Annotated in this window: 54 protein-coding genes (1 of these 54 cut by a window edge); 37 read left to right on the top strand and 17 right to left on the bottom strand. The window is 43.6% G+C overall.

Translation table 11 applies throughout. The features are described from left to right. Positions 1 to 391: 391 nt before the first annotated feature. Complete coding sequence (locus ACHZCY_RS04135; protein WP_319547942.1) at positions 392 to 1,105, bottom strand: SDR family NAD(P)-dependent oxidoreductase; 714 nt, start codon at positions 1,103 to 1,105, stop codon at positions 392 to 394. 56 nt (positions 1,106 to 1,161) lie between these two features. After that, positions 1,162 to 2,436 (bottom strand): NAD(P)/FAD-dependent oxidoreductase, encoded by a 1,275-nt coding sequence (locus tag ACHZCY_RS04130; RefSeq protein WP_319547941.1) that lies wholly within the window; start codon positions 2,434 to 2,436, stop codon positions 1,162 to 1,164. A 374-nt stretch (positions 2,437 to 2,810) separates the two neighbouring features. Here ACHZCY_RS04130 and ACHZCY_RS04125 point away from each other — a divergent pair, with 374 nt between their 5' ends. From ACHZCY_RS04125 to ACHZCY_RS04115, 3 genes are all read left to right on the top strand, one after another. After that, positions 2,811 to 3,206 (top strand): pyridoxamine 5'-phosphate oxidase family protein, encoded by a 396-nt coding sequence (locus tag ACHZCY_RS04125; protein WP_205223916.1) that lies wholly within the window; start codon positions 2,811 to 2,813, stop codon positions 3,204 to 3,206. Between the two features lie 10 nt (positions 3,207 to 3,216). Next, the gene (gene uvsE / locus ACHZCY_RS04120) at positions 3,217 to 4,113 is read left to right on the top strand and encodes a UV DNA damage repair endonuclease UvsE (protein ID WP_319547940.1); all 897 of its coding nucleotides are present in this window, start codon (positions 3,217 to 3,219) and stop codon (positions 4,111 to 4,113) included. Positions 4,114 to 4,215: 102 nt separating this feature from the next. After that, positions 4,216 to 4,422 carry a hypothetical protein gene (locus ACHZCY_RS04115; protein ID WP_205223914.1) on the top strand — a complete coding sequence of 69 codons (207 nt, stop codon included), beginning with the start codon at positions 4,216 to 4,218 and terminating at the stop codon, positions 4,420 to 4,422. Positions 4,423 to 4,617: 195 nt separating this feature from the next. On the opposite strand, the gene ACHZCY_RS04110 is transcribed toward ACHZCY_RS04115, so the two are convergent. The 3 genes from ACHZCY_RS04110 to coaD form a co-directional block, all read right to left on the bottom strand. Further along, positions 4,618 to 5,199 (bottom strand): HD domain-containing protein, encoded by a 582-nt coding sequence (locus tag ACHZCY_RS04110; protein ID WP_205223913.1) that lies wholly within the window; start codon positions 5,197 to 5,199, stop codon positions 4,618 to 4,620. Positions 5,200 to 5,446: 247 nt separating this feature from the next. Next, complete coding sequence (locus tag ACHZCY_RS04105; protein WP_319547939.1) at positions 5,447 to 6,298, bottom strand: DMT family transporter; 852 nt, start codon at positions 6,296 to 6,298, stop codon at positions 5,447 to 5,449. Between the two features lie 135 nt (positions 6,299 to 6,433). Beyond that, positions 6,434 to 6,922: a pantetheine-phosphate adenylyltransferase gene (gene coaD, locus ACHZCY_RS04100; protein ID WP_205223911.1), complete on the bottom strand. Its 489-nt coding sequence runs from the start codon at positions 6,920 to 6,922 to the stop codon at positions 6,434 to 6,436. A 272-nt stretch (positions 6,923 to 7,194) separates the two neighbouring features. Here coaD and ACHZCY_RS04095 point away from each other — a divergent pair, with 272 nt between their 5' ends. The 8 genes from ACHZCY_RS04095 to ACHZCY_RS04060 all read left to right on the top strand — a co-directional run bounded on the left by ACHZCY_RS04095 (position 7,195) and on the right by ACHZCY_RS04060 (position 13,388). After that, entirely contained in the window at positions 7,195 to 7,389 is a 195-nt protein-coding gene (locus ACHZCY_RS04095) for a hypothetical protein (RefSeq protein WP_205223910.1), read from the top strand. 392 nt (positions 7,390 to 7,781) lie between these two features. Next, positions 7,782 to 8,444: a M15 family metallopeptidase gene (locus ACHZCY_RS04090; protein ID WP_319547938.1), complete on the top strand. Its 663-nt coding sequence runs from the start codon at positions 7,782 to 7,784 to the stop codon at positions 8,442 to 8,444. Positions 8,445 to 8,583: 139 nt separating this feature from the next. After that, positions 8,584 to 9,393: a hydroxyethylthiazole kinase gene (gene thiM / locus ACHZCY_RS04085; protein WP_319547937.1), complete on the top strand. Its 810-nt coding sequence runs from the start codon at positions 8,584 to 8,586 to the stop codon at positions 9,391 to 9,393. A gap of 10 nt (positions 9,394 to 9,403) precedes the next feature. Next, on the top strand, positions 9,404 to 10,024 hold the full coding sequence (thiE, locus tag ACHZCY_RS04080) for a thiamine phosphate synthase (RefSeq protein ID WP_319547936.1): 621 nt from the start codon (positions 9,404 to 9,406) through the stop codon (positions 10,022 to 10,024). 56 nt (positions 10,025 to 10,080) lie between these two features. Then, on the top strand, positions 10,081 to 10,902 hold the full coding sequence (thiD, locus tag ACHZCY_RS04075) for a bifunctional hydroxymethylpyrimidine kinase/phosphomethylpyrimidine kinase (protein ID WP_205223906.1): 822 nt from the start codon (positions 10,081 to 10,083) through the stop codon (positions 10,900 to 10,902). After that, a complete protein-coding gene (locus ACHZCY_RS04070; RefSeq protein ID WP_232371159.1) occupies positions 10,856 to 11,689 on the top strand; it encodes an ABC transporter ATP-binding protein in 834 nt (277 codons plus the stop codon). The genes thiD and ACHZCY_RS04070 overlap by 47 nt, the downstream gene beginning before the upstream one ends. After that, entirely contained in the window at positions 11,686 to 12,435 is a 750-nt protein-coding gene (locus ACHZCY_RS04065; protein ID WP_205223905.1) for an ABC transporter permease, read from the top strand. Before ACHZCY_RS04070 ends, ACHZCY_RS04065 begins: the two co-directional genes overlap by 4 nt. Next, positions 12,435 to 13,388, top strand: coding sequence for an ABC transporter substrate-binding protein (locus ACHZCY_RS04060; RefSeq protein WP_205223904.1), 954 nt, complete (start codon positions 12,435 to 12,437; stop codon positions 13,386 to 13,388). The genes ACHZCY_RS04065 and ACHZCY_RS04060 overlap by 1 nt, the downstream gene beginning before the upstream one ends. 113 nt (positions 13,389 to 13,501) lie before the next feature. On the opposite strand, the gene ACHZCY_RS04055 is transcribed toward ACHZCY_RS04060, so the two are convergent. The 3 genes from ACHZCY_RS04055 to ACHZCY_RS04045 all read right to left on the bottom strand — a co-directional run bounded on the left by ACHZCY_RS04055 (position 13,502) and on the right by ACHZCY_RS04045 (position 14,861). Further along, complete coding sequence (locus ACHZCY_RS04055) at positions 13,502 to 14,002, bottom strand: hypothetical protein (protein WP_319547935.1); 501 nt, start codon at positions 14,000 to 14,002, stop codon at positions 13,502 to 13,504. Beyond that, on the bottom strand, positions 13,942 to 14,364 hold the full coding sequence (locus ACHZCY_RS04050; protein ID WP_394713357.1) for a hypothetical protein: 423 nt from the start codon (positions 14,362 to 14,364) through the stop codon (positions 13,942 to 13,944). The genes ACHZCY_RS04055 and ACHZCY_RS04050 overlap by 61 nt, the downstream gene beginning before the upstream one ends. Before the next feature lie 95 nt (positions 14,365 to 14,459). Further along, the gene (locus ACHZCY_RS04045; RefSeq protein ID WP_319548320.1) at positions 14,460 to 14,861 is read right to left on the bottom strand and encodes a C-GCAxxG-C-C family protein; all 402 of its coding nucleotides are present in this window, start codon (positions 14,859 to 14,861) and stop codon (positions 14,460 to 14,462) included. 387 nt (positions 14,862 to 15,248) lie between these two features. Here ACHZCY_RS04045 and ACHZCY_RS04040 point away from each other — a divergent pair, with 387 nt between their 5' ends. The 3 genes from ACHZCY_RS04040 (at position 15,249) to ACHZCY_RS04030 (ending at position 17,379) form a co-directional block, all read left to right on the top strand. After that, positions 15,249 to 15,896 (top strand): 3'-5' exonuclease, encoded by a 648-nt coding sequence (locus ACHZCY_RS04040; protein WP_319547933.1) that lies wholly within the window; start codon positions 15,249 to 15,251, stop codon positions 15,894 to 15,896. A 30-nt stretch (positions 15,897 to 15,926) separates the two neighbouring features. Next, positions 15,927 to 16,214 carry a transcriptional regulator gene (locus ACHZCY_RS04035; protein WP_205223900.1) on the top strand — a complete coding sequence of 96 codons (288 nt, stop codon included), beginning with the start codon at positions 15,927 to 15,929 and terminating at the stop codon, positions 16,212 to 16,214. 241 nt (positions 16,215 to 16,455) lie between these two features. Next, entirely contained in the window at positions 16,456 to 17,379 is a 924-nt protein-coding gene (locus ACHZCY_RS04030; RefSeq protein WP_319547932.1) for an AEC family transporter, read from the top strand. A gap of 40 nt (positions 17,380 to 17,419) precedes the next feature. On the opposite strand, the gene ACHZCY_RS04025 is transcribed toward ACHZCY_RS04030, so the two are convergent. Together ACHZCY_RS04025 and ACHZCY_RS04020 are read right to left on the bottom strand one after the other, a co-directional pair. Further along, positions 17,420 to 19,036: a protein adenylyltransferase SelO gene (locus ACHZCY_RS04025; protein WP_319547931.1), complete on the bottom strand. Its 1,617-nt coding sequence runs from the start codon at positions 19,034 to 19,036 to the stop codon at positions 17,420 to 17,422. Positions 19,037 to 19,172: 136 nt separating this feature from the next. Then, positions 19,173 to 19,559, bottom strand: coding sequence for a RidA family protein (locus ACHZCY_RS04020; protein ID WP_205223897.1), 387 nt, complete (start codon positions 19,557 to 19,559; stop codon positions 19,173 to 19,175). 227 nt (positions 19,560 to 19,786) lie between these two features. On the opposite strand from ACHZCY_RS04020, the gene ACHZCY_RS04015 reads away from it, so the two are divergent. The 9 genes from ACHZCY_RS04015 (at position 19,787) to ACHZCY_RS03975 (ending at position 29,381) form a co-directional block, all read left to right on the top strand. After that, entirely contained in the window at positions 19,787 to 20,371 is a 585-nt protein-coding gene (locus ACHZCY_RS04015) for an isochorismatase family protein (protein WP_205223896.1), read from the top strand. Beyond that, the gene (locus tag ACHZCY_RS04010; protein WP_319547930.1) at positions 20,371 to 21,711 is read left to right on the top strand and encodes a nicotinate phosphoribosyltransferase; all 1,341 of its coding nucleotides are present in this window, start codon (positions 20,371 to 20,373) and stop codon (positions 21,709 to 21,711) included. The genes ACHZCY_RS04015 and ACHZCY_RS04010 overlap by 1 nt, the downstream gene beginning before the upstream one ends. Before the next feature lie 48 nt (positions 21,712 to 21,759). Next, positions 21,760 to 22,386, top strand: coding sequence for a class I SAM-dependent methyltransferase (locus ACHZCY_RS04005; RefSeq protein WP_319547929.1), 627 nt, complete (start codon positions 21,760 to 21,762; stop codon positions 22,384 to 22,386). A 51-nt stretch (positions 22,387 to 22,437) separates the two neighbouring features. Next, entirely contained in the window at positions 22,438 to 23,166 is a 729-nt protein-coding gene (locus ACHZCY_RS04000) for an NYN domain-containing protein (protein ID WP_205223893.1), read from the top strand. A gap of 9 nt (positions 23,167 to 23,175) precedes the next feature. Continuing rightward, a complete protein-coding gene (locus ACHZCY_RS03995) occupies positions 23,176 to 23,877 on the top strand; it encodes an aspartate/glutamate racemase family protein (RefSeq protein WP_319547928.1) in 702 nt (233 codons plus the stop codon). A 115-nt stretch (positions 23,878 to 23,992) separates the two neighbouring features. Beyond that, the gene (locus ACHZCY_RS03990) at positions 23,993 to 24,874 is read left to right on the top strand and encodes a DMT family transporter (RefSeq protein WP_319547927.1); all 882 of its coding nucleotides are present in this window, start codon (positions 23,993 to 23,995) and stop codon (positions 24,872 to 24,874) included. Between the two features lie 328 nt (positions 24,875 to 25,202). Continuing rightward, positions 25,203 to 25,559, top strand: a complete 357-nt coding sequence (locus ACHZCY_RS03985; RefSeq protein ID WP_205223890.1) for a TusE/DsrC/DsvC family sulfur relay protein — start codon at positions 25,203 to 25,205, stop codon at positions 25,557 to 25,559. Positions 25,560 to 25,592: 33 nt separating this feature from the next. Further along, the gene (locus ACHZCY_RS03980) at positions 25,593 to 25,847 is read left to right on the top strand and encodes a hypothetical protein (RefSeq protein WP_319547926.1); all 255 of its coding nucleotides are present in this window, start codon (positions 25,593 to 25,595) and stop codon (positions 25,845 to 25,847) included. Between the two features lie 594 nt (positions 25,848 to 26,441). Beyond that, the gene (locus ACHZCY_RS03975; RefSeq protein WP_319548319.1) at positions 26,442 to 29,381 is read left to right on the top strand and encodes an ATP-binding protein; all 2,940 of its coding nucleotides are present in this window, start codon (positions 26,442 to 26,444) and stop codon (positions 29,379 to 29,381) included. Between the two features lie 418 nt (positions 29,382 to 29,799). Here ACHZCY_RS03975 and ACHZCY_RS03970 read toward each other — a convergent pair whose 3' ends face one another. Next, positions 29,800 to 30,180, bottom strand: a complete 381-nt coding sequence (locus ACHZCY_RS03970; protein WP_319547925.1) for a hypothetical protein — start codon at positions 30,178 to 30,180, stop codon at positions 29,800 to 29,802. A gap of 370 nt (positions 30,181 to 30,550) precedes the next feature. Further along, positions 30,551 to 31,027 (bottom strand): hypothetical protein, encoded by a 477-nt coding sequence (locus tag ACHZCY_RS03965; protein ID WP_394713356.1) that lies wholly within the window; start codon positions 31,025 to 31,027, stop codon positions 30,551 to 30,553. A 428-nt stretch (positions 31,028 to 31,455) separates the two neighbouring features. Between ACHZCY_RS03965 and ACHZCY_RS03960 the strand changes: the two genes are divergently transcribed. Further along, complete coding sequence (locus ACHZCY_RS03960) at positions 31,456 to 32,709, top strand: hypothetical protein (RefSeq protein ID WP_319547923.1); 1,254 nt, start codon at positions 31,456 to 31,458, stop codon at positions 32,707 to 32,709. 189 nt (positions 32,710 to 32,898) lie between these two features. On the opposite strand, the gene ACHZCY_RS03955 is transcribed toward ACHZCY_RS03960, so the two are convergent. Beyond that, a complete protein-coding gene (locus ACHZCY_RS03955) occupies positions 32,899 to 34,800 on the bottom strand; it encodes a pyruvate kinase (protein ID WP_319547922.1) in 1,902 nt (633 codons plus the stop codon). 452 nt (positions 34,801 to 35,252) lie between these two features. Between ACHZCY_RS03955 and ACHZCY_RS03950 the strand changes: the two genes are divergently transcribed. From ACHZCY_RS03950 to ACHZCY_RS03910, 9 genes are all read left to right on the top strand, one after another. After that, the gene (locus ACHZCY_RS03950) at positions 35,253 to 36,797 is read left to right on the top strand and encodes a glutamate synthase-related protein (RefSeq protein ID WP_319547921.1); all 1,545 of its coding nucleotides are present in this window, start codon (positions 35,253 to 35,255) and stop codon (positions 36,795 to 36,797) included. Positions 36,798 to 37,853: 1,056 nt separating this feature from the next. After that, positions 37,854 to 38,723: a phosphocholine cytidylyltransferase family protein gene (locus tag ACHZCY_RS03945; protein ID WP_205221959.1), complete on the top strand. Its 870-nt coding sequence runs from the start codon at positions 37,854 to 37,856 to the stop codon at positions 38,721 to 38,723. Positions 38,724 to 38,725: 2 nt separating this feature from the next. Next, entirely contained in the window at positions 38,726 to 39,826 is a 1,101-nt protein-coding gene (locus tag ACHZCY_RS03940; RefSeq protein ID WP_319547920.1) for a pyridoxal phosphate-dependent aminotransferase, read from the top strand. 6 nt (positions 39,827 to 39,832) lie between these two features. Further along, positions 39,833 to 40,465 carry a CDP-alcohol phosphatidyltransferase family protein gene (locus ACHZCY_RS03935; protein ID WP_205221958.1) on the top strand — a complete coding sequence of 211 codons (633 nt, stop codon included), beginning with the start codon at positions 39,833 to 39,835 and terminating at the stop codon, positions 40,463 to 40,465. Between the two features lie 21 nt (positions 40,466 to 40,486). Then, positions 40,487 to 41,773: a hypothetical protein gene (locus tag ACHZCY_RS03930; RefSeq protein ID WP_205221957.1), complete on the top strand. Its 1,287-nt coding sequence runs from the start codon at positions 40,487 to 40,489 to the stop codon at positions 41,771 to 41,773. A 67-nt stretch (positions 41,774 to 41,840) separates the two neighbouring features. Continuing rightward, on the top strand, positions 41,841 to 41,969 hold the full coding sequence (locus ACHZCY_RS03925; protein WP_269755825.1) for a hypothetical protein: 129 nt from the start codon (positions 41,841 to 41,843) through the stop codon (positions 41,967 to 41,969). 98 nt (positions 41,970 to 42,067) lie between these two features. Continuing rightward, positions 42,068 to 42,913: a metallophosphoesterase family protein gene (locus ACHZCY_RS03920; protein WP_319547919.1), complete on the top strand. Its 846-nt coding sequence runs from the start codon at positions 42,068 to 42,070 to the stop codon at positions 42,911 to 42,913. A gap of 182 nt (positions 42,914 to 43,095) precedes the next feature. Next, entirely contained in the window at positions 43,096 to 43,401 is a 306-nt protein-coding gene (locus tag ACHZCY_RS03915) for a hypothetical protein (RefSeq protein WP_319547918.1), read from the top strand. Positions 43,402 to 44,167: 766 nt separating this feature from the next. Continuing rightward, on the top strand, positions 44,168 to 44,815 hold the full coding sequence (locus ACHZCY_RS03910) for a class I SAM-dependent methyltransferase (protein ID WP_205221954.1): 648 nt from the start codon (positions 44,168 to 44,170) through the stop codon (positions 44,813 to 44,815). Between the two features lie 604 nt (positions 44,816 to 45,419). Here ACHZCY_RS03910 and ACHZCY_RS03905 read toward each other — a convergent pair. Further along, positions 45,420 to 45,884 carry a hypothetical protein gene (locus ACHZCY_RS03905; protein WP_319547917.1) on the bottom strand — a complete coding sequence of 155 codons (465 nt, stop codon included), beginning with the start codon at positions 45,882 to 45,884 and terminating at the stop codon, positions 45,420 to 45,422. A gap of 140 nt (positions 45,885 to 46,024) precedes the next feature. Next, on the bottom strand, positions 46,025 to 47,095 hold the full coding sequence (locus tag ACHZCY_RS03900; RefSeq protein ID WP_319547916.1) for a toll/interleukin-1 receptor domain-containing protein: 1,071 nt from the start codon (positions 47,093 to 47,095) through the stop codon (positions 46,025 to 46,027). 2,066 nt (positions 47,096 to 49,161) lie between these two features. Here ACHZCY_RS03900 and ACHZCY_RS03895 point away from each other — a divergent pair. After that, positions 49,162 to 49,362, top strand: a complete 201-nt coding sequence (locus ACHZCY_RS03895) for a cold-shock protein (RefSeq protein WP_319547915.1) — start codon at positions 49,162 to 49,164, stop codon at positions 49,360 to 49,362. 168 nt (positions 49,363 to 49,530) lie between these two features. On the opposite strand, the gene ACHZCY_RS03890 is transcribed toward ACHZCY_RS03895, so the two are convergent. Then, entirely contained in the window at positions 49,531 to 49,881 is a 351-nt protein-coding gene (locus ACHZCY_RS03890; RefSeq protein ID WP_319547914.1) for a PilZ domain-containing protein, read from the bottom strand. A gap of 80 nt (positions 49,882 to 49,961) precedes the next feature. On the opposite strand from ACHZCY_RS03890, the gene ACHZCY_RS03885 reads away from it, so the two are divergent. From ACHZCY_RS03885 to ACHZCY_RS03875, 3 genes are all read left to right on the top strand, one after another. Then, positions 49,962 to 50,345: a hypothetical protein gene (locus tag ACHZCY_RS03885; RefSeq protein WP_319547913.1), complete on the top strand. Its 384-nt coding sequence runs from the start codon at positions 49,962 to 49,964 to the stop codon at positions 50,343 to 50,345. Between the two features lie 455 nt (positions 50,346 to 50,800). Further along, positions 50,801 to 53,797 carry a chemotaxis protein CheB gene (locus ACHZCY_RS03880; RefSeq protein WP_394713355.1) on the top strand — a complete coding sequence of 999 codons (2,997 nt, stop codon included), beginning with the start codon at positions 50,801 to 50,803 and terminating at the stop codon, positions 53,795 to 53,797. A 15-nt stretch (positions 53,798 to 53,812) separates the two neighbouring features. After that, positions 53,813 to 55,918 carry a PAS domain-containing hybrid sensor histidine kinase/response regulator gene (locus tag ACHZCY_RS03875; protein ID WP_319547912.1) on the top strand — a complete coding sequence of 702 codons (2,106 nt, stop codon included), beginning with the start codon at positions 53,813 to 53,815 and terminating at the stop codon, positions 55,916 to 55,918. Between the two features lie 450 nt (positions 55,919 to 56,368). On the opposite strand, the gene ACHZCY_RS03870 is transcribed toward ACHZCY_RS03875, so the two are convergent. Further along, on the bottom strand, positions 56,369 to 57,671 hold the 3' portion of the coding sequence (locus ACHZCY_RS03870; protein WP_319547911.1) for an ISKra4 family transposase. It continues 83 nt past the right edge of the window; only the last 1,303 of its 1,386 coding nucleotides appear in the window; its start codon lies beyond the right edge, outside the window; the stop codon is at positions 56,369 to 56,371.

Raw genomic sequence — 57,671 nt, 5'->3', positions numbered from 1 at the left:
TCGTGATGCAGTTAAGGGAAACGATGCTGGAACAGGCACCTTTCCCCGTTCTTGATTTACCCTAATCTATTATAATTATACTGTAAACGCTTCTAGTTGAGAAATATATCAGCGCCTTCGTCCGAGTATGCTAGCCAGGCCAAAAGGGCAGGGCCAGCCCGCATTTCTCATCAGTTCAGTTGGCGCCAGGTTCAAAGTTTTTGGTAGTGAACTATAGTAGGCTATCCGAGTCTGCGCTTACCTTTTACTGCCAAAACACTGCAGAAGATGGCGACACTTGGGCTGACCTCTGGTGGACATTGTGTGAATTTGAATAAATCCAATCGACATTGCAACTGCTTAAAATCTTAAAACTATAATAAATGATCACAATGTTCATGAGAAAGGCGGGCTAGCGGAAAAGCCTGAGATCGCCCATGCCGCCGTCAGGATGAAGGATCTGACCGGTCATCCAGGCAGAAGTATCGCTTAGCAAGAACATCACCGTCGCAGAAATGTCGTCGGGGGTTCCTATACGTTTAAGCGGATGACGATCAGCCGCCGCCTTACGCTTTTGCTCATCGGCGAGCAGTCCGGCAGCCAAGGGGGTATCAGTCAGAGAAGGGGCCACCGCATTGACTCTGATTCCGGGGGCAAGCTCAGCCGCTAGAGAGCGTGTTAGGCCTTCTACCGCTGCTTTTGAGCTAGCTGTTAAGGCATGAAACGGCATTCCGGTTTGAGCTGCGACAGAGCTGAACAAAACGATGGAAACCCCGGTTTTCGTTTTGCGCATCGGTTTGAGGCATGCTTGAATGGCCGCGACTGCACCTAGCAGATTTAATGTATAATCTTTGTTAAAATCGTTGGCCGTCAATCGGGAAAAAGGGACCAACTTGATGGTTCCCGGACAGTAGACAAGACCGTCTATTTGCTCGGGAAGAGTCTCTGTAGGGAAAAGGTCACTACAGACATCGTAGGGGTGATGTTTTACCCCGGCAATATCTGCGGGCAGTGATGCAGAACGCGAGTAATGATACACCTGGGCTCCGGCAGCACTAAGCTGTTGGAGTAGGGACCATCCGATCCCTGAACTGCCACCGACAACGACATAGGATTTTTTCTTCATGTTTTATCACCTCTCGTGTTGAGCAAAAGAGAAGAACACCTGGGCATAGCCCCAGATCAATCCGTGCTTTTTCTCTCTTCTTGCAGATAATGGCCAATCGATTCTGCTGCCTGCCGACCTGAATACAAGGCCCACTGAATTGCCGGTAGGCTGCTGTGTTCACCACAAACAAAGATTCCGTCTGTATGCCTGGGGTCGGTTCGGGTGGGGTCTACGGTTGGCGGCAGTTGTTCGGGTAAGGCATAGTTGATGGTGTAGGTTGCAAGGTGCTCCCACTGCTTAGCCGTATCACCATACCACTCAACCAGCTGTGTATTGACTGCAGAGAGCAAGTGTTCCGGTTCGTTGCCTAGGTTATCAAGGGCAACAACACTGATCAGCGATTTTCCAGGTGGTGCATATTCCGACGAAACCATACTGGGAATGGCGATGTTGTTGATTGGTCCTTTTCCTGTACCGTTGAGCATCAAAAACGGCGTATGCCAAGCTTCCTTGTCACTGGAAAAATAGAAGCACGTCTCGCCAACAGAACCGCCTTGTGGAGAAAGACCAAGTAAACGCTGCGTTTCCGGTCCCTCGGTGGCGACGACGACAGCACGTGCAGAGAGACTGGTGTTATTTTCAAGGGTTACCAGTCCCTTGTCGATTCTACTGACACGGGTGGAGGCCTGGATAGTCTCTGCAGGCAGTCCCTGAGCAAGTTGACTGGGCAACTGTTCCATGCCTTTTTTGGGTAGGGCCGCATCCCCGGCAGCAAACATGCGCAATATATATTTGAAGACACGACTGGAGGCTCGAATTTGCCGGTCAAGACAAGCACCGCCAAAAAATGGTACAAAGAATCGGTTGATCATGGTTTCTGAAAAGCCCTGCTCCCGCAAAAAATCAATGGTGGTAGTCTCTTTTTCCTGAAAAAGTGCTTCCAGCGGAACACTGCGAACTTGACCGGCTAACCGAACAAGTCGCAATCGATCGCCCAGTGTGCCGATTGGAGCTCGTAAGGTTTGCAGCATTTTTTGCGGCTTTCGCAATGGATCTGCAACAGTATGAAATTGTCTTCCTATCCTAATCTTTACGCCAGGCGCAAATGGTTGCAGATCAAGCCCGGAGTAATCAAATGCACGGCTCGCTTCAGGGTAGGCTGTCTGTAGCACCTGAAATCCCCTGTCCAGAAGATAGCCATTTTGTTTGTCTGTCTTGATTCGTCCGCCAACACGGTTTTCAGCTTCGAGCAGAAGGAACTTGATGCCTTGAGCATGTAAATTTTTGGCGCATGCAAGCCCTGCCAGTCCACCGCCAACAATAATAACTTCAGTGTCCAAAGTTGTCATAATCGCCCCATTGAGTGTAGATGAGTAAGGAATAACAGGGGGCATTCTCAGGAAAAAAAGTCCCCTTTAAAAATATTCGATATTAACTGGTGTGCTCAATACAGTGAAGGTATTTCTGCTGTACTTGCTCACCTGTTACCTCCTGTTTTAGTGATGGAAATAAGCTGTAATGTTTTACAATTAATCTTCTTTAATAGTTGGCACAACTCAAATGAATAGTAGTTTTTGTTATTGTTTAGCAGTTGATGAACCCTTATTGCATGTTTTTGTCTAATGGTTAAACTGCTAGGCATGGAAGAGTTAAGGACTTGTGTATCAGGCTCAACTCCCATCGTATTGTCTGTTAGGATAGATATCATTTAAGGAGATTTTGTATGCAATTGAGAGATTATTTTACAACAACAATAGGCACTGGAGTAATGGCAACCGCCAATGCATCGGGGGAAGTAGACACTGCCCTGTATGCCTCACCTCATTTTATCAGCGATGATACCATCGCCTTTATCATGAGAGATAGACTCACCAGGGCTAACCTGCAGACTAATCCACGGGCAAACTACATGTACATCGAGCACAGCCATGGATTCAAAGGCATGCGATTATTTCTGCAAATGATTGAGGAATCAACGGACAAAGAGGCGATAGAGTCACTATCCCGCAGAAATATCAGTGCGGAACAAAACGAAGCGCTCGGCCCAAGATATCTGGTGACTTTCAAGATTACAAAGGCTCTGCAGCTTGTAGGTGGTAAAGAAATCAGCATAGAGTAGAGCCACAGCAATGAAAAATATTCGACTTGGTCTCTGTTGCATGTTTAGAAAACAACCCATACGTTTTCGGATTAAACAGGCTGCATATATCATGAAGTTCGACAGAGAAGAGCAGCTGGAAAAAATTTCTGCAACCATACTTGAAAACAGTCGGTCATTGTTTGCATCAGTTACCTATTGCCGACAGCATAATATCGGCAGTTTTCGGGTAAACAGCAGGTTTTTTCCGTTAAAAACGCATCCCGAGGTGGGGTATGGACTCGAAGAACTTCCTGACCATGAAGATATTTTGGCAAATCTCGGCAGGGTGCAGATGTATGCAGAGCAGCACGATATTCGGCTTACGTTTCACCCTGACCAGTTTACCCTGCTTTCTACCCCAAAAAGTGATGTCCTCCAGCGCTCTATCGAAGAGTTACTCTACCACGACGAAATGGCAGAGTTGATAGGTGCTGATGTAATCAACATACACGGTGGTGGCGGTTATGGTGATAAGCCTGCCGCCCTTGCCAGGCTACAGGCGAATATACAAAGTCTGCCGGAATCGTTGCGTTCACGTTTAACATTGGAAAATGATGATCGAACGTATTCCCCGAAGGATCTTTTGCCTGTATGCACGGCTCTCGGGATACCTCTTGTGTATGATGTTCATCATCACCGATGTTACTCTGACGGGCTGTCCGAGGAAAGGGCGACTGAAATGTCACTGCAAACTTGGAACAGAGAGCCGCTTTTTCACCTGTCCAGCCCTAAGCAGGGTTGGCAATCGGACAATCCTCGCCCGCACAGTAACATGATTGATCCAGATGATTTTCCACAATGCTGGTTCGGCAAGACAATCACGGTGGATATAGAAGCCAAGGCAAAAGAGCTGGCCATTGCAGAGCTTCAAGCTGTTTTTAAATAATAATGCATAAAAAATGCCTTAACGGTTGACTTTAATCGCAATAATTTTATATTTTTATTGCATAGGATGTATCATTTCTAACTTAACCAAGGAGTGAATACCATGGCCGACGTAGAAAAAGATTATCAAGATATGAAAAGCGAATGGGGTGGGTATGAATCAATGGTTTGGATCAGGGATAAGGATGGAAAAGAATACGCCTGTTACCTAAAAGATGTTAAAGGCATCAAGGCCAAAGAAGACCTTAGCGAAGAAGAAAAGGCCAAATGTATGGACGTCAGTCAGATAGTCGGCACTGAGCGCTGGTAAGCTTCGCTTAAGCAAGATTTCCACTGACCCAGTAGTATATATTTACCAAAAAGCCCCGCATCAAAAGATGCGGGGCTTTTTTTTTCAAAAAAGACTTTTAGGGCCTTGTGTAGAGAGTCAATAAAAGGTCTGTTGAGTGGGCTACTTATGAAAAATATACTCACTCCGGGATATTGTCAAAGGAGGCGTTACCCTTTACTCGTCAATATTTCCTTTTAGTCCTATGGATTCTGCAACTTCCCGCATTCCCATGATGGTGTCGTTTATTAGATCGCCAAGCTCTACACCAAGCATGTCTGCACCCCGTTCAATAATCGAACGATCCACTCCTGCAGCAAAGCGCTTGTCCTTCCATTTTTTCTTTACCGATTTGGCTTTCATGTCCAATACACTTTTTGATGGGCGGACAAGAGCACTGGTTGCAACCAAACCGGTCAATTCGTCGATGGTATAAAGGACTTTCTCCATCTCACTCTTTGGTTCCACATCGCTGCATATTCCATAACCATGACTGACGACTGCACGTATATACTCTTCGGGCCAGTCATTTTCCTTTAAAATAATTTCTGTTTGAGTGCAATGTTGCTCTGGGAATTGTTCATAATCAAGGTCATGGATCAAGCCGATGATACCCCATTGTTCCTCGTCAGCTCCTCTTTTTCTGGCAAAATATCGCATGACGCCTTCAACCGCCAAAGCATGTTTAATCAAGCTCTCAGATTGATTGTATTGTTTCAGCAAAGCAAAGGCTTCTTCTCTTGTTGGTACTTGAGACATGGTATTTTTCTCCAACAGTTATGAGTGAATTTCAAGGCAAAGTTGTTTATGAGCGGGTCAAACAGGCTCGAGTCCGTAAGTTATAAGAACATTGTCAGCCAAAAAACGAGCTGTTGCTATGGTGTCGCGACCTTTTACATATCGAGCTGATGCGGTTTTGTCAAATTGAAGGTCGTTGTGATATACATGATGAACGATCAATACCTTGTTCCTGACATAGCTTGAACTGATATTAAATCCGGGCTGATCAAGGGTTGCGGGCATAAACTAATAAACCTGTAGAGCAGCCGGCTATTCCTAGGATTTCTCGCGCAACAAGTGCTTCTCCCAAAAATAACCATGCGAAAAGAGCAGTTATAACAGGAACAAAAGACATGTATAAAGACACTGTTATGGTGCCAAGGTAGCGAAGCGCATATGCCACACACATGAGAGCAATCACATTAACGATTATCCCTTGATACACAGCTTGGGTGATGATATCTGAACTTGCGCTTTGCAAGAGGTTAGAGGGGAGTAAAAACCATAGTGGTACAAACAAAAGAACATTGGATACCGCAACAGTGACAATGGTATCTTGCCAGGTGAATCCCCATTTTTTAACACCTGTCATATGCATTGTGTAAACAGTTGCAGCCCCTAGTAAAAGCGAAATTCCAAGAAGATGGTCACGAGCAAGCAGGTGTGGACCTGCCATGGTAATGTTGGCCAGAAAAATGAGTATGACAGCTACCCATCGCCTAAAAGATATTTTCTGGGTAAAAACAAAATAGGCGACCACGGCTCCCAATACCGGAAGCATGCCATTTACCAGCACTCCTGCTTGAGCAGCCTTTATCTGTCGCAATCCATAAAAAGAAAAAAGAGTATAGGGAAAGCCAACCCCTAGGCCAACTATGAGGTATTGGTAAAGAGGAAATTTGCGCCATTTATGCTTTACTATAAGAGGGATAATGGTAATAAATGCAGTGCAATAACGTAAGAGAGTGATGTCTGCTGGTTGCAGGGAAGTATGCACTCCATGGCGTGAAATGGTTATCCAGCCCGACCAGATAAAAACAACGAGCAGAGCTGCGTAGTAGGGCCTAACAGTATGCATGGACACCTTTTTAAAGAAGGGGAGAGCTACTGCGATAAGAGTAGTCAAGAGGGGGCGAGAGAAAAGTAACAGTAGGGTTACAGGTTGGATTCCTCTCTATATTCTGCTTGGTGCGGGACAAGTACGGCTGTTATTCTATTCCCCGAATTTCTTCAGCATCCGTTGGCAAACAGTTGGCGGAACATATTCTTGAATGATATCTTCCCAACCATCGGCACCAACCAACCCTTTAACGAGACTTGAACTCACTTCAACAAGATTTCTGGGAGACATCATGAATAAGGTCTGTATAGTTGCGTTCATGTTACTATTGACATAGCGCATGCCACGTTCGTAGGTGTAGTCACCTTCGTTACGAATCCCTCTGAAAATATAATCTGCATTGACAGATTCCGCATATTTGACCAGAAACTTATTTTCGATTGTCACCACTTTGACGTTTTCCTGGTCTATACAGAGTTCTTCTATCATCTCAACCCTTTCCTCAAGGGTGAATGAATATTTTTTGTGAGCATTTTCACCTACAGCGATAAAAAAGGTATCAAAAAGTCTGATGCCTTGTTTAAACATCCACAGATGTCCGTTGGTCGGCGGGTCATAACTTCCGGCGTAAATCCCTATCATGACAAGTGGGTGGGCTGATTAATAAAATCGACTTTTTGCTTCCGCAAATGCCGTGCCTGGAGATGGAAAGCGAACCTACTCAGTGTTTTTAAAACTGTCAATCGATAATAAAGTCTTTCAATGACTTCTCTTGCATAGATTTTTTGACAATTGCAATTGAACATTATACAATTCAGCAAGACCTTGATTTATTTCTAACCCACTTAAATGTAAAGCGAAAAAGGCATGGCTACTGGTTGCCGTTTTCTTTGCTCGACGGTTTATACTTTTTTATGAAAAGACCCGAGTACCTCAAAGACGATTACGTTATTTTCCTTGACGAGTTAATGGCATCCGGCCAGATGACTTCTTTTAAGGTCAGTCAGATCCTTATGCACAGGTTTCCGCTTTTGAGTTATGAAGAGGTTAATAATATACTGGCTTACTGGATTTATACGTATAATGATCGTCATAGAGTAGAAGAGTAGGCTGATTAGCCCTAAGGTCTTGCTTCTTTTTTTTTGTCTCAGGTTGTGAGTCCCCCCGCGTAATCATCGCTTCCCCTCTTGTTCTTAACCCTAATCATTTTTTTACCTAAGCAGACAGGGAACTGCTTGTCTTTCTTCCTTACCCCGGGAGAGTGTTGGCGGTCTATGCCTTGTCTGTACTGAAAAAATCAATATGTCTCCTGAGCCCACGATAGTCAATACTTCAGAGCTTTTTACCGCACGTTACCAAAGGAGATTGCAGGAACAAAAGCTATAAGGTATACAGCCGGAAAGAAAGGTAAGTTGGACGATAAAAAAAATCGTATCCAAGAAAATAACAGTTCATAACTCAGCCGACAGGCTCGATAAAAAAAATCAGGGAACGGCAAGAAATGCGACTGCACATAACATGTATTATCTGTTTATTCGTAACCCTTTCTTTTGCCTGCACGCCGGTCTCTTCGAGCTTTACACGGTCTGAGGAGCCGGAGATAGAGATACTCCAAGATACGAAAAAAGTAGAACAGAAAAGTGAGAATATATATGAAACCGTCGTTATAGGCGGTAAAGTGTATAAGGTCCCCGATCAGTGGCAGGGACGCAAAATTATAGCCCCCTCTTTGTCCTTTCCCGCGTTAACCAGGATACCTGAAAGCCTATCCTACAAACAAAGTAAACTGTTTATGCTGGATGCTGCCAATCAGGCATTGCAGGAGATGGCTGAAGGAGCGGATGAGGATCAGGTGCAACTGCTTGTTCATTCTGCGTATCGGTCACTTTGGTATCAACGGAAAATTTTCATGCGACGGTTTGAGAAAGGAAAAAGTTTCGAAGAGGTTGTTCGCTTTGTTGCGCCTCCCGGATATTCAGAACACGCGCTCGGAACAGTTGTTGATTTCTATCCCAGCGATTGGCGGTTTGCAAGTACGCCGGCCTATGCGTGGCTGAAAAAAAATGCGGAGCGGTACCATTTTTTTGAAAGCTACCCGGAACATGGTGAGCCAGGATCGGCATGGGAGGCCTGGCATTGGCGATGGATTCCACCAGGTAATTGATGTAATGCGCTCAAATCCATAAATGCTTGACTTCATAATTGAATTTTCATATAGACTGCAGAGCTGTAGATGATGTTATTGCAACTCCTAAGTATTCTAAAATACGGGCGTGTCGGCCAACAATCCAACAGAGGTACTCATGAGCAAATTTTCCAGACAGGCAGCTGAGAATTTATCCAAAGTACGTGAACGCAAGCCTCTTATTCATAACATTACCAATTTTGTGGTCATGAACTATACCGCAAATGTGCTGCTTGCCGCAGGTGCGTCTCCGGTGATGGCCCATGCCGAGCATGAAGTCGAGGATATGGTCGCTTTTGCCGGCTCTCTGGTGCTCAATATCGGCACACTCACGGATAAATGGGTGGCATCCATGATTAGGGCAGGGAAAAAAGCCACAGAATTAAAGACCCCCATCGTATTAGACCCTGTTGGAGCAGGAGCCACTCCTTTTAGGACAGCTACTGCCAAAGAAATACTCCAGGAAACCGCGGTTCATGTGGTACGGGGAAATGCCTCTGAAATTCTTGCCTTACGAAATACCCAGTCGGTTGTTACCAAAGGGGTGGACAGTCTACATTCGGTGGAAGAAGTTGCCGCCACCGCCGCCTTATTAGCGGAGGAGTTGAAGACAACACTGGCCGTTACCGGCCCTGTTGATTTGGTTACCGATGGAGATCGTGTTCTCCGTATATCCAACGGGCATTCGCTCATGCCGTTTGTTACTGGTACAGGGTGCTCAGCCACGGCACTGGTTGGTGCCTTTGCAGCGGTAGATCCAGATCCGGTTACCGCCGCAGCAACGGCTTTGGCCTTTTTCGGCTTAGCAGGCGAAAACGCCGGAAAAACGGCTGCTGGACCGGGATCGTTTATGACACTGCTGCTTGACGAGTTATACGCAATCACTCCCGAAGAATTGGAATCAGGGGCCCGGATTACTGAAGGATGATACCCGTCGTATGGATTATTCTCTTTACCTTGTAACTGATCGCTGCCTCTCCAAGGGGCGAAGCTCTGAAACCATTGTTCGTGCTGCAATTCGTGGTGGCGTCTCCTGTGTACAGCTTCGCGAAAAAACCTGTTCAACCCGCGATTTTCTTAAAGAAGCATATCTTCTAAAAACAGTATTAGAACCACACAAGATCCCTTTGATCATCAATGACCGTATTGATATTGCACTTGCTGTCAGAGCAGAAGGAGTGCATCTCGGCCAAAGTGACATGCCTCTTTGTGATGCTCGAAAGATTGTTGGTGACGATATGATCGTCGGCATCTCAGCAGAAAGTGTTGAAGATGCTGTTGTCGCTGAACAGCAGGGAGCGGATTACATTGGTATCAGTCCTGTATTTGCCACTGCGACCAAGGACGATATTGCTCCTCCGTTGGGATTGGAAGGGGTACGTCAGATCCGTGAAGCAGTTAGTCTACCGTTGGTAGGTATTGGTGGTATCAATGCCAATAACGGCCATCTGGTTTTTCAGGCCGGAGCCGATGGAATTGCAGTTGTATCTGCTATTGTATCTGCGGATTGCCCGGAGTCGGCAACAGCAGAGCTGAAAAAAACCATTCAACGAGGGTAAACCAGAGTCCGATTTATTTTCATTCTTCTTTTTTTTATATATTCTTCCTTATTATTATGAACGTAGAGACCGGAAAAAAATATCATCGTGTTTTAACCATCGCAGGTTCTGATAGTGGCGGCGGAGCGGGTATTCAAGCTGATTTGAAAACTATTGCCGCCAACGGCTGTTATGGGATGAGTGTCATTACTGCACTTACCGCACAAAATACTGTGGGCGTAAGCGGCATTCATCCGGTTCCAGTTGCCTTTGTTGAGCAGCAACTGGAGGCGGTTCTCTCGGATATTGGTACAGATGCTGTAAAAATCGGTATGCTTTTTTCTCCCGATTTAATCCATATGATTGCCGAAGTGCTGTATACATTTCAAGTTGATAATATCGTACTGGATCCAGTCATGGTCGCCACCAGCGGAGATAAATTACTCCGGGATGACGCTATTGAAGCCCTGAAAACAGCGTTGATACCCAAGGCGGATATCATTACTCCCAACCTTCCTGAGGCCTCGGTGCTGCTGGGCCGTGAGCTCAACAGCTTGGAGATGCTTAACCAGGCGGCAAGGGACCTCTGCCAACTTGGCTGTAAAAATGTTTTGATTAAAGGTGGTCACCTGGAAGGTCAGGAGAGTGACGACTGTCTTTATTTAAGTGAGACAGATGAAATGATTTTTTTACCTGCCAAACGAATTGTCACAAACAATACGCATGGTACAGGTTGTACCTTATCCTCTGCTATTGCCGCAAATATTGCCAGGGGGTATGGCGTGGCCGAGGCCGTACAAAAAGCAAAAGAATATATCCACGGCGCTATTGCTGCCGGTGCAGATTATGTGATTGGACGAGGACACGGACCGGTCGATCACTTCTACAAGTACCATTGAAATCGCTCTTCATCACCAACACTCTGTAATGTCACTGGAGAACGGGAAAGCACCGTCTATTATTTTTAAGGATGTTTCTCTTTCCCTAGGCGGTGAGAAAGTATTTGAGCGTCTTTCCATGACCATCGAGGGCGGCAAGTGCACTTGTCTCTTGGGGCCGAGCGGATGTGGAAAATCGACATTACTTCGTCTGCTGTCCGGTGCTCCGTCTTTTGCTTACGAGGGGACTATCAATATTTGCTCTGAGGGTGGAGAAGCAGAGAAAAAGACCGCCTGGATGAGCCAGAATGACTTACTGCTTCCCTGGTTTTCCCTGCAGGATAATATTATTTTGGGAGCAAAGCTGCGTCATCAGGTTTCCCCTGCTGTTATGGCGAGAGCTTCTGCGTTGATTGCTGCCGCAGGGCTTTCCGGATATGAGCAGACCCTGCCTGCAGCACTTTCCGGCGGTATGAGGCAAAGGGGAGCTTTGCTGCGGACCTTGATGGAAGAACGTCAAATACTGCTCATGGATGAACCTTTTTCAGCCTTGGATGCGCTGACCAGGATGAAACTGCAAAATCTTTCAGCGGAGCTCACTCGTGGGGCTACTGTTGTTCTGGTCACCCATGATCCCATGGAAGCTCTGCGGATGGGCAATACCATTATGGTTCTTTCCGGGAAACCGGCTCAGGTTCAATGTAGGGTAGCTTTGGCCGACGATCCACCGCGAGAAGCCAATGATCCGGAAGTGCAAAAACATTTCAGTATTTTGTTGAATGAACTCTTGGATGAATCTTCCCAATGAAAGGGGTACGGCTGGTTGTCCTCGCTGTCGGTCTTGTCTGCTTATGGCAGGTTGTTGTCACCCTTACCGGTGCTCCTCATTATATTCTGCCGGATCCTGTACGCGTATTTCAGGCACTACTTAGCCACTTTCCCGTTTTGCTGCAGCACCTGCAGATAACCGGTGCTGAAATCATGCTCGGCTTCCTGCTGGGTGTTTTTTTGGGAACCGGCACTGCCCTGACTATGTTTTTGTCGCCTTTACTTAAACGGTGGGTGTTGCCTCTGCTGGTTATCAGTCAAGCCATTCCAGTGTTTGCTCTGGCACCCATTCTTGTCCTCTGGTTCGGCTATGGCATGGCGTCAAAAGTAGCCATGGCTGTACTGATTATTTATTTTCCGGTAACGGCTTCTTTTTATTATGGGATGCAGCGGACAGATCCTGATTTGTTTGAACTGGCACGGGTTATGGAAGCTCGGCCATTGGCAATTATGCGCTATATAGTTATTCCTTCCGCCTTACCTGCATTTGCCTCGGGTATCCGGGTGGCTACGGCTGTGGCCCCGATTGGTGCCGTTGTAGGGGAATGGGTTGGTTCTAGCGAGGGGCTGGGATTTTACATGCTGCATGCCAATGCGAGAATGCAAATCGATGTCATGTTTGCTGCCCTGACTGTACTCTCCATAATGGCGTTGTTTTTTTATTTTTCGATTGATTACTTACTGGATAAACTTATTTTTTGGGAATCAAAACAAGGGATTATGTAATGAACAAAAAAACTATTACCACTGCTCTGCTGCTGTTAGCGCTTGTGCTGGGTACCTCTGGTTCAGCCATGGCCAAAGAAAAGATTACCCTGTTGCTGGATTGGTTTATCAATCCGGACCATGCTCCCATCTTTGTGGCGCTTGAAAAGGGATATTTTGCAGACAAAGGCCTGGAGGTGGAGATCATTGCGCCATCCAACCCTAACGACCCACCCAAATTTGTCGCGGCCGGCAAAGCAGATATAGCCGTATCTTATCAGCATCAGCATCAAATGCAGGTCGACCAGGGGCTGCCTTTAGTCCGAATTGCTACAATGGTCGCGACACCACTCAACTCGCTGGTTGTTTTGGCAGATGGGCCCATCAAGTCTGTTGCTGATTTAAAAGGAAAAGCCGTCGGCTATTCAGTAGGTGGTTTTGAAACCGTACTGCTCAAGGTCATGCTTGAAAAAGAAGGGCTTACTCTAGATGACGTGAAACTGGTTAATGTCAATTTTTCGTTGTCGCCGTCACTCTTTTCCGGGCAGGTTGATGCCGTGATCGGTGCATTTAGAAATTTTGAGCTCAACCAGATGGACATAGAAAAACGACCTGGCCGTGCCTTCTATGTAGAAGAGTTTGGTATCCCCGCCTATGATGAATTGATTTTGGTTGCGCATAAAGAAAATATCAGCCGGAAAAAATTACGCTTGTTTGTCGATGCCCTGGAACAAGGGGTCCAATACTTGGTTAATCATCCTCAAGAGAGTTGGCAGCTTTTTGTCAAGGGAGACAGAAAAAATCTCGACGACGAGTTAAACCGGCTGGCCTGGAAAGATACCCTGCCACGTTTTGCGCTCCGTCCCGGAGCATTGGACCACAAACGTTACAACCGCTTTGCGGCTTTTTTGAAGCAGCAGGGAACTGTAACCAATGTTCCAGCTATGGAGAATTGGGCAGTGGAACTTAAGTAAGGTGGTATACAACGGGATATAAAGTTTCTTCATCTGCGTGAGCATATATCATAATAGAAAGGGGCGTTCTGTATGATCAGAACGCCCCTTTTGTATGGATTTAAACAATGCTGTTATTTGTGAGGGTCAAATTGATTTTTAAAGGTCTTATTACAGTGGTTTTCCATCTGTAAGACGCATTTACGTATGGCTTTGTTCTGTTCCTGCCATGTTTGGTAGTCAGGAGTACTGAGCAGGAGTTGATAGAAGTTGAGTACATTTTCAAGCCCAACCCACTTATCCAGCTGTTCCGCTGGAAACTGTTCATCCACCTGATCAGGATGAGCTTCCTGCTGATAAAAGGCAAGTGAACCAAAATAGAGGGCCAATTCACCCACCAGCGTCCAATAGAGATCGCGTATAGCCGGTACAGCATCACAGGCTGCAATTTCCTGCAAGCAACGATGTACTCCATGATCACCAATAGAAATACCTTCAAATTGATAGCGGCCATCAGTTGGTGGATCATCTCCGTTTACCTCATGCCACATCATGAGAGTATAGGTACGGGTACTTATTTTTTTGGCTTGAAATTTAGACCAGAGTAGAAACTCATGATAATAGCGTGCGAGCATCTTTTCCTGGTTAAAGGTGTAGAGATGTCCGTTATCTTAAAAAACTGTATGAAGTTGGATAGGTGGACCAATTCATTAGTGATGCAATGAATATAGGAAATTCCCTTGATACGGTCCTGGTTGACAAACAGCTTATGGGTACTGGTTCTGTTGTTGGGAAAGACGACTGTTGCGTATGGGTTTTCTGTACCAATCGTTCTTTCCGGGTCGAGAAACTCCTCACAGTCTTGCAGGTAGTGGTCGGTTTTTGTCACCGGTAAATCAGAAGGGATCAGCGATGGGTTGATTTCGCTTTTAGAGGTAAATCCCAGCCCCTTTTCTATGTTTTTACTTTCTTGTTCAGAAAAATTAATAAATTCCATTAGGTTCCTCGTTCACAAACAATAAAAGAGCTTATTTTCAGGGCACAGGAGGAGAAAATGCTCACTCTGCCAGGTAAAATCAGCCTTTTTTGGGCTCAGTTCCGGGCAGTTTCCTGTTCTAAAAGTTCTCCAAGCAGAGAGGCGGTTTCTCCGACCAGCTTAATACATTCTTTTCTGCGACTCTCCGGATTTTTGTAAAAATCTCTTGCCTGATTTCTATCGTTCCAGTTGATCCTGGCAATATGCTTACATTCGACGCCCCCATACTCCAGGGTGAGTTCTGTAAACCTAGCCATAAACTGATGGCTGAGTTTCCACATGCGGGGATTTTCCTTTTCCTCAAGACTACCCCGACTATACAAGCTGGAAATAACCGCCACCCCAGCAAGCATTGCCCCGCAAACATTACCTGAACCGGCAATACCGCCACCAAATGCACCGAATGCCTTGATCACGTTAGGATCTGCTATCCCAAGTTTTTCCTGACCCACGGCCAGAACTGCCTGACTTCAATGCATTCTTTGCCGGTAAAGCTCACTTGCCTTTTCTCTCATTTCCTCTGGCCGCATATTTTCTCCATGTTAAAAAAATAAATAGAAAATCTGGAATCCTACTGTATTTTAGGGAAAAAAGCATGAAACTATTAAGAAACACCGCACCAGGTCACCGGTTGTAGTGCTATGTACACACAAAAACATAAGGCATATCCCGGCTAAGAAGCTCAAGCGAAGATGCCGAAACGTAAAAGACATCCCAACGATTTTTGTTGAAATCATAAAAAAAAAAGATGTTATTGTTGCTGAAAAGGGAAACTGTTACTTATGAACCATTTCACATAAGCCTGAGACCTTAGCAGCAACAAAGAAAGGATAAGATTAATCAGTATGCAGGAAGAAGCAGTAATAGTTTTTGATTTTGAAACAACCGGATCGTCTCCCAAGATGGGTGACCGTCCGATAGAAGTTGGTGCTGTAAGGATTGAAAATCGCATGATCGTCGATACGTTTCAAAGTTTGATGAACCCGGGATTTACGATCACTTCATTTATTGAATCCATAACCGGGATAGGCAATGATATGCTCCTTAATGCCCCTCCCTGTGAAGAGGTAATGGAACAGTTTGCCGCTTTTATAGGAACCACGCCCCTTGTCGCCCACAATGCCTCCTTTGACCGGCAGTTTTTAGACAGTGAATTGGAACAATTGAACCTGTATCCGGAGAATGCCATGGCATGTTCTATGCTCATTAGTCGACGGATATTTCCCAATGCACCAAACCATAAACTGCGCACCCTGATTGAATATTGTGGACTTGCCAATAACGACGTTTTTCATCGTGCGTTAGAAGACGCTGAAAAAACAGGGCATCTTTGGATCACCATGTGTGATACAATTTATGAGACTTATGGATTGGAAAAAATATCTTTTCCCTTAATGCAGCAATTGGAAAAAATAAAAAAAGTGAAGGTGGAAGCCTTTTTTGAACGTAAGGTGGTAGAACAGAAGAACAGTATGTTACATCTGTGGAGTTAAAGTTGTTTGTGAGCTTTTTAAGTAAAGAGTATGGATCAGAAAACAATTCGTCAACAGATACGGGAGTTGCTTAGTTTCTCACCGATGAGCGCTCGTGAGATTTCCCAGGAAGTCCATGTTAGTGAAAAAGAGGTCTATGAGCACCTCATACATATCAACCGTTCACTTGCTGCAACGCATAAAAAACTGGATATAGAGCCTGCTGCCTGCCTCCATTGCGGGTATGTCTTTCGGGACAGGAGGCGTTACTCACCTCCAAGTCATTGTCCAAAATGTAAACAGACCCATATCAAGCGCCCTCTCTATCTTATTCGGTAGTAACTGTTCGGCAGCAACCCACGGAGTCTGCGCTTACCTCTCTCCACGACCTGCCCGTACAGCATACCGATGTATCGAAGTCGGGGCAACCTGCTCAATCGGTCAGCTTGTGAACATTTAGAGCGCTGCTGAACAGTTACAGTTCTTGGTAGATTAACCGTTTTTATAGTTTCGCTGAAGCTACATTCGATAATCCAATTTATCTCTGACCAGGTCAGTAATTCAATAATAGCCCACGCCCATGATGGTTCTTAATGCTCTTTTCCCAGTCATCGCGATAATCTGTGCAGGTATCGCACTCCAAAAAACACATTTTTTGGGTGCTGCATTTTTTCGGAGCAGTGATCGACTGGTCTATTTTGTTTTATTTCCAGTGTTATTATTTTGGAAAATTGGGGCGGCTCCCCTTGATCCAACTCAGGATACGCACTATTTGGCGGCGATTGGCTGCGCAGTGCTGGCAGTTTTTATCGTCAGCCTTTTTTTTGTACGTATGGCCGGAGTAGAGGCGTTTAAGGTCGGGTCATTTAGCCAAAGTTGTTATCGTTTCAACACATATATCGGCATGGCTGTGGTTATCAATCTTTTTGACGAAAAAGGCGTACAGCTTTTCGGTATTCTTGTTGGCCTGGTTATTCCCTTCATTAATGTTCTTTCTGTTAGCGTCCTGATCTGGTTTTCGGGCAAAGAACAAAATGTAATGGACAAGCTGCTGGGGACTATTAAAAGTCTCCTGGTCAATCCTCTGATCATTGGCTGTCTCTGCGGCCTTGCTTACGCACGCCTGGTTGGAGGATTTCCTTCGTACATAAGCAATACGCTGCAGCTGCTAGCTTCCACCACCTTGCCGCTGGCACTGTTATCCATTGGGGGATCTTTAACCTTTCGTGGGCTTCAGGGAAATTTTTGGTTAGCCATGGCAGGTGCCTGTTTTAAATTGGTCCTTCTGCCCCTTTTCGGATTATTTTTTCTGGCAATTTTTGGAGTTAGCGGTCTACCCTGGCAGGTCAGTCTGCTGTATCTCTCTTTGCCCACCTCAACTGCTATTTATGTCCTTTCCTCACAGTTGCACTCAGACACGGATCTTGCCTCTGCAGCTATTGTTGTCTCCACCTGCTGTGCCTTTGTGACCATGTCCATCGCCATTTATTGGATCACCATATAACCGAGCAGCAGTAAATTTTTACCACTGCAATGGAAATTGGTCAGGAACTACAGGAAAGCATAGAGCAACCAGGCCTGTTTCTAGCCCATTCCGGTCTTTTCTTGGCATATTGTTCTTTATCCGGCCGGTCTTTGTAGGGGTGCCGCATGACATCGAGCAATTCGGTAACAAGGGAACCGTCTCCTTGCTCGGCGGCATCAATGGCTAACTGGGCTAGGTAATTTCTAAGGACATATTTCGGATTAACCCTGTTCATCCGTTCGTGTCTTTCACTCGAAGGCATTCCTTCATTTTGGAGACGTTTTGCATACATCTGCAACCATTTCTGTAATCGTTGCCAATAGTCATCATTAATTTGGGTTGGATTATAATAAGCATTGTAAAAGGGCAGCGCGGTTGGTTCAAATGCTTTACCGGTAGCCATTTTTTGTCGATCAAAAGCTGCAAGATCGCGGAAAAAGATGGTCATATCCGTTTCTGTCAGCTGTAAAAGGGTATACAACTCGTCAAACAACGGTTGATCGGTATGTTCAGCAACTTCTCTGATGCCAAGTTTAGCGCCAGTCATGGCTAAGTATTGTTTCTTAAAATTAATACTATAGCGTTGTAGCGCCTTTTCGAACGGTGCTGCATCGTTTACCAATGGGTACAGGGCGTTGGCTAATTGGGATAGATTCCATTGCGCAATTTTAGGCTGATTGCCAAAGCAATAACGGCGTCCCATCCTATCGGTCGTGTTTGGAGTCCAATCTGGGTCATATCCTTCCAGCCATCCATATGGCCCATAGTCAATGGTCTGGCCGAGAATTGACATATTATCGGTGTTCATTACACCATGGACAAAGCCGACTCGCATCCAATGAATGACCATGTCTAGGGTAGAGGTACAAACTTCTTCAAAAAGCCTGATATATGTATCTGTTGCCGGTTCCCCAAGGTGGGGAAAGGAAGTCTTGATTGTATAATCAACAAGCCTTTTCAAGGCCTCGAGTTCTCCTCTTGCCGAGTGAATTTCAAAGTTGCCGAAACGGATAAAAGAAGGGGCTACTCGACAAACAATGGCTCCTGGTTCTTCTTGTGGATGTCCGTCATAAAACATATCCCGTTCAACAGGGTCCCCTGTGACAATAAGGCTCAATGCTCTGGTGGTGGGCACGCCCAAGTGAAACATGGACTCACTGCATACATATTCTCTCAACGATGAGCGAAGCACGGCTAATCCGTCAGCATTTCGCGAGTAAGGCGTTGCCCCTGCTCCTTTTAATTGAAGTACCCAACGTTCATTTCTTTTATTGATGATTTCCCCAAGGTTGATTGCCCTGCCGTCACCTAGCTGACCGGCCCATTTGCCAAATTGATGCCCGCCGTAACACATGGCATAAGGATCCATGCCTTGCAGAAGTGCATTGCCGGAAAATACATCGTTGAACCGAGATGATGTACAAGTATTAACAGAAAGATCCAGCAGTTCAGCAGTTTCCTCGGAAAAAGAGAGCAGGGTAGGGGCTGAAACCTTTGCAGGCCGGACCCTCGAATAATGTGCATTGGTAACCTGCCTCCGGTAATTAGCCGTTTCCGGATCGCCTGGTAACTCTCGGGTAAAACTGTTGTCAAAGACAAGGTGTTCAAATTTGTCTTTCTGGTCTATGTTTGTCATCTTAGAGCTGTAAGTAAAGATTGACTCCGCTTGCTCATTGTGGATGAGTACGTAATTGAGGTATCACACGTAACAGGCTTGACCGTTTAACCATTCAAACGGATTGTAGATGTCGTATATGGGTTCAATAACCGCACTATGCTTTGACTATCGCGATTGCTTCAATTTCCACCAGAACGTCTTTGGGCAAGCGGGAAACTTCGACGCAGGACCGTGCTGGAGGTTGATCGGAAAAATAGGTCGCATACACTTCGTTAAAATCAACAAAGTTATTCATGTCACTGAGAAAACAGGTTGTTTTTACTACGGACCCCATGTCGACATTCGCGGCAGCAAGAACGTGAACAAGATTATCAAGCACCTGTTTACTCTGCTCAGTGATACCGCCGCTGATGACTTCCATGGTTTCCGGATTCAGCGCTATCTGGCCCGAGGTATAGAGTACGTTGCCGATTTTTACCGCCTGGGAATATGGACCTATTGCTGCTGGAGCCTTTGGGGTGGAAATAATGGTTTTCTGCATTTTTTTATTTACTGTAGTTGGTAGGGGGAATTTGCCGGTGCTAACCGACGGAATAGTTACGACTTGTTTGTATAATATTCATTAATCAGAAAAAGGTACACCTGCGACATGCCACAGAGACTTTTTTCGATCAATCCGTTGCAAGCAGTTGACACCTATTAGACATCTCTTTAGGGTACAAACAGGTACTTTTTAACATGCTGAATATAAATACATAAAGTGAACCTATGATTTCGCCATTAGACCAATCGGATGCGCTGCTCCTCGTCGATGTTCAAAATGATTTTTTAGAGGGCGGCAGCCTTGCCGTTCCAGATGCTGATGCTATCCTGCCGGTGCTTAACAGGTACCTTGCTCTTTTTGCGGACCGATCCCTACAGATCGTTGCCAGTAGAGATTGGCACCCGGCCGAACATTGCTCTTTTGTGGAAAATGGTGGGCAATGGCCACCTCATTGTGTCGCTGATACTCCTGGTGCCGCCTTTTCCCAATCTCTGATCCTTCCCGCCTCTTGTTATGTTGTTTCCAAAGCCACCACCGCAGAGCATGAAGCCTATTCAGGATTTGATGGCACAGAATTAACCTCCTACCTCCAACAACACAGAGTCAAACGACTTTTCATAGGCGGGCTGGCAACCGATTACTGCGTATTACAAACTGTTTTGGATGCGCTTAAAAATGGGTTTGCGGTTGTCTTGCTGGTGGATGCGATAAGAGCAGTTGATGTGCAGAGCGGCGATGGTGCGCGAGCAATTGCCAAAATGATAGAGAACGGTGCGCAAACCGCAAAACTTACCGATATTAAACCATAATGAAAACCTCCCCCTTATTTACGGACCTGTACGAGTTTACAATGATGCAGGGCTATTTTGACCAGCAGATGGACCAGGTCGCTGTTTTTGAATTTTTTGTCCGCAAGTTACCGGAGCAAAGAAATTTTCTCGTCGCTGCCGGGCTACAGCAAGTGGTTGAGTATCTGGAAAATCTTTCATTTTCAGATGCAGACATCAACTATTTACGTTCAACTGGTTTTTTCCACGAACAATTTTTGACCCACCTCAAAGATGTCACCTTTGAGGGCAATGTGCATGGTGTGCCTGAAGGGACCGTTGTTTTTGCGGGCGAGCCATTAGTACGCATAACAGCTCCTCTTCCAGTGGCGCAGTTGGTGGAAACACGAATAATCAATATTTTGATGTTTCAGACCATGATAGCTTCCAAGGCGGTTAGAATGCGGCTGACAGCTCCAGAGGAGGTGCTTATCGATTTTGGACTCCGGAGAGCGCATGGGGAAGAGGCCGGGCTATTGGCAGCCAGAGCAGGTTATCTTGCAGGGCTTGATGGGACAGCTACCGTGCAGGCCGGATTGTTGTTCGATCTTCCGATATTCGGTACCATGGCACATTCTTTTGTTCAAGCTCATGAATCTGAAATGGAAGCTTTTCGTAATTTTGCAAAAAGCCAACCGGATAATGTTGTTTTGCTCATCGACACCTATGACACTGAAAAAGGCGCTGAAAAAGTCGTTGCCTTGGCCCCGGAGCTATCCGCTCAAAATATTTCCATAAAAGGGGTTAGAATTGATAGTGGTGACCTTGTTGAATCCGCTCGGAAAGTACGTGCAATATTAGACCGAGGAGGTTTGAAAAACACCAAAATTTTCTTGAGTAGCAGTCTTGATGAGTATGTCCTTGCTGCTATCAAGACTGCTGATGCACCTGTTGACGGCTATGGCATTGGTACACGAATGATAACTTCATCAGATTACCCGTATCTCGATTGCTCCTATAAATTAGTTGAATATGCCGGCAAAGGGCGAAGAAAACGGTCTTCTGGAAAAGAAACCTGGCCTGGTCCCAAACAGGTGTATCGTCAATATGATGACAACGGATTTTTGCACAAGGATATTTTGACTGTTGACGGCGACGCACTTCCAGGAAAACCATTGATTCAGACAATAATGGAAAATGGCAAGCTCATTCAACCACTTCCATCGTTACGAGCGTCAAGGGATCATGCCCAGGCCGAACTCACCAGCTTGCCTGAGCCGTTTCGGCGGGTTGATACCACCACAACATATACTCTTGAAATATCCTCGGCATTGCGCCTTCTCACCGAGCAAGTAGATGCTACTCGTGACAACATTGCTTAATTGTTTTTCTGAAAGAGGTAATGAATAGAAAACACTATGAGAAAGAACTTGGCGAGAGCAACACTGCATGCATACAATAAAAACGCAGACAACTATCTCAAAAAATTTGGTGATTTTGAACCATACAGAGAAAAAATCGAGTTGTTTAGCCAAAAATATATTCCCAAGCATGCCAAGGTTCTTGATTTAGGGTGCGGACCAGGGGTTAACGCCAGGTTGATCCGAGAGAGGGTCCCAACTTGCTCCGTCACCGGGGTCGATGTATCCCAAAAGATGATAGCCCTGGCGAGACAGCTGGCTCCTGAAGGGGATTTTATTGTTGAGGATATCCGGCAGTTCATGCCTGATCGTTTATTTGATGTTGTCATAGCCTCTTTTTGTATAGTTCATTTGACAGACCAGGAGACAGCTGCGCTGCTCTCAACCCTTTCCAAGGGAATGGCTGAGAATGGCTACCTTTATCTCAGTTTCATGGAAGGCGATGGAGAGGGCCTGGAAAGGACCAGTTTCTCAACAGAACATATATATTTCAATTATTATCAAACCAACCGGATTCACCGCCTGCTCGCTCAAAATTTATTTGAGGTGCAGGAGGTGCTCACCGAAGATTATGTTGAACAGGATGGCTCCATTACCCAGGATACTTTTATGTTTGCCGTTAAAGTGAATAATTGATGGGGCGTACATCAACTGCTGATTACCGCACATTCATCACGGAGGGTATAGATGAAAAAAGATATTCGGATAGCGCTGTTAATTGATTGCGATAATGTTAGTCATAGTTCAGTGGAAGGGGTCCTGGAAGAGTTGGCAAAATATGGAACAGTGAATGTGCGCCATGCGCATGGAGACTGGAAGAGCAACAGATTATCCGGATGGGTGGAAAAGCTTCATCCCCATGCCATTCGACCAGTGCAGCAGTTTGCTTATACAACAGGCAAGAATGCAACTGATGCGGCCATGATTATCGATGCCATGGACCTGTTGTACAGTAATAATATTGATGTGTTTGCTTTGATGACAAGTGACAGCGATTTTACACCGCTGGTTTTACGCATCCTTGAAAGTGGTATGGCAGTTTACGGTTTTGGGGAAAAGAAGACACCATTGCCATTTGTTCATGCCTGTTCTCAGTTTATTTATACGGAAAATCTGGAAAGTACCCCAGAGGAAAAGACCGAAACGACCAAGGGTATAGAAAAAAAATCCCGTAACGAACTCAGAGGTGACACTGCTTTGGTTAAGCTACTGAGAACGTCTCTTGAAAAGGTTTCTGAAGAAGACGGATGGTCGGATCTCAGTAAGGTGGGAAAATATATTTCCAATAACAGTTCTTTTTCGCCGATAAACTACGGCTACAAGAAGCTGAGTGAGCTTATCAGGGCCAGTGAATTGTTTGAGGTTGAAATGCGAAACAATAACACTTCCATCTTTGTTAAAGACGCAAGGCAGTAGAAAAAGTTTATGAAAACAATAGGTTTGCTCGGCGGAATGAGCTGGGAAAGTACTGTTGGCTATTATCGCGCCATAAACATGGGCGTTAAATCAGCGCTTGGCGGATTACATTCTGCAAAAATCGTCATGTATAGTGTTGATTTTGACCCCATAGAAAAATTGCAACATCAGAATAACTGGTCGGCAACGGCAAGCATTCTTGCTGATGCTGCCAGCAAGATTGAAGCAGGAGGTGCGGACTTTTTGCTTATCTGTACCAACACAATGCATAAAGTTGCCCAGCAGGTAGAAGAGGCAATCAATATTCCACTGCTTCATATAGCAGATGCTACAGCAGAGGCTCTCCTTAATGATGGTGTTTCTACTGTTGGCCTTTTGGGTACCGGATTTACCATGGAAGAGGACTTTTATAAGGGGCGGTTACATACTAAATATGGGGTAAATGTAGTGATTCCCAATCCTGCAGACAGAGCCATCGTTCATGATGTAATTTATCGGGAGTTATGCCAGGGAAAAATTACGGGCCAATCAAAAAAAGAATATCTCCGCATCATAGAGAGTTTAGCAAAAAAAGGTGCACAGGCAGTCATTCTCGGTTGCACTGAAATAGGGATGCTGGTCAAACAGGAAGATACCGCTACAGCGTTGTATGATACAACCATTCTTCATGCAAGCAAAGCCGTTAAGTATGCGCTTTCCAGCCGGCGTTGATATTTGGTCGCCTCCATATTCAGTATCTGCGGTGGTAAAATTTGGGTTGCGCTTTGAATGTGAGCGAATTTTTTATTCTTCCAAGACACCCTAGCGCAATCAACGGTCAAGGGAGATGTTAAACAACAAACTACAAAGCCTGCTTTCCGTCCATATCGCTGTCGCGTTATTTGGGGTAGCAGGTATTTTTGCAAAGCTCCTTGCCATTGAACCGGCACTGATCGTTTTTGGCCGTACTTTTTTTGCGTGTCTTGCCCTGCTCGTTGCCCTCCCTTTGATGAAAGTAGATGTGCGACTGAAAGAGGGCAAGGATGCTCTTGGATTCCTTCTCATGGGAACCATTCTTGCTTTGCATTGGGTGGCTTTTTTCCATTCCATCCAGGTATCAACGGTGGCAATCGGACTCCTAACTTTTTCAACTTTTCCGATTTTCGTCACTTTCCTTGAGCCGTTTTTTTTTAATGAGCGACTGCAAATGATAGATATCTTTGTTTGCCTAGTCGTCTTCCTTGGCCTTATTTTGGTCATCCCTGATCTGAATTTTGAAAATAATCTTACGTTAGGTGCCTTTTGGGGTGTATTTTCCGGGCTTACTTTCGCTGTTTTATCTGTCCTTAATCGTACATTTGTATCAAACTATCCGGCGATGACCATCGCCTTTTATCAGAACATGATTGCCAGCCTGGTTTTACTTCCTGTTGTTGGTGGGACTTTTCTTACAACAACGGTGCATGAGATGAAGTTATTGATTCTTTTGGGTGTTGTTTTTACAGCACTGGCTCATTCCTTTTTTATCAGGGGGCTGTTGTACGTAAAAGCGCAACTGGCAAGTGTTATAGCCTCCCTTGAACCTGTATATGGAATAGTGCTGGCGATGGTACTGTTAAAAGAAATTCCTACCGTACGTGAAGGTATAGGCGGCTGTATCATCGTTGGTGCAATCGTTTTGGCGACCAGGTTTGGAAGGAAAAAAGGTGGACAGGAAATAGGCGTTTGATTTATCACTTTTACAAACCACGCTTCTCAGTAACCACAAGAGCTCCAGGACGTTCCACCTTGTAAAACGAACATACATCCTTATCTTTTATACTAAGGAAAAAACAGGATATGCATTCAGTTTTGTTTTCATAGAGACTGGTAATCTGTTGTGATAGTGTTTCTTTCCTGTTTACCTTGCGCAACCATGCCGGTATATACAACTCGGCATTCATCATACACTGTGAAGTTAACAATTTTCATTTGTTGTAAAACATAAACAGTGTGTCTTGGGTTACTCGCTAGTACTGCCTCTATGAATTACTCATTTCACATATTGGAGGCCTGCCATGGGTTCTGTACGTTATATGGGAAAAGACATAGCACTTGATAGTGAAGGATTTCTTCTAGCAGGGGAAGACTGGAACGAAGATATAGCGAAAAAAATAGCAGCTAGAGAAGGGCTGGACAATTTAAACAAAGAGCAGTTGGAAATAATTACCTTTATGAGAGAATATTTTTTCAAATACAAGGTTTTTCCAATTCTGAACAATGTGTGCAAGATTGTCCACCAACCTAAACAATGTGTTAACGAACAATTCTTAAATCCTGAAATTGCTTGGAAAATAGCAGGACTCCCTAAACAGGAAGGGTTTCATTTTATTAGTATGGACGGGAAAACCTATAAAATGGAATCATGTTGCTGACTTGTTAGTCCTACGATACAGAGAGGTGACCTTATGTATTCAAGCAAAGAGTTACGCCAAAAAATTAGAGCAATGTATCCTCAAATTGATCAGACAGGTGCTGAATTTAATGTTCGCTATGATGAGAAGAATAGAGCATGGTTGCTCCATCTGAAAAAGGATAACCATGAGTTGAATCATTATTTGGAATTAAATGATGCGGAAAAATGTCTTGATGGTACCCAGTGTGTCTCACTGGGGCTGGATATAGCCCAGATGTTTAATCATATAGAGGAAAAACAATTCTAGCCAAGATTTCCCATGCTAAAAACATTGTGTCAATTTGTTCAATTGTAAACATTTTCAGCATGTAGTGTGAAAGTACATGGAGTTGCAAATTTGCACAATGTTTACTAAAGGTCAGTCCATCCGGCATCATTTTTTTCAGTATTTTGGTAATGACTATAGGGTACTGTCGGAGTCTGCGCTTACCCGGAGTCTGCGCTTACCCGGAGTCTGCGCTTACCTATTCATCGGCAAAAAAATTGAATCTGACACCGCCAGAGCTGGTGAGAAAACAGGGCAGAGGTATTGTAAATATTCTAACCTGTAAATTGTATTGAGTTGACTCTTTCCTTGAAAAGCCGGGAAACTTCGTATATGTCTGAACTTATTATTAGAATAATCTTATGACATTGCGGATAACGAAAAGTGCAGAACCCAACACCGGCTAGTGAAAGTATCTTCTTGTTCCGTGTTGAGTTCTGTAACTTTTTTTGTATGCTTTTTAATTTTTAGTATCTGCCACGATGGTACGCGGTTGATTCTAAAAAGAAAAGGAACAGCGTGAGAAAGGCTCAGCATACGTTTTATGGTTTTGGCACAATAAGCAGAAACTTGGCAATGCTCGTTCTTGTCGCTCTCTTGCCGGCAATGATGATCCTTATCTTTACCGGAATTGAGCAGCGGAATCGTTCCATAGAAGCAGCCAAGCAGGAAATTTCCTTGCTGAGCCAGGCAATGGCGGAATTGCATATGAAAACCTCGCGTTCCGCTAAACAGATGTTGGTCACCCTGTCTCAAATACCGGCGGTTCAAACATTGGACATAGATGTTTGTACTGTGGTTTTTCAAAATGTCCTTTCCCTTCATCCGGATTTTTTAAATATTACACTAACCGATCTTAATGGTGAAGTGCTTGCGGCCAGTAAGCCCATTCCTTCAGGCACTAATTTAAAGGATCGTAAGCACGTACGTGAGGCCCTGGAAAAGAGGGCTTTTGTAACCGGTGAATTTATCATAAGTAAGTTTTTTCCTGCACTTCCTGCCTTTCCCTTTGCATACCCGGTGTTTGATAAGAACAACCAGATGAAAGCCGTCTTAACCACTGCTCTTAAGTTGGGCTATTTCTCTCATCTTCACGATATTTCAAAATTGCCGCAAAATTCATTTGTTGCCGCAACCGATCACAAGGGGATCAGGTTGTTTTATTACCCTCAAAAAGAGAAGACCAACCCCATTGGTAAACCGATTAGCTCTTTATCTTGGGAGCATACTAAAAGCGGGGATAGCAGTGGTGTTTTTATGGGGCAAGGGGCTGATGGAGTACAACGGATTTTTGCTTTTCAACAGGTTCGCTTCAATCCTGATGCCAAACCCAGTATGTACGCCTGGGCAGCTATCCCTGAAGAAGCAGTGCTTGCGCCTGCAAATGCTGCCTTAGCAAGAAATCTTTTTCTGTTGTTTTTAACCTCTGTTTTGTCACTCATTGTTGCCTGGATTATTGGCCAACGTACTCTTTTAATTCCCATTAAAAATCTGGTTGCAATAACCAAAAAGTTTGCTACAGGGACCCTGGATTTGCACAATAAACCAGCGTTACGGCCTGACGAGTTAGGCACTTTGACTGCAGCCTTTTATGAAATGGCAAATATCCAGGAAAGGAACCAAAAAAAGCTCATTGAAAATGAAGCCAGGTTTCGCCTGTTACTTGATGGCTTGGAAACACTTGTCAACGTAGTGGATATGGATACCCATGAGATTCTTTTTATAAATGAATATGGGAAAAAACTTTTGGGTGACATAACAGGACAAGTATGTTGGCAAAGTCTGCAAAAAGGACAAGCTGGTCCTTGTACGTTCTGTACCAATAAATCGTTGCTGAATGAAGATGGTACGCCAGGCAAAGGTTATTCCTGGGAATATGAAAACAATCGGATTAACAGGTGTTTTTTTGTTCATGACAGAACCCTTTATTGGGTGGATGGACGTATCGTCCGGCTCCAGGTTGCCATAGATATTACCGAAAAAAAACGTGCGGAAACCCTGCTTGCAGAAGAAAAAGAACGCTTGGCAGTGACAATGCAGAGTATTGGTGACGGTGTTATCACCACTGATTTTGCCGGTAATATTGTGCTGCTTAATAAGGTGGCAGAAGATATTAGCGGTTGGATGACAGCAGAAGCAATCGGAATGCCACTGGAACAAGTGTTTCAGCTTGTAGACGCGCAAACACGTAAAAAATGTATGCCCTCTGTTGATCACATTATTAATGCCGGCCCGACAATTGGGATAGAAACGCAGCCCGTTTTAATTACAAAAAATGGAGCAGCAAAAAGTATTGAATATAGCGGTAGCCCGATTCGTGACAGTCAGGCGGAGGTTATAGGGGTGGTTCTTGTCTTTCGTGACGTTACAGAACTATTAAAGACAAAGAAAGAACTTCTCAAAATGAAAAAATTAGAATCTGTCGGTCTACTCGCCGGTGGAATTGCCCACGATTTCAACAATATCCTTACAGCCATTCTCGGTAATATTAATTTGGTTTCATTGGATAAATGTCTCAGTGATAGGGCAAAAGAGCTGCTTGCAGAAGCTGAAAAGGCATCACTCAGGGCCCAGGGACTGACCCAACAGTTATTGACTTTTGCTAAAGGTGGGGATCCTGTCAAAGAACTTTCTTCGCTCGAAAAAGTGATAAAAGATTCCGCGGAGTTTATTCTGCATGGGAGGGCCGTGGCCTGTCACTACAACTTTCCCTCTGACTTGTGGCTCACCGATATTGATACGGGACAAATAAGCCAAGTTGTACAGAATATCGTGCTCAATGCCATTGCTGCCATGCCAAAAGGCGGGCTTGTAACCATTTCAGGGAAAAATGTACCAGTTCTTGACCAAGGGATCTTCCCGGATGGCAGTGGTAAATATGTAGAAATATCTATCCGTGATACAGGGATAGGAATGGATGCAGAAGCCATTGAAAAAATATTTGATCCCTATTTCTCGACAAAAAAAGAAGGCAGTGGCCTTGGGCTTGCCATTGCCCAGTCTGTTATCACCAAGCATAAGGGATACATAGCGGTCGAATCCCAACCAGGTAAAGGCAGTGCCTTTACCTTTTACCTCCCAGCCTCTAACGTGGGCAAGTTGCCTGCTAAAGCAATACAATCGAAAATAGTTTCTTCAAGATCGTTGAAAATTCTTGTTATGGATGACGACTCCATGGTGCGCAGCCTGACCGAGAGCATGTTAAACCACCTTGGTCACGAGGTGATTCTTACCAAAGATGGGCAGGAAGCAATTGCGACGTTTCAAAAAGCGCTTGATAACCATAGCCTCTTTGATTTGATTATATTGGATTTGACGATTCCCGGCGGCATTGGTGGAAAGGAGACGGCACAGCATCTTCTTAAGATGGACCCTCAAGCAAAAGTTGTTGTCTCCAGTGGTTATTCAACAGACCCAGTCATGGCCCGCTTCCGGGAGTATGGATTTTGCGCTGCATTGGTAAAACCCTTTAAGCTTGAGTCTCTATCCGCTGTTATCAGCGAAATAACAGGCTGATAGTGTGTGGTCCATTCTCCTTCCTATCTATAAGAGAGTCTGGGGGGCAATTTGACAGCTTTTTTTTCCAAATATTTTCTGAACCTTTTTATCCAAAATTGGGAAAACGTTTCAAGAATAGAGTGGAAAAGACATAAATTCCGGCCCTGAATGATTGATATTTCTTCCAGGCCGCACTCCTTGCCGCAAAGATGACAGCGGACGACAAGTTTCAATGATTTTTGCTTTTTTCCTTTATACTCCAGTGGTGGAAACGGCGAGACCAAACCCGGCCAACAGTTCCAATGCTGCATGTTTTTGGGTGTTACGTTATTTGTCAGTAACAAGTTTTCCCTGCGGGAGCGTATTTTTCTCATTTTGTCAATCACCTGCATGCTCTAGTAAAAATAGGCGTGCTATCTAACGGAATGCTGATCTGTCACCAATGATTATGTTGACCAGCGGGCTGAAACAAGATCCCCCACATATCTGCGGGTACCATAAAAGATTTTTCAATTAGGACGTTGTGGCTACCTAAGAGTTGCCTCATATTCTCAAACTGGTCCTGCATATCGACAAAAAGTGTTTCGAGGTCAACCCCCTTTTGCTCGGCCATTTTTTGTAAAGTATATGGGATGTTTTCCACCGCTGACACAGGGTCGAAATCTCTGTTTCGTAAGTCTTGATAGACAATAGTGCCGAAACGCATCAATTCCTGTTTTTCCATATCCGTCAGCTGATGGATATATTGTCCAATCAGCCAGCCGAGTTGACTGAGTTGCAACCGTTCTTTAAGAATTTGCTCAGTTTGGAATTCCATAGCTTGGACCTCCCTTAGTTTGTTCAGATTAATACTTTGCTTTTTTTCTATACCTGGGAAGCGTTGCAGTCCGTTATTGATAGATTGAATAACCATAAGATACCTTTCTTCTGTAGGGTTTTAGCCGGAATTTTTCATGAACATCGTGCTGATGTAGACGATGTTCACCAAAGGTAAGGCCACAACCGGCAACATATTTTGAGTATTGTGGCAATGAATAGAGGTAGCCCTCCAAGTCTTCGCTTACCCGGCCAAAAAAATGGTTTCATGCATAATCAGAAAAAATGAAACAGCACAATCTGTCATGACCCAGGAAGAAGGGAAGAATGGAAGGAAACCTGTGTCATGACAGTTCGTGCATGTTCATGAGCTACTGTTGTTTGTTTACGCTTAGTCCATGTGCGTCTTCACTTGCTACCTGTGTCAAAGCTTGTGATGCCGAAGATGTGGCTAACAAGTGCTCCGAGATTATTTTGTTAACCTTCTGCATCATCATTATCTGCTGGACCACTATATCTTCCATTGCTTTAGCAACAGGCGGAAATGTCTGGCGGATTACTGTCTCATCAGTGTCGAATTTAAGGTTGCGGTTGAAGGCTTCCTGTACTCGTGCAAGGTGTTCCTTTGATACCTTGAGTTGTTGTTTGAAATCATTTCGGATGTTTTCAATTTGAGTGATCTCCTCTGCACTCAATGTATTTTCGAATCGTGTAGCCGCAGGTTCGTCTTGGGTAGAGAGGCTGGGAAGTATGCTGGTTGCCATGCACTGTGCACTGATACAAAGCATGCATACTATGCCGATACCGTTTACTATTCCGACGGATCTTATTTTTTTGAGTTTCAACATGATAATCCCATTCATCGTTACGGTTGTTTCCTTGCTTTTTGTCTTATAGGCAAAACATCGGAACAACCAGTCACCTGATAATACCAATCACTTTTGCAATGCAGCTGTTTGTGTATTCTGTCAGCTTGCAAGCGATGATTGCCATTCCTTTTCTTTATTCTTTAAGAGAAGATATCCGGTAAATACGGAAATAATATGGATCAAATAAGGAAAATAATGGGGCAGAGTTGCCTACACCCGGATGGCGAAGGTCTTTGATCAACGAGGATGATTCTTTTTCTTGAACTAGTTGTGAAAAATCTGTAGTTTCGCTGGGCAACTTATTCATCCAACATTCAGGCAAAGCAAAAGATTGGTCTTGGTTTCTTTAGCATCCCATGCAATGTACTATCGTTGCGTTTTGCTTGTGAGCCTATCAGGACATTTTTATGCATACAAATATTGGCTGGATTGTACTTGGGACACTCATTTTTTACCTCCTGAGTGTTCCAGCTTCTTTTCTTCTTCCATTACCAACGCTGTTCGCCTGGATGGTGCCTATCCTTGCGTGGCGTACTTTAGCTCAAAATGCCCGTCGTCAAGCATTGTTGCTTGTTGTTATTGGACTTGTTGCGCTTTTCTTTTCGGCTTGTAATGGAATCGTTCTTAACTGGAAGGATATTTTTGCAATCAACCTTCCTTTGCTGGCAATGTTTGTTGCTGTTTCCTTTCTTACCTTGACCAATCCCGCGACCGAGGATCCTTTTTTACCGAAGGGCAAAGCAGCCGTCCTGTCTACCGCTGTTGGTACACACCTGCTTGGTGCAGTGATTAATTTATCTGTACTTTTTGTGTTTGGAGATCGACTGAAAAGAAACGGAGCGCTGAGAAAAGAACAGTTGGTTGTTTTAGGGCGAACTTTTACAGCGGCAGCCTGGTGGTCTCCTTTTTTTGTAGCAACCGGTGTAGCCCTCACATACGCCCCGGAAATGCATTGGAAAGAGACATTGGTGCCGGGCGCTATAATGAGCATTATCGGTGTGAGTTACACCATTGTCGAAGTATGTTTTTTCAGGAAAAAAACGTTTTTTGGCTACCCCTTAAAAAAAGAGAGTCTTGCCGTACCTCTCTTTCTTGCGGCCATTGTAATTCTCGTTCATTATCAATGGCACCAGCTCAGCGTTCTGCTGCTGATTTGTATTCTTGCTCCCTTGGGTACCTTCGTTTTTATGAAAGGCAGGCCGAGGGGCGCAACAATACGTGATTTTGTCGCCAACAAAATATCATCTGTCAGCAGTCCTTTTGCCTTATTTCTTGCAGCTGGAGTGTTTTCTTCCGGCATTAAGTCCATCACCTACGTATATCCGGGACTCTTTAGTTTCGATAATATGGAACTGAGTCCAATGGTCTTTGCATTACTTGCCGGCATTATGATCATTGTCGGGATTATCGGTGTTCATCCGGTTGTAAGTATAGCCGTTGTCAGCCCATTATTGATTCCCCTTAATCCGGATCATTCTCAACTTGGCTTTCTTTTTCTCACCAGCTGGGCTATTTCTACTTGTAGCAGCCCATTGTCAGGGGTTGGGCTGGTCTTGGTCAGCCGGTTTAACGCTCAGCCAAAGCAGATAATTAAAGACAATTTTCTTTATGCCGTGGTGATGTGGGCAATTGCCACACAAATAAACATTATCTTTTTTTGATCGGCCCTCTGCCTGAAGGAAATTTTGCAGGTCAAAAGAATTCAGGATGGCTTGCTTTGCGCTTACGATCTACTTCTGCCAAACGAACCCGGTCTCATGAAGATTGCTCAGTGTGTATCTCTTGAATAAGCAACTGCTGTAAAAGAAAGAAGATGAACACGTAACGACTGGTTCAGGTAGTTGGTAGAATTAATGAGCCTCGTTAGTGAAAAATTTTTCAGCCAGGTGCAATTTTCGAAGTAGCGATCGTTTTTTGGTCTGATGATCCTGCATTCGACTGAGGATTTCTGAAAGGGCACGGGTTGCCTCAATAATGTGCTCCCCTTTGTTGAGCATGATGCATTCAGATCGCTCGCCCATTGCCGCGTCGGTTACCTCCGCCCGGGTCGGCATGCCCTGTTTGGCCAGCCCTTCCAGCACCTGGGTTGCCCAAATAACCGGGACATGAGCGGCTTCACACGTCCATAAAATTTGTTCCTGAACCTCCGCAAGTCTACCGAAACCGCATTCGATAGCCAGATCGCCGCGGGCAATCATTACCCCGCACAGTGGCGTTTCCATTGCCTTTAACAGCATAGCGGGAAGATTATCGAATCCTCTTGGCGTTTCGATTTTCAGCACTATGCCGGGCACATTGCTGCCAATATTCTTGATAGCTGTAAGCAGAGATTCCACATCTTGTACCGTATTGGCAAAGGATAACCCGACCATATCGGCATGGTGTACGGCAAATGCTAGATCATTCAGATCTGCCTTGGAAAGAGCAGGCAGGTGCAGATGGCTCTCTGGGAGATTGATTCCTTTTTCACTACGCAGAGATTTTCCACCAGGACGAGTCTGGGTGATACGTACCAGGAGGTGTTCTGCTTCTTTTTGCTCTATGATACCACCTATGTTTCCATCATCGAACCAAATAGGTTCTCCCACCTGGACATCGTCAAGTACTTCCGGGATTGAGCAGCCAATGGCGGAAGGGTGATAATTGCCGTTTTCATCATAGTAAGCCGAGCGCCCCGGCTCCGTACTCTTGCGAAGCAGCAGTAAATCATTGGGCTGAAGGCGAAGAGTTCCGGCTTTTCTGGGAAGCTCGCCTATGCGAGCTATTTTTTTCTTTTCTTTTGTTTCACTTTTACCGCGTAGAAACAGTTTAGTCCCCGGCGTAAAATAGATGGTTTTGCTGGCTGTGACCATGCAGCCCTTGTCAGCGGCTACTATGACGTTCATTTTTCGTTTAGCTCCCCTTGAATCTACAAGAGAGATGACGTCACCTGCGCGGCAATGCTGCAGGCCACCGCCCTGTACCGGCAAACAAAGACCTGTTTCTGCTGAGGTTGTTGCACAAGTAGTTCCCTGTTGGTGGAGCCAAATGTGAGCAGGGCGAACCACCTGGCCGAGATCGTTGCGTACCGGACGCACTTTCTGCACGGCATTTCCTGGAGTGAGCTTCCCTGTACGAAGTTTAGGGCCGCATAAATCCATGAGAATTCGGCATTTACCAAGCCCTTTCATTTCCGCACGCCTGATGTTGGTTACCATACGTTCCCATATTACCGGTCCATCATGGGCACAGTTAATGCGGGCACAGTTCATCCCATTGGCCATGAGATTTTCGACCAGCGCAAAGTCATCCGCAGTTTGGCTCGGCATAGTTACCATGATGCGTACTCTGCGGTCTGTAGCTGTTGTGCCCAGCAAGGCCTCTGCATTTTCTTCCAACAGTCGGCGACCTTCGTTGTGGCACAATAGAGGCTTTTCATTTGTCTTCCATTCCTTACCCGACAAAGTATGGAGGTGGGTCAACAGGGCATCAACAGTGGCCTGCACCTTCCGTTCCGCTCGACCCATGGAGGAGAGGCCAAGCGCAGAGAGCTGCACCTGGAGTGGCCTCACATCGTGAAGACGCAATGCAAGATAGTGCAAAAGATTGCGAGCGCTTTTTCGGCAACGGGGATGCACTTTGTGTAAATCAGTGTAGCTTGATTCTTTCTGCAACATATCTTTGCGGATAACCAGTAATTCCTTTATCAGCGTCTGGAGGTCAGGAGTCGGACAGGGGAGCCGTTTGCGATAGGCTGGGAGCAGTTTTGTCATGGTTGTTATGGATACATGCAGAGGGGAAATATAAGCCGCATCACCAAACTTACATCCAGTTAGGTGTGGTGATATGGTGATTGTTTAGTTAATCGTAAAAAATAATCATTTCTTCTCTGCAAATCTTGCGAAAGTGGAAATTTCAATGCTTTTGCAGCTCAGGGCACAAGCATCTCGGCTGACAGCATTATTAATATTTCACATTGTTGGCGATCGACTGGATGGATAAGTTGGGTGAGAAAGGGCGTGCCACACATGAGCTCTTCAGTTAAAATAGCAAACATTATGTCTAGATATTTGGTATAAATGAACTTTTTTAGAACTCGCAGGAGTGCAAAATGATAACACAAACCGCTACATGAGAGCCGATTGGTTCGACTTTTTGTAATAAAATTTGCTCATCATGAGCTGTCGGTTAATCCATTTAAAAAATTAGATACAAGGTGCCCCTCATGTCCTATTCACCGTCTTTGAGTTCCGGATATACTTTTGCTAAGAATCGAAGTTTGTTTATATCCCCTCAATCAGGTATGTGTTCTTTTTGCACCGAAGATTGTGCCGGTACATGCGAAATAGCCCAGGCAGCGGTATTGGGTGCGCAAACTGTTTACCCTATGACCACCGGGAACAACCAGATCGCCTCGGAAAAAGATTATCCACTGGATTTTTCCCATTTCAATATCAACGGACGAGTCTTTGGCGCCCTGGGAGCAGCAGAAAACTGTGAACAGGCAACTATCTTCAACGTAAACCTCGAGCGGACATACGGAACATTTCATCCGGTGAAAATGACCATGCCGGTTATGCTCCCAGCCTTGATCAAGCTCAACTGGCAGGATTATTTTGCAGGTGCTGCCATGGCAGGGGTTACCTGTGTCATTGGGGAAGACGCAAGAAATAACGAACCGAATTTACAGATCAAAAATGGACAGGTGACTGATTTCCCGTTACTGGGCGAAGCCCTTGATTGTTTTCGTCAATATGACCGAGGATATGGTCAGATCGTGTTGCAGTGTAATATGGATGACGACCGGGTTGGGGTGCCCAAGATTGCTCTTCAAAAATATGGGGCAGAAGCAATTGAAATAAAGTTCGGGCAAGCAGCCAAGGGGACCCAGCCTGTTAAGCGGGTAAAGGATATAGATACAGCCATCAAGAGACAAGAGCTAGGCGATCTTGTGCACCCAGACCCACAGGATCCTGCTATTCGAAAAGCCTACAATGAAGGAACTTGTCCGAATTTTCACACCTATGGCCGGCTTCCATTGTGGTCCGAAGAATCTATTGTTACACATATCGAAAAATTAAGAGCATGGGGCGCTAAAAATATCTATTTTAAAATGGCAGGGTATGACAGGGCTGATATAGAGCGAGTGCTACGTCTCGGCTGCCTGGCAGAGGTAGATATGATAACTTTTGACGGAGCTGGAGGTGGTTCAGGATACAGCCCTTCAAAGATGATGAATGAATGGTCTTTGCCAACGGTATGCCTCGAAGATGTGGTGGTTCGTCTTTGCACCCAGCTTAAAGCAGAGGGGGCAATTTTACCTGCTATTGTCATGACCGGTGGATTTGCAAGTGAAGATCAGGTCTTCAAGGGACTTGCCTATGGGAATGGCTTCGTACAAGGAATTGGATTATGCCGTGCATCAATGGCTGCTGCCATGACCAGCAAAAAAATCGGAGAGCAGATCAAAAGCGGTAATGTACCTGCCGGCTTTAAGCCATACGGGACAACCATTGAAGAAATATTTAGCGACCTTCCTGATTTGCGAGCTCTCTATGGAACGAAGGCAAATGGATTTTCGACAGGAGCAATAGGCGTTTTTTCTTATCTTAATAAAATCGCGTTTGGCTTAAAGCATTTTGCAGCGTTGAATCGTAAGTTTGATTTGGGTCTCGTTAACACAAGCGATCTCATTCCTCTCACCGCAGAGGCTAGAGCACTTATGAAAAATGAATGGTTCGTGCCGGCCATAGGAGCAACCGCAGATTAGAAGGGATACTGAAAACATACTAATTCAGTATATAACGTGTGATATCGGCAACATACTTTTAATAGTCGTACTAATAGTATGTTGTTTTGTTACTAATAACTGAGTGAAAGGAGTTTCGGCGGCTTTCCTCTGAAAAAAATCCTCGCAAACATGGGACACGAAACCCTAGCAGCGCTCAAAAAAGGTTAATGTACTAATCATACCAGTAGCATAGGACACATTGTTACTTTTCACGCGATAGTTTAACGGATCTCAAAAAAGATTGCTAGAATCAAAGATACAGATCCATATTAAGTAAAATCGGCACTGACTTGGTTAACTGATTGTGTTGTGGTATCTGACATAGTGCCTGACCATTTCACATCCAGTTTGTCGAGGATTCTCGGTAAAAAGATACAGTAAGAATGTCCTAACTATAAGGATTTCTAATGTGGTTAACATTGCCACTACGAGCCTCTGCCCCTACGATAACGTTCGTCATCGTAGCTCCACAGTAGGTACATCAAATTAAGATAAAAATGAAAGGCAAGACCTTGCATTCGGCAATCTTCGGGTCATACTCACAGAATCACGAACAGCCCTCAGTAAAAAGGTTAAGGATAAAGCAAACACCAATTTTTCATTGTATTATCAGGTAATCTAAAACTGGTGGCCTTTACCTTTTCTTCCCGTCTTCCTCAATTAGACCAGTACTAGATGGAAATGGAATACGAACTATCTACTTGTAGATAATTGTTTGTCATTGCCAGGTTACCCTCCTACTCTATCTTCTCAAATCTACAAAAAAACGGAAAAACATTGACATGCGAAAGTCGTTGGAGTAGATTGGACATTCTATCTAGTGAAATAGACGTTCAGTCTTCTGATAATTCAACGTCTTTTTTCCAACTCACTTCCTGTAGTAATTCTACTATCAGATTTATGCCCTTCAGCTATTCCCACTGAGCCAATCGGCACAAAAGAAAAGATATATATCATTTTTTGCCAACCTGATTCGCACAACTCCGTGTTGAATCCTTGTAAGGTACAGTTCGGCAATAATTATCGAGGATTACTATGCAAGAAAGAACTCTTCATGCTGGTGTTGGAGGGGGACGGGTACGTACGGCTTTGCTGCTTGCAGCAGGAACCGGTAGTCGTCTCTCTCCGCTAACAGACCTGACCCCTAAATGCCTCGTCCATGTTAATGAATTTACGATCCTTGAAAGACTAGTGCGTTCCCTGCAGGGGTATGATTTCAAGCGATTGGTCGTTGTTGTCGGTCATCAGGAAGATTCGGTTCGTGAATATCTTGGAACACGGGCTGGTGGGATGGAAATATCGTATATAACCAGCCCTCTCTACAAAACTACAAATAATATCTACTCGTTATGGTTAGCCAGGCAAATCATAGATGAGCCATTCATGCTTATTGAAAGCGATCTGGTATTCGACAGCCAAATGCTGGAAGGTATGCTGACACCTGATCGCGTAGCAGTAGCAAAAATACGCCCTTGGATGAACGGTACAACAGTGACCGTAAACAGAGCCAATAAGGTTGACGCATTCCATTGCGGCATCAACAAAACAGAAGCAACTCATTTCAAGACCGTAAACATATACAGTCTCTCCAGGGCCACCTGGGTAGCAGTTTGTGAAAAACTGGATTGCTACATCTCTAACGATTTAGTGGATGGTTATTATGAAACAGTCTTTGCCGATATGGTGAGCGAAGGGTACCTTTCCCTCTCACCGGTATTCTTTGACTCCAGCCTCTGGTATGAAATTGATACTCTGGACGATCTGAGAGCGGCTGAAACCGTTTGTGAACTTTTCGATCCGCAACTACCCACTAATAATTTCATCAGTATTTCCAGTCTGGCAATCCAATCCGCTGGCCTTATGAGTACTGTGCCATCGACCTCTTCGTTAAAGGTTGTTCATTAAGAATGATGCCCAACAAAACACCTACCGCTCAAGAACGCTACAAAGATGTTTCCTGTCAACATGGTGGATATTGGCGTGATGACTTTATTGATCACAACTATCTCTATAACCTTTATTTTCCGCCTGAAGATTTTTTCAACCATTGTACAGAAAAGCTCCATGAGCTGGTCCTCAATTACCCCGTCGCCCAAAATGAGCTTGCGCACCTGACAGGTCAGTTGATTCAACAGCCACCTGAGCAAATCGTGGTAGGGAATGGAGCAGCAGAACTGATTAAGATTATTGCCGGGATGAATCGACAAATGATTGTTCCGGTCCCGTCGTTTAACGAATATGTTAATGCTGCCCCAGAAGGAAAGGTCATCGAATTCCCATTACAAGCGCCGTCCTTTCAGCTTGATGTTGATTCGTTTGCAGAGGAGGCTATTCGAAGGGGTGCACGTATAGCTGTAGTTGTTTCGCCGAATAATCCGACATCACTGTTGGTGCCTAAGGCAGAGCTGATTCGGCTACTGAAAATCCTGGATGAGCATAATTGCATACTCATAGTCGATGAATCTTTCATCGATTTTGCGGAAAATGGTGAGAGTAAAAGCCTTGAAAACGATGTTGGGGACTTCCAGAACCTAGCGATTATAAAAAGTATGAGCAAGGCCTATGGCATCTGCGGAATACGAATAGGCTATCTTCTCACCGCCAATAAACATTTTCGGGCACTGGTCCAACAAGGGCTCCATATTTGGAATATAAATGGGTTTGCTGAAGAGTTCCTGCGACTGGCGCCGAAGTACAAACAACAATTCAAAAAGAGTTGCGAGAAGGTACAGGAAGATCGAGACGAATTTTATACACTCCTTTCGCTCATTCCGGGAATGGTGGTCTATAAGCCGACTGCAAATTATATTTTTTGCCGGCTGCCGGATAGTGGACCATCAGCTCCAGAGGCAACTGAAAGGTTATTTGTCGAGCACAATATATACATAAAACACTGTCAGGGTAAAACATTGCCTGAATCAGATCGTTATGTCCGAATAGCCAGTCGGACCAAGAAGGAAAACCTTGAACTTACACTGGCCTTACGGACTGTTCTTGAACGTGTTTAGGTGAGTATGAAAACATCGCAAAAAACTATACTGTCCTACGCTGGAGATCTTCCAAATATCTGCTCACTGATTGGCCTCTGTTGTACCCTGCTTGCTATATATTTTTCTATACTTGGTCTATTCCATGCAGCAATGATCGGTATGATCTGGGCTGTTTTTTTTGACTGGAGTGATGGTATTATCGCCAGGAAAATGAAAGGCCGGACTGAAGAACAGGGGTTATTTGGGGCACAACTTGACTCACTTATTGATATTGTCAGTTTTGGTGTCTGCCCGGCAGTTTTCCTGCTCAGTTATGGTCATTTCAGTGCCTGGTACCTGCCCGGTGCTTTTCTCATACTTGCAACCGGGGTCATTCGTCTGAGTTATTTTAATGTCTTTGGGTTGGTTGATAAATCGACCTACTTAGGCCTTGCCTTGGACAATAACGTTCTCCTGCTGGCCGTCGTCTTTCTATTTAGTCCGGTGATGAGTCAGGGGGCATTTTCGATTGTACTCTATATCGTGCTCATTTTTTTGGCGGTGTTGAATGTTGCACCGATCAGAACGCCCAAATTTACAGGCAAGTGGTACTTCGCCCTCAGCGGCTATACAGTACTGATGTCGATACTCTTTTCCTGGCAGTGGTGTACCCTTTAACGGTGTGACCAAAGAAATTTTATGAATGCAGAGATGAGAATACCTAAGCCTCGACTGAGGGAATGCATATCGGACAGTGACAATGAACTGGTCGTATTTGGGACGGATAATTTCTCACAGTTTCCGCGTCGTGATGGTTCCATCCGATCAAGCTGTGATCGAGCCCTTCCTTCGGCCTCCAAGTCAGACCTGGTTGTTCTCCGTGGAGATCGGCACCGTGAATATTATAGCTGGCTTCGTTCTTTAGGACTAGGGCCTGACAACGTTGTTACCTACAATCAACTGTCTTCTGAATTCTCTCTAGCACAATGCATTATCAAGAATCCTGAACCGATAATCCAGTGCATAGAAAAGACAGGCAGGAACCCGATATATGTTCCCTGGTTTTCGGGAAAGATGGAAGCGGAAGCCGCGCAAATTATAGGTGCTGATCTTTTTGGCGCAACCGAGGCAGCCACTTTAAAATACAACGAAAAAGCCGAATTCAAAAAAATCTGTAAAGAGCTGGGAATACCAGTTGTCGCGGGAACCACTTTTGAGATCGATCCAGAAAATAGCGACAATGGTTGCGACTTGAGCCGTGTCATCCTCAAACTACTATCAGAACATGAAGAGGTTATAGTACGAGGTACGCTGGGAGAATCGGGCATGTCGTTATACAGAACGGCCGGAGATGATATCCTGAATCTGTATAACAAGATAGCTGCCAGCGGTGAAATGAAAGTAATCATCGAACCATTTTTGGATGTTGTATCAACTCCTAATGATCAATGGGCTATCGGTACCAACAGGACCATTCATCATCTGGGGCTGGCCGATCAGATATGTGAAAACGGTATGGTCCATATCGGTACCCAGAGCTGTCAACCACCAGCAAAATGGGTTTCTGATTATATAATGGATGCATCCCTTACAGTTGTCGAACAGATGTCTGCATCTGGTTATACAGGCGTACTTGGCATCGATTATATTGTGACGGATGAGGGCATCTTTCCTGTTGAAAATAACGCCCGTTTCAACGGTTCAACATTTGTTCGCCTCATCATTGACCAACTTGAAAAAATCCACTTCTCCATTGCATGCTGGAAATTTATCAAGATTACAATCAACCCCTGTTCCTTTACTGAACTCACCGAAATGCTTGGTCCACTACTCTTTGATGGCAATAAGCGGAACTCGGTTTTTCCATACAACTGCGATACGATAGAATCAAATGGTTGCTTTGCTATCATTCTACTAAGCGAAGATTACAATCACCTTGTGCACCTTGAAGATTCCCTTCGTAAAATTGGTATCAAAAGAGCCTGACGAGGAATCCAAGCGTAGCGTTGTACCCACAGCACCAGAAACATCCACACTTATCCGGAGCAAAACAATGGCAAAAGAACGTAAAAGCAACAGAGAGGAAAAGAAAAAAGCAGCCCTGAGCCCAAAAGAAAAAAAGGCAGCCAAGAAGGCTAAAAAAGAAGCAAATGTGAGTATTCTTAAAAACGCGAATACTTAAAAAACCATCCAATCTATAACTCTTTTTAATGGCTCGTCGCCTGTAGCAGTTCTCTTAGTGCCGGTTGACAATTCAATACAAAAGGCAACGTGACAAACATGAACATTCTCCATATTTCGGATCTTCATTTCGGGCCTCGTCATTGGCTTGGTGACGATGATGTCCTGTTGAAAAAAATCAACTCCTACGATGCCGATATCGTAATAAACACCGGTGACAACACGACAGACGGGCTTGAAGATGAATATGCAAAAGCGGGCAAGTTTCTTGATGCCATCAAATGTGAACACGTCATTTCTACCCTTGGCAATCATGACAAAAGAAATATGCGTTCACATGAACTTTTTCGTAAATATATCTCTGATAGAAAAATTATTCGAATATTTGAATCTGGTACAACCCGTAAAAAGCACCTCTTTCTCAAGCAGAACATCACCAGAGTGGATGATCACTTCACTGATGTAAATTTCGTTCAGCTAATTAAGATAAAAGGAATGGCGGTACTGTTGATCAGTATAGATTCCAATGAACTATATTGTGATGACGGATTTGTAGAACAAGAGGTGCTGAACGCAGTATCAGAAAGGATTAACCAAACCAGCCATGACTTGGCACTCCTGCTGACACACTATTCGATATTGGGTACGGATGAATGCCCTTTGAAAAATTCAGCCGTTTTGATTGATTTTGTTCACCACCATAAAATCGAGTTCGTCTTCTGCGGGCATACACATGATCTTGAATTAATGCACACCACTGATTTGTATCAGGGCCACTCTTTTAACCATTTCATGTGCGGTACTCTTTCATCAAGCAATATTGAAAACAATGATAATATGTTCCTCTACTATAAAAATCTTGGAATGGACGATATGAAACTCGTTTTAATCAGGATTCATCTCAAGCATGGTCACATGCATTTCACAGAGGAAACAGTTTTTTAATTTCATCACCAATAAAAGGGAATAGGCTGATCTTCACAATGTCTATCCAAAACAATCACACAAAGCATACTCTGAGACAGCTGCGAAAAAACTCTGGTTCAGAGAAGAAAATATTCATTTGAAACGACCTTCGCACCAAATGTGGACCTTTCTCAAGCAGACAAAAGTAAAACCACACCATAATGGCATCATCAAATTTCGAAAAAGAAAAACAGACCTTACTCGATTACGTCAATGACAATTTCGAGTTACTACGCAACGCCGAATCATCCTTATCAACACTTATACAATCATTCCTGGCAACCTCCCCGGAATTGTCGGGGGCCACGGTCACGTCACGCCTAAAAGGCCGAAAAGAAGACATTAAAAAGTTTTCTGGAAAATACCAGTCGGAACTTGAGAAAGGGAAAAAAGCATATGAGATAAAAGATTATATCACCGACCTGATAGGTGTTCGGATCATCTGCCTGTATGAAAAAAACATTTAAGAAGTCGGAGATATTCTTCGGGACAATCTCTATTTAATTGATTCTACCGATAAATCTCAGCTCATTGAGCAGACAGAAAACATTTTTGATTACAAAGGGCTGCATCTTGATATGAAGCTTGATGAGGCACGGGAAGCAATGCCTGAATACAGCAGATATAAAGACATCGTTTTCGAGGTTCAGGTTCAAACCTTATACAGAATGCGTGGTCCGTTCTTGATCATAAAATAAAATATAAAAAAATCGATTCCTCACGGGCTGCAAAGGCGAATTAAGAGCCTGGCAGCGCTTTTTGAAACAGCGGATCGTGAATTTTACAGTATTCAGGAAGAAACAGAGAAGCTCGAACAGATAATAAAGGAAAAATCAAAGAGTACGGATGCCAAAAGTGAAGTGCTGAATGCATTCCATTTCGCTAAAATTTCTGAGACCTATTGCCCTGGAACCCGTTTGGCCTCACACAAGATTGATACGCTGGTCGATGAAATCGTGAAAATGAAGTAGATCACCAACGGCTCTTTTAAAAAAATGGTCCGAGATAATATTGAAACAATAAAGGGATACCAAAAGCTCCTTGATGGGAAACATACTCTGACCCTCTATACAATTATCGGGCATATCAAGTATTTCTGTGACAAGTCGTCATTTGCACATATTTTATATGACAACCAAAGGAACATTTTTGAGAATTGGCTCAAGAAAAAAATCCGTCCAGTTGATCAGGGTTCATTGTTTTCACACCCCATCATCAACTAAAAGGTATTGTATGCCCCCGTTGCGAATTCGTTATCAAACTATTGAGATTGAGGATGTTGATATTCATGTCAGAACGTTATGGGATAATCAACAATATTCGGACCCGGATGGGATTGCATCAAGGCTGGGGATATCTTCTGCAACCTGGCCACTGTTTGGGATAGTTTGGGCGTCTTCAGAAGTGCTTGCACATCTAATGTTTGATTATAAAATTGAGGGGCTTCGGATATTGGAAGTAGGTTGCGGTATTGGTCTTGCCAGTCTTGTTCTTAATCATCGTTTGGCTGATATTACATCTACTGACTATCACCCGGAAGCAGAAGCATTTCTTCACGAAAACACAAGACTCAACAACGGCCCGGATATTCCATTCATACGTACTGCTTGGGGGGATACAAATACCAGCCTTGGGACATTTGATCTTATTATAGGAAGTGACCTCTTGTATGAAAAAGGCCATTCCGCAGAGTTGTCACATTTTATTGATCAGCACTCTAAAATAAACTGCGATGTGATAATTGTTGATCCGGGAAGGGGACAATCTGCCGGTTTTAGTAAAAAAATGACTAATTTCGGTTATTCCATCAGTAAAACGCAGATCTGTCGTGACATTTTGAAGAAAGAGGCAAGTGGGAAAATTATGCATTATCACCGGTAGGTCTTTATTCATTCAATCTTGGCTGTTTCATGGAGAAATGGAAAAAGCCCACAGGTGAAGCTTGTCTCGTTTATTGTGGTATTTCCTGAAATCACTAACAGTGTAAAATTAAAATTTACTCTTGTTTACAAGGTCAGACGCTTAGAAGTACCAGTCTGCGTATAAAAATGTCCTTCACGTGATTGTCAGCTGAGCTAATAAATAAAAAAGAAAATACATTCTGCCGCAATTTTATCCAATAAACCTGGTCCACTTCTGCAAATCAGCGAGCCATCGCAGGTTACGACGTAACTATATATTTGCGCTGGCAAGGCATAGATTGAACACAATATCTACGAGTTAACCTTTTTCCTGAACAGGTGAGTTCAGCAACTGATCCTTGGACTTAACATTGCCAAGTCCAAGATACCAACTTCCTACCTTTCCCCCTGGTTAACACTAATTCCTGTACATCAACGGTCCAAAGTAATCCCTGAACATCGCTGAGTTTGTCTTGAAATATCTTGGACCGGCAATAACTTTGATAGTCATGATCTATAGGAGATATGTGGACTTGGTGAACGTGTAAGGTAACCGGCGCGTCGGAGTAGTAATCTATTATGCCCTATTTTTTCTTAAGGATTTCCTCGTAGCCCGGATCTTTATCCTTTTGATGGGAGGCTTTAAATTTAATTGAATTAATCAGTAAGCCAAAACCACAAAATCGAAAATCTGCCAGAAATATTTGTTTGAGTACATGTCTGCAATATTTCTCTTTGTCTGTAATAGTGGTTTGGGCACCATTAGTATTCAGCGAATCAGTTACCCATAGGCTGTATTGATTCGCCAGTATCTTGCCTTTTAAGTATTCGATTTCAAATCGAAATAAGCTGTTAAACATTTCTTTCGACAATTTATTGCACTGTTCAAGTGCTATTTGTTCCCACTGTTCTCTGTCTATGGAACTTTCCGTAATTTGTTTTTGAGATTTTATGGCGAGAGAATCGTAAAAATTCCACAGGCGCCCCTTTCGATACCATAGAAATGTTACCGTCGCTAAAAAAGTTGATGAGGTAAAAATATCTGACATTTATTATTCCATCCTTTTGTGTCAGGTATGACGTTTCATTCGCCGGCTCCTTACGGAGCGACTTGCAAGGCAAGTGGTTTGACCCCGTTTTTTATATTTTATTGTTTGGAAGGCATAAACTGTTTACTCAATTTTTCCACTCATAACTTTCTTTTCGGGGGGATTTCCCTGGCATATGATGTTTGTAGAGCTTTGATAACCAAATCAAACTGGTCCTCAAATTTTTGGTTGCTGGTCTCCCAACCTGTGAAGTCCGCAGCCAGCCTGGTCAAAATTTGTTGTTTTTTTGGCGTTACACATTCTTCCTGAAACAAATAGCCATCGAGATTAAGGGGAATCAATGAAAGAATCTTTTTCCCTCGATCTTTCATCAATTCCTGCTCTTTAGCAAAAGCGCTGGAAATTTCATTATCTACCCACCAACTTTTTAGTGAATTCTGGGAGCAACACAACAAAACCTTATCCCAATGCTTGATGCCTCTATCAACCTGTTCCATTAAATCATCGCCCGGAAGCATCTGGTGTTCATCTAGCCAACACCGTATTCCTTTCATTTGAAGTTGGTCATGTAGCCTTCTTGCAAAATATTTATCTTCATGACTATAGCTGATAAAACATGAGTAAAATTCGATTGGATTCATTGTAAGCGATTTTACATGTTGAATAAATAATTCAGGGACACCGGCTCCTCTCAGAAATACTTCCGGAATTCTGCCTCGAGAGCGATAAAGTGTATCAATACCGATAGATGATGGCCCATGGTGAATAATTTCTTCTAAGCCGTGTATTACACCAAGATTAACATCAGATAATATCGCTTGGCAAAAACGAGCCTTGCGCAATTTAACTTCCTCGAGCTTTGCTCCGGTAAAATTTGTCCACTTGATATTGGTCTCACTCAGATCGGCATATCTGATATCAGCCTCGCTAAGATCTGCCAACATGAGATCCGCTCCTCTGAGATCCGCTCCTCTGAGATCGGCCTTAACGAGATTTGCGTTGCAAAGATTAGTTCCTTTGAGATTTGCATTAGAGAGAATAGCTCCATTAAGATCGGCACCATACAGATACGCTCTACTAATATCCGCCTTGGAAAGATTATGACGAAACAGATATGCTTTGTCTCTTGCCGTTCTCTGTTCTTTCACCCATTCATTAAATTCCTTGACGTTACCCTTAAGTAACTTTTCCAAATGCTCAGAATCTGCCATGAGGAGTCCCTAGGTGAAATAGAAAAAAAGTGACAGATAAATCTTTCAATAAGTTATTATCCAAAAAAGAAAAAAGGGTCAAATTTTTGCTTGGCTCATCTTTTTTGTGCAATGTCCAGCGGAAATCGATTTTTCTAAAGGCAACATCTTTCCACTATATCTTGACTTTTGTCAGCTCGCCAAACTCTCTATATTGCTTGTGAAATGACACAGAGCTATTGGCACCCCTCGGCTGTCTCAAATAGACAGAACCAAAAAACCATAAAAAAAGCGGAACCACATCGTGTCACATGATTTGTTATGTTAAATCAAACAGATGAGACTGTACCACCACCTCCCTTCAATTTCAAATTTATATTCGAAGAATACCGTGGCATATTCTTTGGCCATAGCACTAAAATTAGAGCCATTTTCGTGCTTTCAGGGTGGCTTTCTGGTGACGATGCGGCTCTGTGCTGACTATGGTTATCATTCTGTTGAGTTAAAATAGTAGTAATAATATCATAGTACTATCATCAGTAGCCAACCACACCAGTACCCAGACCTCTCTCTAAACTCTGTTCTATTGTTCTCTACCTGAAACGCTTCGAGTAGGGGTACAAGTAGACGATGTCTTTTACCGGATTGAATCTGGTGGCAGAACATATCCCCTTTATAGAAGGAGGAAGGAATTCTGCTTGATAGGGTTGGTGTGGGGTGATTAATGGTACTGGGTGAAGGGTGGTAACGGCTAGAGTGTGGTTATAGAATAATAGTACTATTATTATCAGCAGCCTTAACCATCAGCAGAGATGATTCACTCGACTAAATTGCTCTGCCACCCGGAAGAGCTTGAGGTAAGGTTAAGGTGACAGCGTTGTTCTCAAACTTAACAGCACAGGAATAGTGTCAACATCGAGTAATTACCACTTTTATTGTGATTTGACCTAGCAACCTACGGTCTCGACAATCTGGAAGAATCTTTTTTTAACATATTCAGAAACTGTCCCAAGCCACAGCGATCTTTTCCTTCAGAAAATTGCCAAGACATATTTTACAGGTTGGTTAGTTCCTTTTTAAAAGACGTGATATCACGTTTGCCTCCTATTTTTTGCTTTCTTCTTAAAGAAAAAAACTGGTGCCTGGTTGAAATGCACCACCATCCTTGGTTCAAATGCACCACTTCTTTCCTTAAACCTATAATGATTTAAAACCGTAAATTCCAATTATATCCATATGGCGGTTAGTTAAAGGGTATCTTGGCATGTGGCATAAAATATGCAAAACCTTTCTTGCGTGCAGTATTGGATAGCTAGATACAAATGATAACTATATGATTTAAAGGGATATGTGCTGTGTTAGCAACTAGCGAAATACACTCTTCAGGCGAGCTGGTTCCGTCAACTTTAGGTTTTACCAACAATCACCTTTTTGAAAGGAGAAAATGCAAAAGGATTAATAAATTGTTCGGAGTGGCGGTAATGAACTTGACAAATTCTGCCAAATTACTCGATTTAAGCGTTGGAGGCTTTTCATGTACTTGTGATGCCAGCGTTTCTTTGGCAGATTCAATTGTAAAGATAGATATCGTACTTCTTGACCAAGATTTTTATCTTCCTAATTTACTATGTAAAAAAGTGGACTCCAAGCGTGTTCCTGGGATATTTACGGACGGGAACAAAACCATAAGACATTATAGGTTCAAATTTATCGATATTGACTCAGAGGTGCATTCGATCTTATCTGACTTTATTAAAAACTAGTTTTCGAAAAGGAGCGGCCAGCAGGAGAGAGCCTAGAATTTTTCGTGCGGCTTGATTCTTCAAAAAAATTGAGGCTTGTTTTGCCGAGTTTCGGAATAAGGTCATCTGCTCATGCATGGTGTTGGGCATAACTTATTAATATTACGAGCTCAAGGGCCTTTGCTTTTAAGCAGAGCTTCTTCCTGTGATTTTGGCATAAGCAAGTCTACACAACGATACGTTGTTTTTCTGAACACTCAGGCTTCAAGTCCGAAGCATTAAATGATGCTTTGAACTATAATTAAATGGTTCCTCATGGGACCTAGCACAAAGGGGTATTACAAGATGGCTAAAGGTACCGTAAAGTGGTTTAATGATTCAAAAGGTTTTGGCTTTATTGAGCAGGACGGTGGCAAGGATGTCTTTGTTCATCATTCCGCAATTCAATCAGATGGTTTCAGGTCCCTCGAGGAAGGCGCAAGTGTAACCTTCGATATTGTCGACGGTTCAAAAGGACCAGCCGCAGAGAACGTTGTTAAGCTGTAAAAAATCTTTTATAGCGACTTTACAAAGACCCAGCATATATCGGGGTCTTTGTCGTTAAACATGAAGCATTCATAAGGACAGATATGGCCCGAAGCGTTTATTATGAGACAGGATTGTTTGATATTATTTCTTCTCGTTGAACAGTTTCGTTTTGAATAGGAAAAAAACTTACTGACAATATTTATTCATAAACACTCTTAATGCTCTTTTCTCAAAATCAGAAAGGTACAAAAAATTCAAACCATACCTCGCACGGTCGTCGCAGAAGACAACCTGTGATACAAGAGAACGGAAAATCACATCATGATTTCCAAAAACTATATCAATACGGACACTTTTGCACGTCACATCTTCCTTTACGCCTTCTGCGTAAAACCCTAAACCTCCCTCGCTTAGATCCCTTACGGTAGGGACACCCTTTATTATATCTCCCTTAAAGTCTATGAGTATATCTTCACCTTCCTTTATTAGGTACCGGTCATGGTACCGTCGATCCACAGGCTGTAGATAATTATCCATGGCAAGTCCTCATGTACTCAGGTGTTGAACTAATTTTGCTCTGGCTTAATATTGCAATTACATAACAATAGTATATGGTCTTGGGTATTGAGAAAACAAGGGAACAAAGTGGTAATTTATCACATGAGCCAAAAAATGACCTCAGTAGAAAGATTAATCCGATGTCGCAGCTGGAAATTCAAACCTTCGATATGGTAAGGTTAATAGACGGTGAAAATGCGGCGGTTAACCTTTTTTTCAAGATTCAGGCAGGCAGGCTGGTCTTCAACTCTATATCTTCACCAAAATATAGCTCCTTTTCTCGGGTCATTCGTCGGTTCACCGTCATGCTTCTAACACAAAGGGAGTGGAGAGGCGCTCTGACTGGCAATATTGCAGTATTAACGAGGAAAAAAAAGAGGAGGAAGGTGCCCCCATATCAGTTGAAAACGAGCAGAAAGATAGAGGCTGCAGGAGCAGTTTAATGTTTTGCAAAAATTGTTGGTAAGGTTAAATCATACCGCAAATGGCCTTTCTACTGCCGTTTTCGGCACTAAAATCCGGTTGAATTTACCTTCATAAGGGGGTATTCCCGAAATGGACAGGAAACACCTTTCGTTGGAGTAAGTGACAAGATTTATTATCTTCGTCCCGGCAATGTTAAATTCAATGACCAGTTTCTGTAATTACCTGATCAAGTCAAATTATGGGTGCAACTTTCAACTGAGGCCTACAACTGGATATATTTTCCAGGTGAAATTCCTTTTGTGTCAGTATCGATAGCGGCAATTCTCTTGCAAGCGTATTAATTCCATTCATTGTGAGATATATTTACCTTAAGATGGTTTTAAAAATGACATAAAATGGACTAGCATTTTCTTTGAAGATTCAGCTCCTATGGATTGATTGATGTCGCTTTTTTTTTGGGGGAAAATTTCAAATGACAATCAGAAATAAAAAGAAGGTAATCAAAAGAAGCTCTCCCGATCAAATAAACAAGCAATCTGCGACAAGCGATTTTTCTCTTTTCAATAAAAAAACAACTTTTCCCATTGTTGGTATAGGGGCATCAGCAGGAGGATTAGAAGCCTTTGAGTTGTTTTTTGAGGCCATGCCTCCAGATTCAGGTATGGCATTCATTTTGGTTTCTCATCTCGATCCAAGCCATACCAGCATCTTGCCTGAACTCATTCAAAAAAAAACCAGCATGAATGTCTTGCATGTTGCCGACCACATGCAAGTGCAACCTGATCATGTATACGTTATCCCGCCCGGTAAAGAAATGGCCATTTTGAACGGTTATCTTAAGTTAATGGAGGTGTCGGGATCACGTGGGACAGCCCTGCCCATTGATAGTTTTTTTCGTTCTCTTGCTCAGGATCAGAGAAGCAATGCGGTTTGCATAATTTTTTCCGGTACCGGTACAGACGGAACTCTAGGTCTAAGAGCTATTAAGGGTGAAGCTGGAATGGCCATGGTCCAGGATGAAAAATCTGCAAAATATGATGGTATGCCACGAAATGCTATTGCCACGGGCCTGGTCGATTATATCCTGCCGCCAGCAAAAATGCCTGAACAGTTGATAAGTTTTTCCTCCTATATGATGAAGGGCTCTGGAGATAAAATACACGATGAAGATGATAAAATTCAAAACGCCCTTCAAAAAATATTCATTCTGTTGCGAAGCAGCACCAATCATGATTTTTCACAGTACAAAAAAAATACTATCTTTCGACGAATCGAAAGACGGATGCATGTGCACCAAATCGTAGATATTACAAGCTACGTCCGTTATCTCCAGGAGAGTGAAAGAGAGCGACACATCCTTTTTAAAGATCTTTTGATCGGTGTTACCAGTTTTTTTCGAGATGGAACTGCCTTTGAGTTGCTCAAGGAAAAGTATCTGCCAGTTCTTTTTGAAGGCAAGCCCGATGAATATCAAGTGAGAATCTGGGTGCCGGGATGTAGTAGTGGCGAAGAGGTCTACTCAATTGCCATGATTGCCCGGGAGTGTATGGAGATGATGGACCATCATTATAACATACAAATTTTTGGGACTGATATTGATGAAGAGGCAATAAATATCGCACGTGCAGGCATCTATCCAGATTCTATTGTCGCAGATGTCAGCCCTGAACGTCTCAAGTCTTTTTTCATCAAAGATGAACATACTTACCAAATTAAAAAAGTGATTCGTGAGATGGTGGTATTTGCTACGCAAAATATTATCAAAGATCCACCGTTTACCAGATTGGACATGCTTTGCTGCAGAAATCTTTTAATATATTTTACTCAGGATCTGCAGAAACTACTTTTCCCCATCTTTCACTACAGTCTAAAAAAAGATGGCATTCTTTTTCTTGGGTCTTCAGAAACAACCGGTTATGCCAGTAATTTATTCACCTGCCTCGATAAAAAATGGAAATTCTTTACGCCGATCGCCTCTGCAAATTCACCCCAGGCTGTACCGCATTTTCCTCTTCATACTCCACTGCATCAAGCTATGAGCCATAAGCAAACAACACATCCAAAAGTGTTTGACGAGTTTAAAACCCAAAAATTGTTAAAGTCCATTATTGCCCAAAGTGATTTGCCAGCATGTGTAGTTATCGATGACCAGGCAAATATTATTTATATCCACGGACGTACTGGTCATTTTTTGGAACCGGCGGAAGGGGAAATAAGTACAAATCTTCTTGCTATGGCACGGCATGGCATTAAAACGGGGTTAACAAATGCAATACACAAAGTTTTAGTAAGTCATCAGGAGACCGTTATAAAAGGACTTCATGTTAAAACTTATGACGGACTTTTCGATGTAAACCTCATTGTTCGGCCATTACCTGATTTTGAAACAGGATCCAGTGGAATAATGATGGTAATTTTTGAGCCGGTCTCTTCTGATTTGAAGCCGCAAGCAAAGCACGCAGTCACAAGAGAACATGAGAAAGGCGATGAATACGAAAAGCTCGAGCATGAATTGCAATATACAAAAGAAAATTTACAGTCGACTATTGAAGAGCTTGAAAATTCAAACGAAGAGTTGATGTCAGCTAACGAGGAACTACAATCTACCAACGAAGAACTACAGAGTACTAATGAGGAGCTAGAAACATCCAAGGAGGAGCTGCAATCTCTAAATGAAGAGTCGACCACTGTTAACTCTGAATTGCAAAGTCGGATTGATGAATTGATCAAGGCTAATGATGACATAAAAAACCTTCTTGATGCAACCGAAATTGCTACTATTTTCCTAGATATCAACTTTGAATTGAGTCGGTTCACGTCCACTGTAAAGAACCTTTTCCCCCTGAAATATACCGATATAGGACGACCGATAAAACACTTTTCTTCTACCCTTGTCGACGTCGATTTGCAAAGTCTTGCGGCTAAAGTTCTTGAAGATTTAAACATGATAGAACTTGAAGTGAATGACAACAAACAAAAGACATATCGTATGCGACTCAGGCCCTATCGAACTATAAACAATGTGATTGACGGTGTAGTTATAACGTTTGAAGATATAACACAAATTAAACTGATTGAAGCTCAACTTGAGGCGTCATCTTTTTCTTTTGAAAAGAAATTAACAATGATGTCCAAGGTCTTCATGGACAGCGCAGACCCGATTATCATCGAAGATCTAGGTGGGACAATCATTGACGCCAATAGTGAGGCTATTAACTCCTATGGGTGGAGTCGTGAGGAGATTATCGGTAAACACGCTCTGGACCTCAGTCCCAAAGAAAATTATGATCAAATGAAAAATGCCTTGGATCAGTGTTTAAAAGGGACCTCAGTGCGTAACCTTGAGAGTAGCTATCTCCATAAATCAGGTAAATTTATACCTGTATTGTTAACGTTTTCCCTCCTGTCTGGAAAAAATGGAAAACCACAAGCTATTGCAACCATAGCAAAAAACTATCCGGCTTCTTGAAAGCAGGAGCATCCCATGGCACTAGAAGACGATCAACGTTGTAAATATAGCGAGTTAAGGAAACGCGCTCGAGCTTCCCTGGCAAGGAAAGAAAAAGACCTCTCTGCCATGTCTTCAGAGGATATCCAAAAACTTGTTCATGAGCTCGACACCTACCAGGTTGAGCTGGAAATCCAAAATGAAGATTTGCGTCAAGTGCAGGAGGAACTTAACACGTCACGCAAGAGATTTTCTGACCTCTATGACTTTGCCCCGGTGGGGTACCTTACCATTAGCGATAAAGGATTGATTGTTGAGTGCAACTTAACAGCAGCTGAAATGCTAGGAGGAGAAAGGGGATTTTTGCTCAATCAACCTCTCTCCGCATTTATAGCTAAGGAAGACCAGGACATTTTATATAATCATCGTGCAAAACTTCTTCATTCAGAAGGGCAGCAATCTTTTGATCTTCGGATGAAAAACAAGCAGGGCGCTTTCTTTTATGCGCACGTTGAAGGGACAGTTCTTGCTGACGTAGATGGTGATGCTGGCCAATTCAGAATGTGTATTGGAGATGTTACCGAACGTAAACAAGCTGAAGAGGCGTTGACGATAAGTGAACAAAAAAACAAAGATGCCTATAAATTTCTGGAGATTATCGTAGATACTATTCCTGTACGTCTCTTCTGGAAGGACAAAAAATTAAATTATTTAGGCTGCAATAGGTTGTTTGCTCAGGATGCAGGGTGTCGTGACCCAGAAGAGTTGGTTGGAGCTAACGATTACGATATGGGGTGGACGGTTAATGCAGACCAGTATCGAAAGGATGACCTTGAGGTCATTAAATCGGGAAAATCAAAACTCAACTATGAAGAACCCCAAACAACCCCTGAAGGGAAGCAAATTTGGCTCTCAACTTCAAAAGTACCACTTCGTGATGCAAAAGATAACATAATTGGCCTGTTGGGGGTGTACGAAGATGTTACACAGCGAAAATTGGAAGAAACGGAACTGCTCAAAGTTCAGAAACTTGAATCATTAGGTCGCCTTGCCGGAGGAATAGCCCATAACTTCAATAACATTCTAATGTCTATCATGGGTAACGTTTCGTTAGCGAAAATGACAGTTTCCCCCACAGACTCAATATACGAACGGTTAACCAATGCAGAGGAAGCATGTTTTAGGGCAAAAGATTTAGCCCAGCAATTTCTTACATTCTCAAAAGGTGGTGATCCTGTCATGACTACAATTTTAGTAGCAGACTTGGTCAAAAGCAGCTGTCAATTAGCATTAAGCGGGACAACATCGAGCTGGGAATGCAGTATTCCTGAGGATTTATGGAACTTTTATGCGGATGCTAACCAAATCGGTCAGGCTTTAACCAACATCCTTATCAATGCCGACCAGGCTATGCCCAACGGGGGTAAGATAAAGGTGTGCTGTCAAAATGTGGTAAGCAGCGAGACCGACAACCTCCCCTTAAAAAATGGAAAGTACGTTAAGACATCAATAAGAGATCAAGGGATTGGAATACGGGAAGAATATCTTGATAGTATTTTTGATCCTTATTTTACCACAAAAGCCACTGGCAATGGACTCGGCTTGTCATCAGCTTACTCGATACTGAAGAAACATGAGGGGTGTTTGATTGTTGAATCTACTTCAGAATCAGGTACAGTTTTTTCTTTTTACATTCCAGCTTCCACTTCCGATGTCGAACTGGCAGAGGATGCTGAACCACAGCTATTAAAGAGTAGCGGAAAAATACTCGTCATGGATGATGATAAAATGGTGCGTGATATGATCGGGGTAATGTTAGAGCACCTCGGGTATCATGCTGCATTTGCTGAAGACGGGGAAAAGGCTTTAGCAAAGTATGTGAAAGCGATGCAAACCAACAAGCCATTCGATTTGGTAATTATGGACCTTATTATTCCTGATGGCATGGGGGGAGCAGAGGCCATTAAAAAATTGTTACACATTGATCCTTTTGCAAGAGTAATCGTTTCAAGCGGTTATAGTAACGATCCGGTTTTGTCTAATTATAGCAAATATGGCTTTGTTGGAGTGCTTGCAAAACCTTATCATCTTAACAAGCTAAATGTGCTGTTGGAGAATATTTTCAACGCTTCTAACCACTGATTGCTCCTGATCAGCCCCTTGTTGATTCGGTCGAATATGATGCAAATTTGAAAGAGATGAATGACCCGTTTGGTTAATCTTGTTGATCAATTCAACTAGGCTCAATATACATCCTGACGTTGCCCCTCTTTGTAAATCACGCCAGACCAAAATCTATAACAATTTACAAAAGACCAGACAATAGATGTCTGTATAGCTCACGAGAATAGCTTCCTAGGAAATGAACAATGCTAGTATTGGCAATGTTAACCATTTAAGCAAATCTGAAAGTTTACACTATTCCTGTAAATTCACGACCGGAGGTGCACAGGAAAAAGGTTAACCGCCGCAATTTACCGTCTATTAACCTTACCGTATCGAAGTTCTGAATTCCCAACTGCGACAACGGATGAATTTTTTACTGGAGGTATTTTTTACTCATGTGATCGGGTGCATCCGACGTTTATGGAATCATTTAACACGCCGTATCTTCTTCTCTCGTGAGACCCTTTTTTCCTGCGCACTTTTCTCATACTGATCAAAGAACGAATCAAATTTTGAGTTATACTTGGCGCAGCGTAGTTTCAAGATGTTGTTGGCATAATCAACTTTCCACCAAGCGCCTGACCTCTTGAGACGAATATTGCTGATAAACTTGTTGGCACTTTCTATTGCGCCACTGCCAAGTGGATAGCCACCACGCCGTAAGCGGCCATACTCAATTCTAACCTTGTTTGTCTTGAGATAGTTGACCAGGTTGTCCCGCTCTGTCTTTGCCTCTGCAGTTTTACACTTCATCCGGTTCAACCCGGCGATCACGTGAGCAGCATTATTATGAAACAAGCGCACCTTGGTCTGCTCTATCCATGAACTGGCCTTTTCCGTCTCAGGAAAATGAATTTTGGCAAAAGCATGTAAATGTTCTGAGCAGTGATAATAATCGAGAACTTGCCGACACTCAGGGAAATACTCTTTGACGCAGTCCCATATCCACTTCGCTCCATCACCAACAAAACACAGACGAACTTTGTCCAGTGGAATGATATCCTGCCTCCTCAGCTCAGCCAGAAACTCACGGAATTCATTGACGTTACTGATTTGATGCCAGCTTAAAAGATGGACAACTTTATCTTTGTCCAACAAATAACCACGAATACCTTTCGCCTCGCGCCAGCAGTGAGGCTGCCCTTTTTCTTCAGTCCTGATTGGAACCATGGCACCGTCAGCAGAAAAGACGAGTACAGGTCGACGGTAATTGTCTTCAGAGATACACTCTATAATCTGAGCAACTTCCTCGGCAGTTGGAGTAATCTCGGCAAGGCTGATTTCCGAGGCGACCTGATTGGTAAGTTTATGCACTGTATCCGCAGAAATATCAAAACGATATATTTCGTTCATCATCTCCGCAGCTTCCTCAAAAGTTTCCTTGGCGCCGAAAAGGGCTGCTATTTTCTGCATATCATATTGGTACTTACCATCCCTGAGGTTAAGAGTATCCTCATATGGGGTATGAACAGCCTTGCACTTTGGGCAGACATAATACGGGCAGTTAATTGTTATTGTTCCAATTGTGGTAACGCACTCTCTTCTATTGTCATATTTTTTATGCACCCTGGAACCACAACCGGTACACGCTAGCGAGGTGATGTGCCTGCCAAGTTCGCCTTGAATAATAATCTGAACCAGTTCCGGGTCTATTGCAGGGTACTTTCTTCTAATGTTTTCGATTATCTCAAAAAGGGTATTATTAGGCGCATCAACACACTGGATAATA

This window comes from Desulfogranum marinum (genome assembly GCF_963675105.2).
Taxonomy (GTDB): Bacteria; Desulfobacterota; Desulfobulbia; order Desulfobulbales; family Desulfobulbaceae; genus Desulfogranum; species Desulfogranum marinum.
This window is presented reverse-complemented; position numbering and strand designations above follow the sequence as displayed.

Coding starts and splice junctions, on each gene's coding strand:
- ACHZCY_RS04115 (WP_205223914.1), top strand. CDS start 4,216: ATGGCCGACGTAGAAAAAGATTATCAAGATATGAAAAGCGAATGGGGT.
- ACHZCY_RS03925 (WP_269755825.1), top strand. CDS start 41,841: ATGGCAAAAGAACGTAAAAGCAACAGAGAGGAAAAGAAAAAAGCAGCC.
- thiE (WP_319547936.1), top strand. CDS start 9,404: ATGGATTATTCTCTTTACCTTGTAACTGATCGCTGCCTCTCCAAGGGG.
- ACHZCY_RS03900 (WP_319547916.1), bottom strand. CDS start 47,095: ATGGCAGATTCTGAGCATTTGGAAAAGTTACTTAAGGGTAACGTCAAG.
- ACHZCY_RS03935 (WP_205221958.1), top strand. CDS start 39,833: ATGAAAACATCGCAAAAAACTATACTGTCCTACGCTGGAGATCTTCCA.
- ACHZCY_RS03955 (WP_319547922.1), bottom strand. CDS start 34,800: ATGACAAAACTGCTCCCAGCCTATCGCAAACGGCTCCCCTGTCCGACT.
- ACHZCY_RS03890 (WP_319547914.1), bottom strand. CDS start 49,881: ATGGATAATTATCTACAGCCTGTGGATCGACGGTACCATGACCGGTAC.
- ACHZCY_RS04025 (WP_319547931.1), bottom strand. CDS start 19,036: ATGACAAACATAGACCAGAAAGACAAATTTGAACACCTTGTCTTTGAC.
- ACHZCY_RS03945 (WP_205221959.1), top strand. CDS start 37,854: ATGCAAGAAAGAACTCTTCATGCTGGTGTTGGAGGGGGACGGGTACGT.
- ACHZCY_RS03940 (WP_319547920.1), top strand. CDS start 38,726: ATGATGCCCAACAAAACACCTACCGCTCAAGAACGCTACAAAGATGTT.
- ACHZCY_RS03990 (WP_319547927.1), top strand. CDS start 23,993: ATGTTAAACAACAAACTACAAAGCCTGCTTTCCGTCCATATCGCTGTC.
- ACHZCY_RS04020 (WP_205223897.1), bottom strand. CDS start 19,559: ATGCAGAAAACCATTATTTCCACCCCAAAGGCTCCAGCAGCAATAGGT.
- ACHZCY_RS03995 (WP_319547928.1), top strand. CDS start 23,176: ATGAAAACAATAGGTTTGCTCGGCGGAATGAGCTGGGAAAGTACTGTT.
- ACHZCY_RS03880 (WP_394713355.1), top strand. CDS start 50,801: ATGACAATCAGAAATAAAAAGAAGGTAATCAAAAGAAGCTCTCCCGAT.
- ACHZCY_RS04065 (WP_205223905.1), top strand. CDS start 11,686: ATGAAAGGGGTACGGCTGGTTGTCCTCGCTGTCGGTCTTGTCTGCTTA.
- ACHZCY_RS04125 (WP_205223916.1), top strand. CDS start 2,811: ATGCAATTGAGAGATTATTTTACAACAACAATAGGCACTGGAGTAATG.
- ACHZCY_RS03950 (WP_319547921.1), top strand. CDS start 35,253: ATGTCCTATTCACCGTCTTTGAGTTCCGGATATACTTTTGCTAAGAAT.
- ACHZCY_RS03970 (WP_319547925.1), bottom strand. CDS start 30,180: ATGGAATTCCAAACTGAGCAAATTCTTAAAGAACGGTTGCAACTCAGT.
- ACHZCY_RS04105 (WP_319547939.1), bottom strand. CDS start 6,298: ATGCATACTGTTAGGCCCTACTACGCAGCTCTGCTCGTTGTTTTTATC.
- ACHZCY_RS04095 (WP_205223910.1), top strand. CDS start 7,195: ATGAAAAGACCCGAGTACCTCAAAGACGATTACGTTATTTTCCTTGAC.
- ACHZCY_RS04015 (WP_205223896.1), top strand. CDS start 19,787: ATGATTTCGCCATTAGACCAATCGGATGCGCTGCTCCTCGTCGATGTT.
- ACHZCY_RS04090 (WP_319547938.1), top strand. CDS start 7,782: ATGCGACTGCACATAACATGTATTATCTGTTTATTCGTAACCCTTTCT.
- ACHZCY_RS04030 (WP_319547932.1), top strand. CDS start 16,456: ATGATGGTTCTTAATGCTCTTTTCCCAGTCATCGCGATAATCTGTGCA.
- ACHZCY_RS03920 (WP_319547919.1), top strand. CDS start 42,068: ATGAACATTCTCCATATTTCGGATCTTCATTTCGGGCCTCGTCATTGG.
- ACHZCY_RS04010 (WP_319547930.1), top strand. CDS start 20,371: ATGAAAACCTCCCCCTTATTTACGGACCTGTACGAGTTTACAATGATG.
- ACHZCY_RS03895 (WP_319547915.1), top strand. CDS start 49,162: ATGGCTAAAGGTACCGTAAAGTGGTTTAATGATTCAAAAGGTTTTGGC.
- ACHZCY_RS04035 (WP_205223900.1), top strand. CDS start 15,927: ATGGATCAGAAAACAATTCGTCAACAGATACGGGAGTTGCTTAGTTTC.
- ACHZCY_RS03980 (WP_319547926.1), top strand. CDS start 25,593: ATGTATTCAAGCAAAGAGTTACGCCAAAAAATTAGAGCAATGTATCCT.
- ACHZCY_RS03960 (WP_319547923.1), top strand. CDS start 31,456: ATGCATACAAATATTGGCTGGATTGTACTTGGGACACTCATTTTTTAC.
- ACHZCY_RS04040 (WP_319547933.1), top strand. CDS start 15,249: ATGCAGGAAGAAGCAGTAATAGTTTTTGATTTTGAAACAACCGGATCG.
- ACHZCY_RS03875 (WP_319547912.1), top strand. CDS start 53,813: ATGGCACTAGAAGACGATCAACGTTGTAAATATAGCGAGTTAAGGAAA.
- ACHZCY_RS03905 (WP_319547917.1), bottom strand. CDS start 45,884: ATGTCAGATATTTTTACCTCATCAACTTTTTTAGCGACGGTAACATTT.
- ACHZCY_RS04000 (WP_205223893.1), top strand. CDS start 22,438: ATGAAAAAAGATATTCGGATAGCGCTGTTAATTGATTGCGATAATGTT.
- ACHZCY_RS03910 (WP_205221954.1), top strand. CDS start 44,168: ATGCCCCCGTTGCGAATTCGTTATCAAACTATTGAGATTGAGGATGTT.
- coaD (WP_205223911.1), bottom strand. CDS start 6,922: ATGATAGGGATTTACGCCGGAAGTTATGACCCGCCGACCAACGGACAT.
- thiM (WP_319547937.1), top strand. CDS start 8,584: ATGAGCAAATTTTCCAGACAGGCAGCTGAGAATTTATCCAAAGTACGT.
- ACHZCY_RS04130 (WP_319547941.1), bottom strand. CDS start 2,436: ATGACAACTTTGGACACTGAAGTTATTATTGTTGGCGGTGGACTGGCA.
- ACHZCY_RS03975 (WP_319548319.1), top strand. CDS start 26,442: ATGCTCGTTCTTGTCGCTCTCTTGCCGGCAATGATGATCCTTATCTTT.
- ACHZCY_RS04110 (WP_205223913.1), bottom strand. CDS start 5,199: ATGTCTCAAGTACCAACAAGAGAAGAAGCCTTTGCTTTGCTGAAACAA.
- ACHZCY_RS03985 (WP_205223890.1), top strand. CDS start 25,203: ATGGGTTCTGTACGTTATATGGGAAAAGACATAGCACTTGATAGTGAA.
- ACHZCY_RS04050 (WP_394713357.1), bottom strand. CDS start 14,364: ATGGAATTTATTAATTTTTCTGAACAAGAAAGTAAAAACATAGAAAAG.
- ACHZCY_RS03965 (WP_394713356.1), bottom strand. CDS start 31,027: ATGTTGAAACTCAAAAAAATAAGATCCGTCGGAATAGTAAACGGTATC.
- ACHZCY_RS04060 (WP_205223904.1), top strand. CDS start 12,435: ATGAACAAAAAAACTATTACCACTGCTCTGCTGCTGTTAGCGCTTGTG.
- ACHZCY_RS04135 (WP_319547942.1), bottom strand. CDS start 1,105: ATGAAGAAAAAATCCTATGTCGTTGTCGGTGGCAGTTCAGGGATCGGA.
- ACHZCY_RS04055 (WP_319547935.1), bottom strand. CDS start 14,002: ATGCTCGCACGCTATTATCATGAGTTTCTACTCTGGTCTAAATTTCAA.
- uvsE (WP_319547940.1), top strand. CDS start 3,217: ATGAAAAATATTCGACTTGGTCTCTGTTGCATGTTTAGAAAACAACCC.
- ACHZCY_RS03930 (WP_205221957.1), top strand. CDS start 40,487: ATGAATGCAGAGATGAGAATACCTAAGCCTCGACTGAGGGAATGCATA.
- ACHZCY_RS03915 (WP_319547918.1), top strand. CDS start 43,096: ATGGCATCATCAAATTTCGAAAAAGAAAAACAGACCTTACTCGATTAC.
- thiD (WP_205223906.1), top strand. CDS start 10,081: ATGAACGTAGAGACCGGAAAAAAATATCATCGTGTTTTAACCATCGCA.